At 41.9% G+C, this 57,671-nt stretch carries 49 protein-coding genes (2 of these 49 cut by a window edge); 9 read left to right on the plus strand and 40 right to left on the minus strand.

What is annotated here, in order from left to right; all coding sequences use genetic code 11:
• From AYR53_RS11030 to AYR53_RS11060, 6 genes are all read right to left on the minus strand, one after another.
• Positions 1 to 5,443 carry the 5' end (the start) of an MBG domain-containing protein gene (locus AYR53_RS11030; protein WP_082920468.1) on the minus strand. It extends 7,118 nt beyond the left edge of the window, so only the first 5,443 of its 12,561 coding nucleotides appear in the window; it begins with the start codon at positions 5,441 to 5,443; the stop codon falls past the left edge of the window.
• A 402-nt stretch (positions 5,444 to 5,845) separates the two neighbouring features.
• Entirely contained in the window at positions 5,846 to 10,879 is a 5,034-nt protein-coding gene (locus AYR53_RS11040) for a KxYKxGKxW signal peptide domain-containing protein (protein WP_068280292.1), read from the minus strand.
• A 2-nt stretch (positions 10,880 to 10,881) separates the two neighbouring features.
• Entirely contained in the window at positions 10,882 to 11,079 is a 198-nt protein-coding gene (locus AYR53_RS11045; protein ID WP_068225197.1) for a hypothetical protein, read from the minus strand.
• The gene (locus tag AYR53_RS11050; RefSeq protein WP_068280288.1) at positions 11,072 to 11,938 is read right to left on the minus strand and encodes an SseB family protein; all 867 of its coding nucleotides are present in this window, start codon (positions 11,936 to 11,938) and stop codon (positions 11,072 to 11,074) included. Before AYR53_RS11050 ends, AYR53_RS11045 begins: the two co-directional genes overlap by 8 nt.
• Positions 11,939 to 11,954: 16 nt before the next feature.
• A complete protein-coding gene (locus tag AYR53_RS11055; protein ID WP_068225200.1) occupies positions 11,955 to 12,143 on the minus strand; it encodes a hypothetical protein in 189 nt (62 codons plus the stop codon).
• A gap of 53 nt (positions 12,144 to 12,196) precedes the next feature.
• Positions 12,197 to 13,036 carry a MucBP domain-containing protein gene (locus AYR53_RS11060; protein ID WP_158234215.1) on the minus strand — a complete coding sequence of 280 codons (840 nt, stop codon included), beginning with the start codon at positions 13,034 to 13,036 and terminating at the stop codon, positions 12,197 to 12,199.
• A 914-nt stretch (positions 13,037 to 13,950) separates the two neighbouring features.
• Here AYR53_RS11060 and AYR53_RS11065 point away from each other — a divergent pair.
• Positions 13,951 to 15,435 (plus strand): helix-turn-helix domain-containing protein, encoded by a 1,485-nt coding sequence (locus AYR53_RS11065; protein WP_068280285.1) that lies wholly within the window; start codon positions 13,951 to 13,953, stop codon positions 15,433 to 15,435.
• 16 nt (positions 15,436 to 15,451) lie between these two features.
• Positions 15,452 to 17,434 carry a mucin-binding protein gene (locus tag AYR53_RS11070; RefSeq protein ID WP_068225203.1) on the plus strand — a complete coding sequence of 661 codons (1,983 nt, stop codon included), beginning with the start codon at positions 15,452 to 15,454 and terminating at the stop codon, positions 17,432 to 17,434.
• Between the two features lie 153 nt (positions 17,435 to 17,587).
• Here the strand turns inward: AYR53_RS11070 and AYR53_RS11075 are convergent, their stop codons facing one another.
• The 21 genes from AYR53_RS11075 to AYR53_RS11175 all read right to left on the minus strand — a co-directional run bounded on the left by AYR53_RS11075 (position 17,588) and on the right by AYR53_RS11175 (position 37,070).
• Positions 17,588 to 17,884, minus strand: a complete 297-nt coding sequence (locus AYR53_RS11075; RefSeq protein ID WP_068225206.1) for a hypothetical protein — start codon at positions 17,882 to 17,884, stop codon at positions 17,588 to 17,590.
• A 90-nt stretch (positions 17,885 to 17,974) separates the two neighbouring features.
• On the minus strand, positions 17,975 to 19,360 hold the full coding sequence (locus tag AYR53_RS11080) for an amino acid permease (protein ID WP_068225208.1): 1,386 nt from the start codon (positions 19,358 to 19,360) through the stop codon (positions 17,975 to 17,977).
• A gap of 131 nt (positions 19,361 to 19,491) precedes the next feature.
• Positions 19,492 to 19,956, minus strand: coding sequence for a hypothetical protein (locus tag AYR53_RS11085; protein ID WP_068225210.1), 465 nt, complete (start codon positions 19,954 to 19,956; stop codon positions 19,492 to 19,494).
• Between the two features lie 218 nt (positions 19,957 to 20,174).
• Positions 20,175 to 21,371 carry an acetate/propionate family kinase gene (locus tag AYR53_RS11090; protein WP_068225212.1) on the minus strand — a complete coding sequence of 399 codons (1,197 nt, stop codon included), beginning with the start codon at positions 21,369 to 21,371 and terminating at the stop codon, positions 20,175 to 20,177.
• Between the two features lie 13 nt (positions 21,372 to 21,384).
• A complete protein-coding gene (locus AYR53_RS11095; RefSeq protein WP_068225214.1) occupies positions 21,385 to 22,398 on the minus strand; it encodes a class I SAM-dependent methyltransferase in 1,014 nt (337 codons plus the stop codon).
• Between the two features lie 54 nt (positions 22,399 to 22,452).
• Positions 22,453 to 22,797, minus strand: a complete 345-nt coding sequence (locus AYR53_RS11100; protein ID WP_068225216.1) for a hypothetical protein — start codon at positions 22,795 to 22,797, stop codon at positions 22,453 to 22,455.
• Positions 22,790 to 23,239, minus strand: a complete 450-nt coding sequence (locus tag AYR53_RS11105; protein WP_068225218.1) for a ComGF family competence protein — start codon at positions 23,237 to 23,239, stop codon at positions 22,790 to 22,792. Before AYR53_RS11105 ends, AYR53_RS11100 begins: the two co-directional genes overlap by 8 nt.
• Entirely contained in the window at positions 23,236 to 23,445 is a 210-nt protein-coding gene (locus AYR53_RS11110) for a hypothetical protein (RefSeq protein WP_068225220.1), read from the minus strand. The genes AYR53_RS11105 and AYR53_RS11110 overlap by 4 nt, the downstream gene beginning before the upstream one ends.
• Positions 23,438 to 23,845: a prepilin-type N-terminal cleavage/methylation domain-containing protein gene (locus tag AYR53_RS11115; RefSeq protein WP_068225222.1), complete on the minus strand. Its 408-nt coding sequence runs from the start codon at positions 23,843 to 23,845 to the stop codon at positions 23,438 to 23,440. The genes AYR53_RS11110 and AYR53_RS11115 overlap by 8 nt, the downstream gene beginning before the upstream one ends.
• Positions 23,842 to 24,126 (minus strand): competence type IV pilus major pilin ComGC, encoded by a 285-nt coding sequence (gene comGC / locus AYR53_RS11120; protein WP_225359736.1) that lies wholly within the window; start codon positions 24,124 to 24,126, stop codon positions 23,842 to 23,844. The genes AYR53_RS11115 and comGC overlap by 4 nt, the downstream gene beginning before the upstream one ends.
• Positions 24,127 to 24,222: 96 nt before the next feature.
• Positions 24,223 to 25,257, minus strand: coding sequence for a competence type IV pilus assembly protein ComGB (gene comGB / locus AYR53_RS11125; RefSeq protein WP_068225224.1), 1,035 nt, complete (start codon positions 25,255 to 25,257; stop codon positions 24,223 to 24,225).
• Complete coding sequence (gene comGA / locus AYR53_RS11130) at positions 25,211 to 26,182, minus strand: competence type IV pilus ATPase ComGA (RefSeq protein WP_068225228.1); 972 nt, start codon at positions 26,180 to 26,182, stop codon at positions 25,211 to 25,213. The genes comGB and comGA overlap by 47 nt, the downstream gene beginning before the upstream one ends.
• A 462-nt stretch (positions 26,183 to 26,644) precedes the next feature.
• The gene (locus AYR53_RS11135; RefSeq protein WP_068225232.1) at positions 26,645 to 27,388 is read right to left on the minus strand and encodes a YebC/PmpR family DNA-binding transcriptional regulator; all 744 of its coding nucleotides are present in this window, start codon (positions 27,386 to 27,388) and stop codon (positions 26,645 to 26,647) included.
• A gap of 236 nt (positions 27,389 to 27,624) precedes the next feature.
• Positions 27,625 to 29,439, minus strand: coding sequence for a glutamine--fructose-6-phosphate transaminase (isomerizing) (gene glmS / locus AYR53_RS11140; protein ID WP_068225234.1), 1,815 nt, complete (start codon positions 29,437 to 29,439; stop codon positions 27,625 to 27,627).
• A gap of 425 nt (positions 29,440 to 29,864) precedes the next feature.
• Entirely contained in the window at positions 29,865 to 31,223 is a 1,359-nt protein-coding gene (gene glmM, locus AYR53_RS11145; RefSeq protein WP_068280282.1) for a phosphoglucosamine mutase, read from the minus strand.
• A 30-nt stretch (positions 31,224 to 31,253) separates the two neighbouring features.
• Entirely contained in the window at positions 31,254 to 32,381 is a 1,128-nt protein-coding gene (locus tag AYR53_RS11150) for a CdaR family protein (RefSeq protein WP_068225239.1), read from the minus strand.
• Positions 32,378 to 33,217 carry a diadenylate cyclase CdaA gene (cdaA, locus tag AYR53_RS11155; protein ID WP_068225242.1) on the minus strand — a complete coding sequence of 280 codons (840 nt, stop codon included), beginning with the start codon at positions 33,215 to 33,217 and terminating at the stop codon, positions 32,378 to 32,380. Before cdaA ends, AYR53_RS11150 begins: the two co-directional genes overlap by 4 nt.
• Before the next feature lie 58 nt (positions 33,218 to 33,275).
• Positions 33,276 to 34,349: an ABC transporter substrate-binding protein gene (locus AYR53_RS11160; protein ID WP_068225244.1), complete on the minus strand. Its 1,074-nt coding sequence runs from the start codon at positions 34,347 to 34,349 to the stop codon at positions 33,276 to 33,278.
• Positions 34,346 to 35,170 carry an ABC transporter permease gene (locus AYR53_RS11165; RefSeq protein ID WP_068225247.1) on the minus strand — a complete coding sequence of 275 codons (825 nt, stop codon included), beginning with the start codon at positions 35,168 to 35,170 and terminating at the stop codon, positions 34,346 to 34,348. Before AYR53_RS11165 ends, AYR53_RS11160 begins: the two co-directional genes overlap by 4 nt.
• Positions 35,167 to 35,979 carry an ABC transporter permease gene (locus AYR53_RS11170; RefSeq protein WP_068225251.1) on the minus strand — a complete coding sequence of 271 codons (813 nt, stop codon included), beginning with the start codon at positions 35,977 to 35,979 and terminating at the stop codon, positions 35,167 to 35,169. Before AYR53_RS11170 ends, AYR53_RS11165 begins: the two co-directional genes overlap by 4 nt.
• Positions 35,976 to 37,070: an ABC transporter ATP-binding protein gene (locus tag AYR53_RS11175; RefSeq protein ID WP_068225253.1), complete on the minus strand. Its 1,095-nt coding sequence runs from the start codon at positions 37,068 to 37,070 to the stop codon at positions 35,976 to 35,978. The genes AYR53_RS11170 and AYR53_RS11175 overlap by 4 nt, the downstream gene beginning before the upstream one ends.
• Positions 37,071 to 37,235: 165 nt before the next feature.
• Here AYR53_RS11175 and AYR53_RS11180 point away from each other — a divergent pair, with 165 nt between their 5' ends.
• On the plus strand, positions 37,236 to 38,234 hold the full coding sequence (locus tag AYR53_RS11180) for a YhdH/YhfP family quinone oxidoreductase (RefSeq protein ID WP_068225255.1): 999 nt from the start codon (positions 37,236 to 37,238) through the stop codon (positions 38,232 to 38,234).
• 157 nt (positions 38,235 to 38,391) lie between these two features.
• On the opposite strand, the gene AYR53_RS11185 is transcribed toward AYR53_RS11180, so the two are convergent.
• The gene (locus AYR53_RS11185; protein ID WP_068281267.1) at positions 38,392 to 40,539 is read right to left on the minus strand and encodes a cation:proton antiporter; all 2,148 of its coding nucleotides are present in this window, start codon (positions 40,537 to 40,539) and stop codon (positions 38,392 to 38,394) included.
• Positions 40,540 to 40,604: 65 nt separating this feature from the next.
• On the minus strand, positions 40,605 to 41,525 hold the full coding sequence (murB, locus tag AYR53_RS11190; RefSeq protein ID WP_068225256.1) for a UDP-N-acetylmuramate dehydrogenase: 921 nt from the start codon (positions 41,523 to 41,525) through the stop codon (positions 40,605 to 40,607).
• Positions 41,526 to 41,710: 185 nt separating this feature from the next.
• Here murB and AYR53_RS11195 point away from each other — a divergent pair, with 185 nt between their 5' ends.
• Complete coding sequence (locus tag AYR53_RS11195; protein ID WP_068225259.1) at positions 41,711 to 42,463, plus strand: exodeoxyribonuclease III; 753 nt, start codon at positions 41,711 to 41,713, stop codon at positions 42,461 to 42,463.
• Positions 42,464 to 42,504: 41 nt separating this feature from the next.
• The gene (locus AYR53_RS11200) at positions 42,505 to 43,041 is read left to right on the plus strand and encodes a 3'-5' exonuclease (RefSeq protein ID WP_068226242.1); all 537 of its coding nucleotides are present in this window, start codon (positions 42,505 to 42,507) and stop codon (positions 43,039 to 43,041) included.
• Between the two features lie 162 nt (positions 43,042 to 43,203).
• Here the strand turns inward: AYR53_RS11200 and AYR53_RS11205 are convergent, their stop codons facing one another.
• The 4 genes from AYR53_RS11205 to AYR53_RS11220 all read right to left on the minus strand — a co-directional run bounded on the left by AYR53_RS11205 (position 43,204) and on the right by AYR53_RS11220 (position 46,316).
• The gene (locus AYR53_RS11205) at positions 43,204 to 43,725 is read right to left on the minus strand and encodes a GNAT family N-acetyltransferase (protein WP_068225261.1); all 522 of its coding nucleotides are present in this window, start codon (positions 43,723 to 43,725) and stop codon (positions 43,204 to 43,206) included.
• On the minus strand, positions 43,718 to 44,194 hold the full coding sequence (gene tsaE / locus AYR53_RS11210; protein ID WP_068225265.1) for a tRNA (adenosine(37)-N6)-threonylcarbamoyltransferase complex ATPase subunit type 1 TsaE: 477 nt from the start codon (positions 44,192 to 44,194) through the stop codon (positions 43,718 to 43,720). Before tsaE ends, AYR53_RS11205 begins: the two co-directional genes overlap by 8 nt.
• 390 nt (positions 44,195 to 44,584) lie before the next feature.
• Positions 44,585 to 45,556, minus strand: coding sequence for a phosphate acetyltransferase (gene pta / locus AYR53_RS11215; protein ID WP_068280279.1), 972 nt, complete (start codon positions 45,554 to 45,556; stop codon positions 44,585 to 44,587).
• Between the two features lie 64 nt (positions 45,557 to 45,620).
• On the minus strand, positions 45,621 to 46,316 hold the full coding sequence (locus tag AYR53_RS11220) for a uracil-DNA glycosylase (protein WP_068281266.1): 696 nt from the start codon (positions 46,314 to 46,316) through the stop codon (positions 45,621 to 45,623).
• A gap of 133 nt (positions 46,317 to 46,449) precedes the next feature.
• Between AYR53_RS11220 and AYR53_RS11225 the strand changes: the two genes are divergently transcribed.
• Together AYR53_RS11225 and AYR53_RS11230 are read left to right on the plus strand one after the other, a co-directional pair.
• A complete protein-coding gene (locus tag AYR53_RS11225) occupies positions 46,450 to 47,319 on the plus strand; it encodes a Cof-type HAD-IIB family hydrolase (protein ID WP_068225269.1) in 870 nt (289 codons plus the stop codon).
• A gap of 270 nt (positions 47,320 to 47,589) precedes the next feature.
• Positions 47,590 to 48,108, plus strand: coding sequence for an LURP-one-related/scramblase family protein (locus tag AYR53_RS11230; protein ID WP_068225271.1), 519 nt, complete (start codon positions 47,590 to 47,592; stop codon positions 48,106 to 48,108).
• A 68-nt stretch (positions 48,109 to 48,176) separates the two neighbouring features.
• Here AYR53_RS11230 and AYR53_RS11235 read toward each other — a convergent pair whose 3' ends face one another.
• Positions 48,177 to 48,743 (minus strand): GNAT family N-acetyltransferase, encoded by a 567-nt coding sequence (locus AYR53_RS11235; protein ID WP_068225273.1) that lies wholly within the window; start codon positions 48,741 to 48,743, stop codon positions 48,177 to 48,179.
• 161 nt (positions 48,744 to 48,904) lie between these two features.
• Here AYR53_RS11235 and AYR53_RS11240 point away from each other — a divergent pair, with 161 nt between their 5' ends.
• On the plus strand, positions 48,905 to 50,350 hold the full coding sequence (locus tag AYR53_RS11240) for an amino acid ABC transporter substrate-binding protein/permease (protein WP_068225274.1): 1,446 nt from the start codon (positions 48,905 to 48,907) through the stop codon (positions 50,348 to 50,350).
• The gene (locus tag AYR53_RS11245; RefSeq protein WP_068225277.1) at positions 50,347 to 51,093 is read left to right on the plus strand and encodes an amino acid ABC transporter ATP-binding protein; all 747 of its coding nucleotides are present in this window, start codon (positions 50,347 to 50,349) and stop codon (positions 51,091 to 51,093) included. Before AYR53_RS11240 ends, AYR53_RS11245 begins: the two co-directional genes overlap by 4 nt.
• A gap of 511 nt (positions 51,094 to 51,604) precedes the next feature.
• On the opposite strand, the gene smpB is transcribed toward AYR53_RS11245, so the two are convergent.
• The 6 genes from smpB to gap all read right to left on the minus strand — a co-directional run.
• Complete coding sequence (smpB, locus tag AYR53_RS11250; protein ID WP_068225279.1) at positions 51,605 to 52,075, minus strand: SsrA-binding protein SmpB; 471 nt, start codon at positions 52,073 to 52,075, stop codon at positions 51,605 to 51,607.
• A gap of 24 nt (positions 52,076 to 52,099) precedes the next feature.
• A complete protein-coding gene (gene rnr, locus AYR53_RS11255) occupies positions 52,100 to 54,499 on the minus strand; it encodes a ribonuclease R (protein ID WP_075168880.1) in 2,400 nt (799 codons plus the stop codon).
• Positions 54,500 to 54,616: 117 nt separating this feature from the next.
• Positions 54,617 to 54,853 carry a preprotein translocase subunit SecG gene (secG, locus tag AYR53_RS11260; protein ID WP_068225283.1) on the minus strand — a complete coding sequence of 79 codons (237 nt, stop codon included), beginning with the start codon at positions 54,851 to 54,853 and terminating at the stop codon, positions 54,617 to 54,619.
• 395 nt (positions 54,854 to 55,248) lie between these two features.
• Positions 55,249 to 56,004 (minus strand): triose-phosphate isomerase, encoded by a 756-nt coding sequence (tpiA, locus tag AYR53_RS11265; protein WP_068225285.1) that lies wholly within the window; start codon positions 56,002 to 56,004, stop codon positions 55,249 to 55,251.
• An 80-nt stretch (positions 56,005 to 56,084) separates the two neighbouring features.
• Complete coding sequence (locus tag AYR53_RS11270; protein WP_068225287.1) at positions 56,085 to 57,296, minus strand: phosphoglycerate kinase; 1,212 nt, start codon at positions 57,294 to 57,296, stop codon at positions 56,085 to 56,087.
• Between the two features lie 217 nt (positions 57,297 to 57,513).
• On the minus strand, positions 57,514 to 57,671 hold the 3' portion of the coding sequence (gene gap, locus AYR53_RS11275) for a type I glyceraldehyde-3-phosphate dehydrogenase (RefSeq protein ID WP_068225289.1). The gene runs 865 nt beyond the window's last position; 158 of the gene's 1,023 nt are visible here — the last part of the coding sequence; its start codon lies beyond the right edge, outside the window; the stop codon is at positions 57,514 to 57,516.

A 57,671-nucleotide genomic window follows, 5' to 3' on the forward strand; every position in this document is an offset into this window, starting at 1 on the left:
GATTCTCACCAGGTTCTTCAGGATTAGTTGGATCCTCTGGTGTATTTGGTGGTGTTACCTCTAAGCTAGCTGGCGTGATCGATAACTTACCAGCAACTGGTGTAATTGTGTAGTTACTATTATCGGCCGTATTTGGTGTTGTAACGTTAATATCATAATTACCAACTGCTGAATCGCCACTAACATCGGTCAAACTATAGTCCGGTGCCAAACCTTTGTCTGGTAAACCAGTAATCGTGCCCGTTAAGGCAGTCGTGTAGCCTTGACCATCATAAGTCTTAGAGACTGTTGGCCCTGTGATCGTAATTGGTGCTGGCGTAATCACGAACAAACCATTTTGAACGTCCGTCGCATCAAAGCTATAGTTCGTGTTGGCGTCCTGTAACTTCTTCAAGCCACTAGCACTTAAAGTCAGGCTGTAGCTGCCAACATTTTGACTAGTCAAATTGCTTAAATCAAAATCATCAGCCGTTAATGTTGGAATAACGAAGTCAGCATAGTTACTTGGTGCTAAAACAGTAAACGTGGTTGGATCTGTGCTAGCGTCACCATCGTAAGTCTTGGTCGCCCCTTGAACCACAACAGAAGCCGTTAGCTGCGGATTCTGACTTGGATCGTCCGGATTAGTTGGATTCGTTGGTGTGTTTGGTGGTACGGTTTCTAAGCCCTGTGGCGTAATTGTCAGATGACCTGGTGCTGTCGTAATCTTATAATTACCGTTTTTAGTAGCATCTGCCGTTACAGCAATGGGGTAAGTCCCAACATCGATATCGTCACTTAAATCACCTAAATCATAATCAGGTGCACTGCCATTAGCTGGAACACCATTAATAACGGCAACGTTACCTTTACCCGTATAAGCCTTACCATCATAGGTCTTATTTAATTCTGGCCCAGCAATCGTGATCAAAGCAGGTGTGATTGTTAAAGCCCCAGCCGTAATCATAGCCGTTGTAAAACTAAAATTAGGATTGGCGGCTTTTAGATCATCCTGACCCTTAGTACTTAGGCTCACACTATAAGCAGTATCACTAGCATCTTGACTACTTGGCGCTGTAAAATCATCCGCTGTCCAAGTTGGCGCTACGATACCCGTTGGTAAAGTTACTGTATAAGTTGGATCAGTGGTTGGATCATTATCATAAACCTTAGTATTAGCCCCAATAACAATCGCGCCATCGGCAATCCCGTAAGTTACTTTCTTAGTTACATCGGTACTAGCCTCAGTTAAACCAGTTACGGCCGCAACAGTTGGTTGATCGGCAGTGTAACCCTTAATTGTTGGACTGGTGACTGCATCGAAAGTTGTATCTTTATCGGTAGCTACCCAATCAGTATAAGTAACATCGCCAGTTACGAGATCTTTAGTGGCTGTTCGGGTAAAGCTAACCTTGTCCGTATGGTCACCCGCCGCAGTAGTCCCATCTTCATAAACATAAGTAATTGTTTCATTAACATCTTTAGTTAGATCATAATTATCTGGATTATCCGTTGGCGTTTCAGTGACTGTATCATCCTTGACGTAAACGTAGTAATCTTGGTCGATCGTGAAGTCTGAATCATACGTACCGGTTACGGCCTCGGCATCATAAGAATCTTCACCGGCCAAATGATAATTGGCCGGAATAACCAGTGTATTAGTATAAGTTCCACCAGAATTCCCAGTTAATTGTTGTTCAGTACCAGGTATTTCAGCTCCAATAGCTGGAATCCAATCGCTGTTCTTGTTTATGTTCACTTTCATATAATGAACGTTCACTCGCTGAGCCTGAACAACATAAAGATAAGTCACGGTTAATGAGTCACGACCAGTAGTCCCAGTAGCATTAGCTGGTGTCTCACTCAACATATAGCCGGCGGGAATATCACCAATCGCTAAAGGTGTGGTTGTATAGTCATCACCAATTTCGTAAGCTGTGGTATTAGAGGGTTTAATGGCAGTTAGTGCTCCATTAGCATCCTCTTGAATCCATTGTGTCGTGACATTACTTGTGGCAACAACCTTAGCATTCATAGTTTGGTCGGATTCAAGAATCGAATTATCTACAGTATTTTCGGCCTTGAAAACTGAACTAAAGGTCGCCGAACTATCAACTGGAACGTCATTGATATTTTGAACTTGAACCGGTAACCAAGCAACGGCTAAGTCGCCATCCGTCAATGAACCTGTAGTCATCAAAACGGACTTAATTGTTGACCAGTCACTAACTTGATCGGCTGTGACAAAATTAGTTGTATCAATCTTTTCACCAGTAACTGGCGTTATATTCTCAGTGGAATAAAGTAAAGCAGCATCACCGGCGGCTGTCTGAGATTCAATGGTTCCTTCACCAGTCAAAATTAAATTAAATGTATCACCATTAGCAGTATTGGGTAAGTTAATTAGATTCTGCGTCCATGGTGAAGAAGCATCCGTTCCGTTAACCGTCACCATTTGAATCGTACTACTATTAATATCATCCTTTGTGTCCGTAGTCGCACCAGAGCTAAACCGAGCAGTTGTATTATCTGGATCAGTTGCATCATAATCCAAGAAAGTATTCTTCGCCGTCATTGGATCATCAACACCATCTTGTGAACCCATGAAAGAAGGAATAACAATTTGATAATTACTGGTAAAATCTTTACCATTTTGAGTTGGTGAAATGACCTCAACCGTTTGATTTCCATATTGCATTTCATAGGTCTTTTGACCAGAATATAAAGTATAAGAATCCTCGGCAGCAATTTGAATCGTATCATAGAAAGAAGCAGTAGTTGTTAATGGCAGCGCATCTTTGTTAACTGTCATATTTAGAACAAACCCATTATAACTATGAATTCCTGAAGAACTGTTATCAATAAATAAACTGCTGTTAATTGATGATAAATCAAGTTTTAAAATACGCTCACCATTTGGACCAATATAACCAAGATCTGTTAAATAATCATTAATATCCGGTAATGAAGTCATCTTACTTCCGGATGTCCAAGTAATCGAAGAAAAATCAAGCTCTTGGGGAACCGTCAAATAATAAGTACCAAGGTTACCAATCCTACTTGTTCCAATATAAAATGTGCCACTAACCGTATTTCCAGGACGATAAATCCCAGAAGGAAGAGAGCTGTTTCCGCCCGTAATGCCCGTAACAGAGACCGATAATGGTATTCCTGGTGCATTCACAATCGTCAAATTCTTGTAACTTTCAATTGGTGTGACAATTTGATCACTAGAATAATTAAATTTATAAATTGCTGTATCATTTATTTTCTTAGAAGTCAAAATGTTATTACCCATGTATTCAATACCCTGTTCAACTCCTGGTAAAACCTGATTCCACACCACAGTAATATTTTGAATATCGCTACCATCTTGTCCTACTGGTAAAAATAAAGCATTACTTTTTAAATCACTCGTAGCGTAAGTAGTCTGTTTACCATTCGAATCCGTTAAAACAATTGATTGAATAGTATTAAAAGTATCCGCATCAAATCCATAATAATATTGCTTACTGTTTTGATCGTATAGTGCTTCCGTACCATTTTCTAAATCAATCGACAATTTAGCGTTGGTCTGAGTGATATTTCCTGTATTTAAAAAAGATGCATAACGAGCATTGTTAGTAAATGAATAATTTCCAGATTGGGACTGCTTGTTACCTGAGGAATCAACACTATCTAAATAAGCGTTATTAAGGTCATTTTGACCATAATTATTTTGAAGACTACTGCCAAGTGTACCAAAAGTAATAGAACTAATCCCCAAATTTTCGTCACTTTTTGCCGTACTTACATTCAATGGTATCGTACTTGTGCCAGAAAGTAACTGAGTGTTATTAGCATTATATGTGGCGTCACCAGTTGAGCTTACAAACTGACCCGATATTGAAAAGGTATTTTCAGTGTCAGCCAATGAATTCGTGTACATACCCCAAAATTGGATATAAACAGAAGTACTGCTCGTGTAGGTTAAAAACGGTTTCTCAATGATAATTGGAGTGCCAGCACCTGCTTGTGTAATACCGCCATCGGACACTCTTGGTGTGGTAGCTTGATTAAAACTAGTAATATCACCCATACTGCTACCGGTACCATCTAAGAGAGTTCCACCTAATAACTTGAAACCGGTTGGAACCGTTAATGAAAAATTGCCATTCCATTTCACGTGATTTGGAGAAGTCAATTCCACGCCATAAGCATAATTCTGATTAACTACTAAAGTACCAGTTTGATTTTGATCCAAAATTACATTATTAAAAGAAAGTGTATTAGGATTACTAACTGTATAAGTTAGGGTCGACTGCGTAGCATCATTATCCGTCAATAAAACCTTATAAGTACTATCATCATTAAGACCATTTGGTGAAACAGTACCAGTTAAAACAATATTAATTGTCTGAATACCTGCTTGAGTGGCTGTATACGTGAAAACTGTGTTCATAGGAACTGCAGTAGTTGTCGTTTGTCCAGTCACATCAGCCGCAACTGTCGATTTCTTGACGCCCATAACATTGTCACTAGTTGCTGTAAAAATCCATGGCACGGTAATCGTGATCGCATCGCCCACTTGAGCATTGACTGTTGCGACCAAGTTATGTTGCTTACTGTAATTACTGTCTGTAATCGGTGTGCTGGCTGTTGCATCAGTCAGACTAAAATTAGAACTAGCTGCTGCTTTAGCGGAGATCACTTGTGCTTGGCCAGTTGCTACATATTTAGCTGCCGCGGCCGATTTAGTGGCCGTAAGTTCGGTTGCTGTTGGATCAGTTAAATTGGTGGTAGCCGTTGAAGCAAGATCAGTCTTGGCTGTGCTAGTCGCACCAACTTGACCAGCTGTCGTTTGGGTTGTTGTGGGTGTAGCAACACTACTAGCAGCCGTGGACTGGGCCGCAGTACTCGTGGCCGCTTTATTTGAAGTAGTACTTGTAATTGACTGAGCCGTTGTACTGGTGGCCGTTTTGGTAACTGCAGTACTTGGAGCTGTTGATTGAGCGGCAGAGCTAGTGGCCGTTGTGGTTGCTGGAGTGCTAGTAGCAGTGGATTGGGCCGCTGTACTAGTAGCTGTCGACTGTGTAGCGGTATTGGCAGCCGTTTTGACTGCAGCACTAGTTGTTGATTGAGCAGCAGTACTACTTGAGGCAGCAGTACTCGTTGATGTCGCAGCTGAGCTATTAGCCGCAGAACTTGCTGTGCTAGTAGTTGCAGCGCTAGAGGCCGTGGTACTAGTCTTTAAGGCAACTGCACTGGCACTGCTGGTTGCCGCCCCACTACTAGCCTGACTATTTGCCGCCTTGACTGGAACAGTGGCAGCATTCGCCTTCGTTGCTGGATTTGCTACAAAAGCACCCAAACTAAGCCCAAAGGCAGTCATTCCCATTGCAACCCACTGCTTTTTAGCTTTATACATTTTATAATGAGTTTTACTTTCACTAATAAGCATATCTCGATAATTGTATCTTCTCATTCTGTATTCCTCCCTGGTACCTAGTACTAATAAATTCGGTTCTATCTTAACTTCGTTGTTACACGCTTACTTTTTCCAATAATGACGCTTTACCATCCACCAGCCTGTTCTTTAAAAGGTCGGTTACCTCCCTTGCACAATTTATTAAGAACATTTAAAAAGATTAAGATTTCATAATGTTTACTTCGTAAGTATAATTCATAAATAGCCAAAATATATTGCAAATAGTGAATTAATGGTTCCGTTTTATTCACCTTTTTGCAAAAAAATCGGGACTTATTAAAATCTCGAATATTACGATCTATACGAAAAGGCCATGACAACTTTTGTTTTGTCATAGCCTTTTCGTGTAAATTCCTAGGTTAAAGCAAGTTTTTAAACCTCTTTTTCCTAGTTGTTTTATTAATCTTTATCATTTTTACGGTAGAACAGATTCGTTAAGACAAGTCCTAGGCTACTAATCGCCAAACCAAGATAGGCCAAGATACTACTTTGCGGTGTTTCACCGGTTGTTGGTAATTTGGTCTTGGTTGCAGCAATCGCTGTTGGTGCCGGTATCTGCTGCTTTATGGCCGATTTAGTCGCTACTATACTTCCTAATTGCTCTTTATTCGATGGAGCTGTTGCTAGAGTAACAGGATTACTAGTCGCAGTCGCTGCTGGTGTAATAGCAGCAATTGGCGCCGTACTTGTTGCTTCCTCTGCAGAAGTATTACTGGCCGCACTGACTGCTACCGCCGAGCTATCGCCAGCAGCTGAACTTGCAGCACTACTGCTTACCGCCGTCGAACTAGACGCAGTACTACTTGAGTCACTGTCGGCACTACTATTGGTGTTGGTTTCTGCATCGGCATTAACCTGAGCGGTTGCACTATTGGCCACAGTGGTCGCAGTAGTTGCTTGGGCTTGAGCCACGTTGGCTGCTGTCGTTGCCGTCGCTGCAGCTTCTTTAGCCGCTGTTGCTGCTGTTTGGGCCGCAACTGCCGTACTGGCTGCCTTTGCCGTAGCCAAATTAGTTTCTGCGGTACTAGCCGCCGATATAGTTATCGTTGCCGCACTCTTGGCCGCTGTCACCGCATTAGTGGCTTGACTGGCCAAAGATTGGACCGCCGAATTACTTGGATCGCTGTTGGCAGCACTTTGGGCAACTGTTGCCGCACTCTGCGCCATTACAACTGCCGTTGAAGCAGCGATTGCTGCACTTTGGACCACCTGAGCACTACTACTAGCCGCACTAATTGCCGCCACTTTAGCTGTACTCTCGGCCGCAGAACTGGCCGCACTGCTGCTGGCACTACTATTAGTGTTTGCATCGGCGTTAGCCAGATTCTTCGCACTCGTTGCTGCTTTGGTTGCAATAGTCACTTGAACTTGGGCCGTACTGGCTGCCGTTGTGGCACTAGTTGCAGCACTTTTGGCCACTTCTGCGGCTGCTTGAGCTGCGGCGGCCGTACTGGCAGCCTTAGCTATTGCCAAATTAATTTGCGCCGTACTAGCTGCCGTTGCGGCTGTAGTGGCTGCACTTTTAGCCGCAGTCACTGCACTAGCAGCTTGACTGGCCAAGGATTGGACCGTTGAATTAGTTGGATCACTCTTGGCCGCACTTTGGGCTACTGTTGCTGCACTTTGAGCCGTTACAACTGCAGTTGAAGCACTGGTTGCTGCACTTTGGGCTACTTGAGCACTACTGCTAGCTGCACTAACTGCCGCTACCTTAGCTGTACTCTCGGCCGCCGAACTGGCTGCACTACTATTAGCACTTACATCGGTATCCGCCTGAACCTTCGCATTAGTTGCTGCTGTAGTCGCAGTACTGGCCTGAACCAGCGCTGTGCTAGCCGCCGTAGTGGCTGTGGTTGTGGCACTTTTAGCCGCCGTTGCTGCCGTTTGGGCTTCAGCGGCTGTACTGGCAGCCTTGGCCGTCGCCAAGTTAGTTTGTGCCATACTAGCCGCTGTTGAGGCCGCGGTGGCCGCTCTCTTGGCGGCGGTTGCGGCACTGGTGGCCTGGCTAACTAATGAATGAACCGCCGGACTATTTGGATCACTCGTTGCCGCACTTTGAGCAACTGCCGCTGCACTTTCCGCGGTTACAACTGCTGTTGAAGCAGTTGCTGCCGCACTTTGGGCCATCTTGGCACTACTGTTAGCTGCACTAATTGCCGCCACTTTGGCCGTACTCTCGGCCGCGGAACTGGCCGCACTGCTACTGGCACTGCTATTAGCATCGGCGTCAGCTTGGGTCCTCGCACTAGTTGCTGCTGTTATTGCAGCATCTGCATGCGTCTTGGCCGTACTAGCCGCCGTAGTGGCTGTGGTCGCTGCACTTTGGGCTGCTGTCGCTGCGGTTTTAGCCGCGGCAGCCGTACTGGCGGCCTTAGCCGTTGCTAAATTAGTTTGCGCCGTACTAAAGGCTGTTGTGGCGGTAGTAGCCGCACTTTTGACCGCCGTTACTGCACTAACAGCTTGACTGGCCAAGGATTGGACCGCCGAATTATTTGGATCGCTATTGGCAGCACTTTGGGCAACCACTGCCGCACTTTCCGCCGTTACAACTGCCGTTGAAGCTGTTGCCGCCGCACTTTGAGCTACTAGAGCACTACTACTGGCCGCACTAACTGCCGCTACCTTAGCTGTACTCTCGGCCGCCGAACTAGCCGCACTACTATTGGCACTCGCATCCGAATCAGCCTGCGCCTTGGCATTAGTCGCTGCTGAAGTAGCAGTGGTTGCCTGAGCTTGGGCCGTGCTGGCCGCCGTTGTTGCACTAGTTGCCGCACTTTGAACTGTCGTTGCTGCCATTTGAGCCGCCGCAGCCGTACTGGCCGTCTTAGCTGTGGTTAAATTAGTTTCTGCCATACTAGCAGCCGTTGCGGCCGTCATGGCTGCACTTTTAGCCGCCATTACCGCACTCGTCGCTTGGCTGGCCAAGGATTGAACTGTTGAATTACTTGGATCACTGGTGGCTGCACTTTGGGCTACTACTGCAGCACTTTCCGCCGTTACAACTGCCGTTGAAGCTGTTGCAGCGGCACTTTGGGCCACTTGGGCACTACTACTAGCCGCACTAACAGCCACTACTTTAGCCGTACTCTCGGCCGCAGAACTGGCTGCGCTGCTGCTGGCACTACTATTCGTACTTGTATCGGCGTCAGCTTGCGCCTTGGCACTAGCCGCTGCCGAAATGGCTGTTGTGGCCTGAGTTTTGGCCGTGCTGGCTGCCATTGTTGCACTGGTGGCCGCACTTTGAGCAGCAGTTGCCGCCGTTTGAGCCGACGCAGCTGTACTGGCTGTCTGAGCCGTGGCCAAATTAATTTCTGCTGTACTAGCTGCCGTTGTGGCCGCGGTGGCCGCACTTTGGGCCGCCGTTGCTGCACTCGCTACTTGACCAGCTAAAGATTGAACCGCCGAATTACTTGGATCACTGGTGGCCGCACTTTTAGCAACTACTGCTGCATTTTCCGCCGTTACAACTGCGGTTGAAGCCGTTGCAGCTGCACTTTGGGCTACCTGAGCACTGCTACTGGCGGCACTAACGGCCGCCACCTTGGCTGTACTCTCGGCTGCGGAACTAGCTGCACTACTATTCGTACTGGCATCTGAATCAGCCTGCACTTTGGCACTAGTTGCTGCCGAAGTGGCAATAGTTGCCTGAGTTTGGGCCGTGCTGGCCGCTGTTGTGGCGGTTGTTGCCGCACTTTTAGCTGCCGATGCTGCTGTTTGAGCCGCGACGGCTGTGCCGGCAGTCTTAGCCGTAGCTAAATTAGTTTCTGCTGTACTAGCTGCTGTTGTAGCCGCACTGGCTGCACTTTTAGCCACCGTTGCCGCACTTACAGCCTGACTTGCTAACGATTGAACCATTGAATTACTTGGATCACTGGTAGCCGCACTTTGAGCCACAGTGGCGGCACTCTGGGCAGTAACTACTGCTGTCGAAGCCGTAGTCGCCGCACTTTGGGCTACCTGAGCACTGCTACTAGCCGCACTAACGGCTGCCACCTTAGCTGTACTCTCGGCTGCCGAACTGGCTGCACTACTGCTGGCACTACTATTGGCGCTAGCATCGGCGTCAGCCTGCGCCTTCGCACTGGTTGCCACCGTTGTTGCGGCAGTTGCCTGGGTTTGCGCTGTCGTAGCAGCAGTCTTGGCCGTAGTGGCAGCATCTTGGGTTAATTTAGAAGTACTCATTGCTGCAGCTACCGTCGTTGCGGCCTGAGTTGCTACAAAATTAGTTTGCGCGGTATTAGCCGCCGTTGTCGCGGCATTGGCAGCACTTTTAGCCGCCGTGGCCGCACTTACTGCTTGACTGGCCAAAGATTGAACCGCCGAATTACTTGGATCACTAGTCGCGGCCGTTTGAGCTACAGTGGCAGCACTTTGAGCAGTTACTGCCGAAGTTGAGGCAGCGGCTGCCGCACTTTGGGCCACTTGCGCACTGCTACTAGCAACACTAACGTACAGGCTGGTATCTTCACTACTGGCTGAAGAACTGCCACTAGATGAGTTATCCCCAAATTGATAACTTTGCCAGGCCTGTTCATAGGCCAAAGTAGTGACGTCAACCTTAATTGAGGCCGGCATTCCGGACGCTTCATACATTAATGTGAGTTTATCTGTACCAGATGCCTGCCCAATCAAACCACCAGTATAGGGACCCTGAGTTAGCTCACCCTGAGCATTTTCATAATTCTGACCAGTTAACTCAGTAAAACGCGCACTATCAGTGGCAATTGACTGTGTTAAATCAGCAATATGCTGGGTTAAATCAGTGGCAGTATAGCCCTGCACTAAATTGGCCGTTGCGGAACCTACACCAGTGCTATCCGGTGGTGTTGCGGCCGCCGTAACCGCAAGTGCGCGAGCCTGAGCACGTGCCACTGGCGCCGGTGAGTTACCAACACTACTTGCCGCTACCGGCGCACTCACGGGACTGTTAGTTGGTTCAGCTGCTAAGGCTGTAGCCGCCGTTGCCACAGATGCACTAGCAACTGAAACTGTATTAGCTGTTGGCACACTGCCCACACTTTGCGTGGCTGAAACAACGGACGCCGGTGTAACATTGTCGACTTGAGCACTTGCACCATTGCTGGAAACAGCAGTACTACTTTGTGGTGCAGAACTAACGTTAGCCGCTACAGAATCAGTTGTGACCTTAGAAGTTACCGTAGCTGAAGTCGCGGCACTAGAATTACTGGCACTTTCTGGCGTGGCACTGCTGGCTACGGAACTATTATTACCCACGTTACCGGCCGAACTAGCTTGTTGTTCGGTTGAACTTGATTGTGTAGTGGCAGCGTTGGCGTGCCCTGCAAAGGCCAAGCCAGCCCCGAACATCACTAGACTTGTTCCGGTAGTTAACCAGATTTTCTTTGCCTTGTATAACTTAAACCGCGTAATGGTTTGCTCCCGTTGTAATTTATCGTACTCAAACTTTCTCATTTTTATTTACTCCTTGTATTTCCAATTTTCTTATCTTTTGGAAAAACACCCAAATCAATCGCCGCGCCCAGTTTAATCGCTGGAGCAACCGCACTCATTCGCACGTGCTCTGCATTTAACCCCTGCATCGTCGTCACTTCATGCTGGGCCTTTTTTAACTCATGTTGTGACGGAATGACTTGTCCGTACTGATTAATCATATTTTGGTCGACCTCCAAAGAAAGTAGTTGCTTGATAAATTGGTGCAAATTGCTGGGAAATTAACTTGCCCATTTCATCATCTAGATTACCAACCAAAACGTCCTGATCGTATTCTAAAAATGGTTTGCAGGCTAAGGCCAGCTTCCGGGCAACCTTGCTCCCAAACTCACTCTGCTCACCACGATAGTCAGCAATCACTGCTAAATCGGCCTTATCATGGCCAGCGATGGTAACGTTAGCCAACCAAACTTCATTAATCTTATGCAGGTGCTTACACTGCTTTTTTAGCATCCCCATTAATTTCTTGGTCCCTAAACTTGGTAATTCAATCCGTAGTTTGTCATTCGTAGGCGCAATCAGTGGCACAACCTGATTGATGTACTGCCAATAATCCCTGGAAAGTGGAAAAGTCTGCTTACCTGGGTTAACCAACAATCCGGTGACGCCAAGACGTTGGGCCTCAGTCATTAATTCAGCACTGGAAAATCGAAACGTCCGAAAGTCCATGTTGGGGATCATCTCTTTAGCGAATTGTTTTAAAGCTAATTGGTCCGTAAAAACGGGAATATACTTTTTTCCGTCCGCTAAATAAGTTGTAATTGCGAGGCCCATTTCCAAGAGACTAGAATGTTCTTCCCCGGCCATTTTTTGCGTTGGCTGAACTTTAACCAAGGCGCGGAAATAAGTCTCCAACAACATCGCCGCAAAACGCCGTTCTAAATCATGATCCTGTGGGTTCTCCATAAAATAGTTCAAACGAACAACAAAGGGCGTCGTCGCCTTCTTCTTTTCTGGATCTAACGCCGACTTTTCAGCAACTGCCTGAAGTACCGGATCTTTATTATCCTTAGCTAACATGGTTGGTGCCACCCTTCTATGACTGTCGGCTTAATTTTGAAATTGCGTCTAATAATTGGTTGCCACTCTTCACAAGATCAGCGATTTGGTCCGTCTGATTGTTTTCAACTGAAGACTCAATTGCCTCAGCAACTTGTTTCATGTTCTGGGTCATAACCTTCATTGGTGTTAGTTTGATTAATGCTTCGATTTCTTCATTGTTCATAACTAAGACTTCCTTTTCATTTTTTGAGATTCAGTCATTAAGTAACCCGATCTTCATTGATTTAAAATTCTAATTGCTAACATAAAATGCCGCATGTTGGTGGTTAAACGTTGCAGTTGCTGTTCGTCTAAGACCGTTTGATCGGCGTTACTATCCAGTAAAGCCGCTTGCTGTAACAAAATTGTTGCCAGTTGCAAACTAGCCTTAGCCGTAACTGGCGCCACACTGGTTTTAGTTGGTGGCAATGTTCCATCAGACTTGGTTGTTTTCGCCGCAGGAATTTCGGCGGAGATTGATTGTGGTTTGCTGGTTGGCATGTCGGCTGCGACTGCTGATTCAACACTAGTCGATTGGGTAGCCGTTCCCTTTTCACTATCCGTCTCAGTTGCCTGCGTTTCTTTTAGCTTCCTAGCTTCCGTAATACTTAAAATCAATAGGACCGTTTCCTGCGTCGGATTATCTGGCACAAAATCTTGCGGCTTAAAAATTTTACGAATGCTGGACTCTTTATCTACGCTTAAGTAATAATCCTTGCCGGCCACCTCTGGTAATTGCAGCGGTTGAACCTTATCTGGTTGCTCACTAATGGTTGTCAGTGCGTACACCTTACCCTGCAAATCAGATATCGTATTAAAAATTCGAACTGACCCCAGGCGTGCATAGGTCAAAATAATCATTGGCTTAGCTTCCGCCGGCATTTTGCCAACGGTTGGTCGTGACTTATCAACTAGTAGGTAACCACTAAAAGCTGGCGCGTTGACTTCATATCGACTCCCCACTTCACCAAAAAGGCTAAGATCTTCGTTCAGTGCGTTGCCATCACGATCAACGTAACGGATAACAATTCGGTTCTGCACCTTACCCAGACCCATGGAATTTGCGTCCTCCATCATGTCCCTCCTCATTTCATCATTTTCATTTGATCAATATGTAACTGTGTGCTTGAAGCACGAATGCGGCTCTCCTCCAGGTTAGGCTTGGGAGTGTTTTAACTAATATTTTCCTGGCCAATTTGGTGTTAACGTGCTGGGAAAGGCAGGTTCCTGCGGTTGCCATGTTTCAACTTGGCGCTTTTCGCCGTAGTTGAATGGACAACGTATGGAGCATTAAGATTATTAGCGATTTAGGCTAATAATCCTCAATTGCGGAATAGTAGTTACGATCGCCAAATAATCCACTACGTGAATTATTCGTCAATCTAGACTAATCCTCAGAGCCATGTTTCTTGCGGCATGTACTTTGCCACAAGAATGGCCATCGTTCGTAGCATCAAGATTATTAGCGATTTGGGCTAATAATCCTCAATTGCGAAGTAGAACCTGAACGCCTTTCCCCGCACTTCATAAATAACCAAAACTACTAATTCCGATTATGAACCTAATTTAGCAAATAATAAAAAATGATAGCACTAACAAACGGAATCATTACGGCCTTTAAAAATAGACTTAGTGTTATTCATCGATAAATAAAGTGTGTATTTTTTTTGAATTTAATTCAAGAGAAGCAGAGTCCCAACTTTTGTGGGAAAAATGGAAAAAGTCGGGAAAACCGGAAGTGGCCTGATAACTCGGCCTTAATAATCAGTCCAATCGGTTTTGAATAGCGCTTACAATACCTTTATAATAGGAATGGATAGTTGTTAATAAACCTAACACTAAAAAACAAACCAGCTCGGATTATTTCCACTAGCAGGGGTGGTCCTCATCTTTTCAGTAATAAGGGCTTTTTTTATACAAAAATGTAATAGAATAAAACTACAAGCTCAAATTACTGATATATCGATAATAAAAATTGATTGGTGGTTGCAATGAACTATAAACTCTTTTTTGAAAAAGAAGACCTAATTAGCTACTCACTCTTGCAGGTAATCTCACAACAACCAAATGGGAAGATTACTGAGAATGAGGTTCTATTGGACTTTTCGATTTCTTCTTATCGATTACAGCACGTTTTAGAAACTTTAAATCACGATTTAAAAAACGTTAAATCGAATGTTTCCAGCTATATTGATACTTCGGAAAAAAAGCTGCTCCACGGGATAAATATCACAACGACGGTCGTTCAGTCCATTCGCCTGATGTACTTAAAGCACTCTTTACTGTATGCGATGTTTGAATACCACTTCATTTATTCAAACCAATTATCCAACGCGGCTTTCATGAAGAAAAACTTCATTAGTAAGACAACTTTTTATAACTCCCAGAACAAATTAAAAGATATTCTGCAACAAGAAGATTTTTATCAAGTGTCCAGCGAATTCGGTGATAATGAACACGCCATTCGGCTGCATTTGTTCCAATTTTTCTACACGGCCTTCAATGGGATTGATAATCCATTCGCTGAGCTTGACGCACCGGCCGATCAAATTATTGAAAGTATCCAAACTAAATTTCAAGTGGCCATCACGCCAACGCAACGAACAAAATTATTAATCTTCTTGAAAACTTGGATTTTACGCATGAAGAATCAATGCTTCGTTACGAAACCAATGTTGGCCGAAACTAAATTAGATGCGTTAGATCACCAACTATTGGATCAAATCCAAGCAATTTTGAGCAAGACACTAACACTTCCGGTTGGCCAGATCGAACTGGATTACCTGGAAACTTTCCTCGTTATTCAGGGTTATAAGCCGGGCTACAGCGAGTTAACTTCTAAAATGACAATGCCGTTAGCTTACAGCTGGGCAACTGACCTTATGGCCCAGGTCAAGCAAAGCCAGATGCTCTTGGATAATGACGCCCTTAAAACAACTACTTTAGAAAGTGCCATTTTGCGCATTAATATCCAGTTCACGACTTTTTACGTTGAACCAACGACGTTTATTTCGCTTGATCAGGTTAGCTTTTTCAAGGAAACCTACCCGTTGTTTGATCAGGTCATTAGTCACTTTATTCAGACTCTCCATTCAAACACGACCATTAAGATGGGCCAAAATGATTCAGTTAACCTCTACTTCAGCTATATGTTTGCTTTTATCAATAATATTCCGATTAATTTATTACGAAATATGGTCTACATCTGTGTCGATTTCTCGCAGGGCAAGCTTTACACCGATTACGTCATTCGAACGTTAACCGCGTTTAGCAACGCCCACATTATGATTGAGCGCATTCCTTCACCAGAAACCGACATCTACCTTTCAGATTTTTACAATAATAGTGTCCAACAGATTCAAATTACGTGGCGTAATCCACCAACACCACTGGATTGGTCACTACTAGGTGACACGATTATTGATTGTAAAAAACAAAAAATGACTAACGTTACTGACGACGATAATGAGCGTTAATTGGAGGTGATTTCTCATGCAACGCTTTTCTTATAAAGATCAAGGAACCCTCATTCGTTTCCACGTTTACCAGGAAAATAAAAGACAGTGGCTTGTCTCGGGCAAACTTTTGTTCGTTGGCGGTTTATCAACCCTACTGCTGGGAGCAACCACAGAACTGATCACTAGCCAAAACGTTCAGGCGGCCGTAACTAGTCAGGCCACCCAACAACCAACTAGCGCAACCGCGGCCAACTCTGGACTCCAGCCGCAACAGGTGGCACTTAAACCAACAACCAAAGCGGTCACCACAGATTCGGCCACGCCAGCGGCTGCTAGTTCTGAAGCAAATCAGGCCACCGTCCAAGTAAGTTCGGCAGCTTTCTTGCCGGCCAGCTCGGCACAAACGAACCCAGTTGCAGCCACTAGTTCGGTGGCCACCAGCACGGCACCGCAAACCAGTGCCACTACTACGCCGGCTGCAGTCGCTTCTAGCAGCACGGCAAGCGTAACTAGTGCACCGGCGGCTCAGGCAGCTGCTAGTCAGGCAGCCAGTCAAGCAAGCTCTTCTACGGCCGCCGCACCTGAAACGTCCAACATTGACTACCAAACGGATCCAAACGATCCATCGGCAGTCATCTCCGGAGGTACGCTGGCCTATATTGCCGGCTATACGCCGTATACAGACGCCGGCCAAGCACTAGCTTTAATTAACGCCAAGGACGTGACCCAAGGCTACTGGCTTCCGCAACCAACGGATCCTGGTCAAGACACGATCATCAATTACCGTGCTGATCAGCAAAAGGCCGTCGTCCGTTACGTTGATGACACAACACAACAAACCTTGGCTAGCTTTATTTTAAGTGGTGGCAGTGATTCAACCACTGCTTATTCAACCGCCAATGCCTTAGTCCGGTATAAAATTGCCGGTTATACGGTTAGCGATGATCAAGTTCCCGCAACTGGAATTTTATTTGACCACGATGACGCAACCGACCAACTTTACACGGTTCACTTAGCTGAAAAAATTGTCACGATCACACCGGAAAATCCTGGTCACCCGGGACAAGTTGTTGATTCAGAGAATCCGGCTGGTCCCACCTGGCCTACTGGTACGGCCGAAACCGATTTAAGTCGGGCTATTACGGAAACTATCTATTTTGTAAACAATGAAGGCAAAAACCTAGCAACGGCACAAAGCCAGCGGGTCACTTTTACCCGCCAAGCAACTTTTAATGAAGTCACTGGAAAAATCGTCTATCTAGATTGGCGTGCGACTAATGGCGTCAGCTCATTTGATACAAAAATGGCACCAACCATTTCCGGCTACACACCAAGTCATTCTATGGTAGCGGCGATCACCGATTTGACCCCTGCCAGCTCCGATGTTGTTAAAACGATTGTTTACACTAAAAACACCAATGACAGTCCTCAAGCAACACCAGTCACCCCCGCTAATTCAATTACGCCGGCGACTAGCACCACCATCAATCCTGATGTAACTAATAACGATAAGGCAGTGGCAATATCTGTGAAATCTAATAACAATAAAAATTTAACGGATAGTGCACCAAAACAAGCTGCTTTGGCCGCAGTGAATCTGCCACAAGCAACCAAGACCAAAACACAACGTTCAACCAAGCCGGTGGCACTAGTCAATAAGACTGGCCAAATGAGTTGGCTACTGAACGATACCCAGCAGGTTTATAACTTTATATTTGGAAACACCGATGAAAAACAAAAAACTGGCGTTGATTCCCAAACACCTACCACCAAGCAAACACGCCCGACTAAACCGGGCAAAACACAAGTGGCTCCAGGAAAACAGCAGGTTGCTAAAAAAGCGCAGCCAAAGAAACGACCACAGAGTTTACGGGCCGATTTTGTAAAACCGGAACCAACGTTAATCATTCAACATCACCCAATGCCAAATGATAACGCCGATCATTCACAGTTAGGCCTCTTCTTCACAAGTATTGCCGGAACAATTAATTTCGGCCAACGAGCGAAAACGTCTTAGTTTGTATTGAAAATTTAAGGCAAATTATAAAAAAACTGGCAACTAGCCAACTACTCACGCTTTATGAGTAATTTGGCTGGTTGCCAGTTTTTTTAATTTAGGTAAATTTGGGATTATTGGGGTAGGTAGATTCAGGATCAATGGTTTAGCGGCTCAAAGCTTTCCAGCAATTACATCAATTAACTCATCACGCCGATCAAGATCATCATCGCATTCGTAATAAGCACCGTGATAAACGTGCACCGCAGGATCATCTATATTCATATAACGTTCAGAAAACTTTTTTGCCTGGTACTGGCCATCTTTTTCGACAACAAATATAAGGCACCCAGTTGCCTCTTTTTTATTATGGGTAAAGGTTACTGGAAAGCTAACCTGTTGTCGGCCTGCGTGTTTCCGCCGGTCTCTGATAGTATGCGCAATATTGCTTGTAATAACGTCAAATTTCATGTGTAACTCCCTAACTTTAATATAAGGCCTTAACTTGCATCTGTTCTAAAACTATTTTAGTGGTTGTTTTAAAACGAATTAAACAAGCTCTTACTTAACTCGTTTGCCTGTTGCTCGGTGGCGATCATGCGAGAACTTAACCAAGTATAGGCCGGCAAACCAAATAACGGAAATAATTAAAGCAATTAATGTTGATTTTTCTAGACACAGTACTACCGCAACAAAAACCAAAAATGCTAAAACAAAGTAATCCGCAAATGGCTGCCATGGTGCTTTAAAAGTGCTCGCTGCGGCTAATTTTGTTTTCCGATAACGTAGGTGAGTTACAATAATTGCTCCCCAAATGAATAAAAAGCAAGTTGTCGCCACACTGGACACTAACGTAAAGACAATATTTGGAATAAACAGATTAAGCAGAACTGCAAAGGCAATAACAACCGTTGAAAATAGTAATGCCGAAGCAGGTACTCGACTCTTGGAAAGCTTACCGAAATGGTGTAAGAAGCGATTATCAGAATCATAGGCTAACGAAAACAGCATGCGTCCGGTGCTAAACAAAGAACTGTTACAGGCTGAGGCCGAAGCGGTGATTACGACAAAATTGACGATTCCAGCCGCCGAGCGAATCCCGATATTTTTGAAAACCTGCACAAACGGACTTTGTGAAGCCGATAAATGAGACCAAGGATAAATACACATAATAACAAATAATGCGCCAACGTAGAATAAAATAATCCGTAACGGAATATCATTAATCGCCTTGGGCAATAATTTTTCTGGATTTTGGGTCTCGGAAGCCGTCATCCCAACCATTTCAATACCAATAAAACTAAAAACGACCATTTGAAAGGATAAAATAAAGCCCTTAGCACCAGTTGGAAAAATACCGCCATAATTTGTTAAGTTAGATAAACTTGCTTGACCAGTTGGGGTTTTATAACCAACAATCACCATAAAAATACCTACAGCAATTAACGCAATAATAGCAACAATCTTAATTAGGGCAAACCAAAATTCAACTTCACCAAAGGCCCCAACTGTTATTAGATTAACGCCTAATAAAATAATAAGCATTAGTAGCCCGGGTAACCACTGCGGTAACGACGGAAACCAGAATTTCATGTAAAGCCCAGTTGCCGTGACTTCAGCCATCGCAATTGTGACCCAGCAAATCCAATAGGTCCAACCTGCGATAAAGCCAGCACTTTCGCCCAGATATTCTTTTATAAAATCAACAAATGAATGCAAATTTAAATCTGAGAGCAATAACTCTCCCAGCGCACGCATTAACATAAAACAAACAATTCCGGTTAATAAGTAAGCAAATAAAATTGAGGGACCTGCCAAATGAATGGATTTACCGGCACCTAAAAATAATCCCGTTCCAATCGTACCGCCAATAGCAATCAATTGAACGTGCCGACTTTTTAGGTTACGCGCCAACCCCTGCGTTTCACCCGTTTGTTTCTCACTCATTTTTTACAACTCCTTTTCTTTCTATTTTCTAATTATACCCCTGATTTTTCTCATAAAGATATAAAAAATAGATTTAGCGTTGTAAATGGCATTGAGAATTCCGCACAGTTAAATGAAATAATTTCACTTAACTACTTTTTGCTTGCTTGTTTTTGAATTAAATCGGCATCAAAATAGTGTTCTAGGTAGCTCTGTAACTCAGTTGGCGTTTTCTTGAAACGTAATTGATAATGTGCCATTGGTCCAGCTTGATAAGCTAGGTAAGTGACCTTTCTTTTCTGGTCAAATCGTAATTGAATACTAATAATCGTCGTGTACAAACGTGTACTATAAGCACCATTTAAAATACCTTTGACCATTAATCCTTTTGGCCAAACGGCAATTACAATTAATAAGCCGGCAGCAAAAATACTTTGAATTTTGGCTGTAACAAAGCTTTCGTTCGGTACCGTTAAACAAAGCAGCAATAAGGCTAGCAGAACTAGGCCCCCACGTACCCACCAATTAGGCCGCGCGGGAATTTTGATCAGCCACCAGAACCAACCTTCCACCAATAAAATAATTAAAAGTAACCCTAATTCTATTATACTTAACATAATGGTCTAAACCTTCCTAAGCTGTGTTTGCGGTTGAGACAAAAGTCCTGGCCGCTTACTATTCGCGAAAAGCAAAAAATGAATCAAAGGTTAGCCCTTAAGGCTAAACCCCTGATTCATTTCATTATACTAGAAAATATCGTAAGGCGTGCATCATTTCTACTTTAGAATTAAAGTCTGGTAAAGACACAATTAAACAACTAACTTCAAAGTTTAATTTATTTACTTAATCGGACAACATCCCGCGCAATCATTAATTCTTCATTAGTCGGAACTAACAACACCTTGGTTTTAGAATCATCCGTACTAATAATTCTTTCCTGGGCCATGACATTGTTCCGTTCATCATCAATTTTAGCGCCAAAATAGCCTAAGCCATCGATAATTCGCTTACGCATGGTCATATCGTTTTCACCAATACCGGCAGTGAACACTAACGCGTCCACACCACCCATTTCGGCCACATAACTACCGACGTATTTTTGAATCCGATTGACAAAGATATCAATGCCTAGCTGCGAACGTTTACGCGTATCCCGTGTCTTTTCAAGATCACGCATATCAGGCGAAAGTCCAGAAATACCTAAAATACCTGATTTGTGGTTTAAAATATCAATCATCTTTTCCGGATCAGAGATGTTTAATTTCTCCATGAGGTACGCCATTAATGAAGCATCAATATCACCAGAGCGCGTCGCCATCGTAATCCCAGCTAATGGTGTGAAGCCCATCGAAGTATCATATGATTTACCATCTTTGACTGCGGTAATCGAAGCACCAGCACCTAAATGTAAGGTGATCAATTTTAAGTCTTTCAGTGGTTTACCCAAGATTTCTGCCGCACGAGCAGAAACATAGCGGTGACTTGTCCCATGAGCGCCGTACTTACGTGCACCGTATTTTTCATAGTATTCGTAAGGAATACTGTAAAGATAATTTACAGCGGGCATTGTATGGTGGAACGACGTATCAAAGGCCGCAACACTGGTCGCTTCAGGTAATAACTTTCGAAAAGCCTGAATTCCCATTAATTCTGCCGGATTATGTAACGGTGCGTATTCAGCCAAATCATTAATCTGCTGTTCAACCTTATCGTCGACAATCGTTGATTCAGTGAAGATCTCGCCACCGGCAACGACACGGTGACCAACACCGGAAATCTCATGGATATCCTTGACAATCTTTAAATTAATTAACTCCTCAAGCAGCATTTTTACAGCAGCATTTTGATCATTGATGTCCAAGGTCTTTTGGAATTTCTCCTTGTTATCCGGACCATAATGTACTGTAAAAACAGAATCCTTCAAGCCAACTCGATCAACCATTCCTGAAGCAATGACCTTTTCAGCTGGCATATCAAATAATTTCCACTTTAAGCTTGAGCTGCCTGCATTAATTGCAATAACTTTTGCCATGTTACAAGTCTCCCTACTGTGCAATATTTTTTTCTTTCCACTCACTAATCTCGGCCACAAAGCGCTGAAAACCGGCCTGATCCTTAAAAGAAGGAAATTCCCCAAGCATCACTTTTTTAGCCTGCTTGGCCTGACCACCCTTATTTTGTAAGATCAAAATAGCCTTTTGCGCCTTTTCGTCCTGGAACAACTCCCGTGGCAGATTTAATAGCCCCTGTAAATATGTTGCTGATGTCATCCATTTAGTTAACTCAGTGGCTTCTTGCGATTGAAAGAGTAAACTCGGCACAAGAAAGAAACCAAAACCGGCAGCCTTAGTGTAACGCATACTTTGTTCAATTAATAAATGGTGTGCATACGAGTGACCGGTCTCGGCATGTGTCGCAAACTTTGCTGCCCGCTCGTCAATTGGGTAATAACCAATTGGTAAATCAGCTAGGCTAACATCAACCTTGGGCACCACTAGATCTTCAATTGCATCTTGATGAAAAAGTTCAACATCAGGGTGTTGTAATCGTGCGCCAACGTTGGCCAGGGCCAGCATCGTATCATCATTATCAATCCCATAACCTTTTAAATTGACGCCACTAGCCGTAAACAAGCGGTTAAGTACTGTATAAAGTAAATTGCCAGTTCCAACGGTTAAATCCAGCACCTGTTCTTGGTCGTTTAAACCGGCCAGATTTTCAATCAAATAGGCAACTAAAAAGCCAATTGCGTCCGGTGTCATTTGATGATTGGCCTGAATTGCATCCGTTCGTTCACCCCGTAGAATGGCCAGCTGAAACGCTTGCCGAATCTCATCGGTTGTTAAACGTTTTAAATTTATCTGTTGATAACTTGTTGTTAACTGCTGGCGAATTGCCTCGTGGGGCAACCCATCCTCTACTTTGATTTGACCGCCATCAACAATATTTTCTCCTGTTTCTATGAGTGCATCCATGTAAGACACATCTAAATCACGCTTTAACAACATTGCTGTTGTATCCAAATGTTTATATAATGCTTCAACATCTTTTTGTCCCAATCAATTCACCTCAAGCTAAATAAATAGACATAATACTATTTCATCTTAACGAATCTAATCTACTTTTTCAAGCGCTTTCGTTTTACTAGTATCAGACTTTTTCGTTATTGCGAAATCTCGGTGAATTTCCTTATTTGATTCCTTCAATTTAATAATAAATTGGTTATCTACAACCGTAACTTGTCCAAGCGAATAATTAAATTGATTTTTGGCGACACCTTGATCGAGTTGCGCTAGCGTCAAATTATAAAGCGTGTCCTGTTGGTAGCGACACTTGATCGTCCGTAACGTCATCACTTGCTGCCGATAAACCAATGCATACCCTTCAATCAATAAGATGGTAAGTGCTAAAAAGATAACCGCCGTGATTAAAACACTCCCTGAACGTCGTTTATTCAACTGTCGGACTCCCTTTAGGTAAATATTGTTTGCTGATAAAAGTTTGCCGGTTCCTCAACGTTATTTTGACCGTTAGAATTGGCTGCTGGTAACTCATTTTCACATTAGCCACTGACTGTAACAACGGCATATGACCTTTAGTCGCACCCCGAACACGCAGCATATCCTGATACTGCTCTAATTGATAGATCTTTTTTTCTTTCATTCGGTAAAAGGTAACTTGCTGGTCACTTCGACTAACAAAATAACTATCCGCCAAAAAATCACCCAATTGACAGTTAGCAACGTGAAAGTTCAGTGTTGTGTCATCATTGAAATAGGTGGTAATCCGTTTAAATTGGGTCAATTGGAACTGTAATAACCAGACGCTTAAAACCAACACAAATAACCCCAGGACAGTTTCAGCCAGCGTAAATCCGGCATGATTTGCTTTAAGTGTCATCGTCGATCATCCACCAAAATAGTCTTGGCTAACTTAACTTGGCTGGACTCGTAAATCAATTTTGCCTGACCTACTTTAGCTTGTTCAAGGTTCACTTGCCTTTGAAATTGTTGAAAACTTTCTCCAAAACTAATAATCCCTAAAGTGATTAAAAAGAGCGCAAACATGGTCTCCATTAAAACAAAACCTGATCGTAATTTATTCATAAGAACCCCACCCCATTTGCGGTTTTAGAACCGTATTATTTTTAAAATAATCGGAATGAAAAGTTATTTTAACTGGACTAACGTGTCCTTGATTACTTAGGGAAAATTGTTGTGGAAGCGCCCGCATTGTTTCTGGCAGTATAATTTGGTGGCTCCAGCCGCTGTCTTTACCCCGAAATAAAACTTGCTTTTGCGTAATACTCACCTGGACGCGATCCCGCTCCACGGCCGATTTAATCAAACTATAGTGCCACGCCTGATCAAATTGATTTAAAAAAATTGTTTCTGCCCGGTGATAATAAAAAGGGCGTAATTGGCTGGCAGGAAAGGTAATACATAAACTGGTCATCGCTAAAACAATAACCGTTTCAATTAACGTAAAGCCACGGTGACTAATCATTTTTCTTTGGCTTCAAGTGCCTTGGCCTTAGTTAATTGCTTCTCGGACAAATAACCCGCCTCTTTTAATTCATCCAGACTGGCACGCTTATTATCGTGATCATTGGCGTAAAGATCCCTTTGGGTTTGGACAACTGTTTTAAACGCGACATCGCTGGTTGACTCGGCATTCTTACGTTGAGCACCCACATTGGGTAACACGATCATAATTAATAAAGTAATAATGAATAAGACAGCTACCATTTCGATCAAGGTGAAAGCCCTTTTCGATTTTTTTAAAATTAGATAACTAAATTTTGAAACTGACCTTTTAATTTGTGCAAAAGAATCGCGCAACGACACCCTTCGACTCATTTTATTCTTCAAAATAATTTTCATTTAGTACATCCCCTCCATCATTTGGTACAGCGGTAGTAAAATGCTTAAATAGACACCGACAATCGTCAAAGCTATAATGCCAAAAAAGAAAGGTTGAACGTAAGTGACGATTCGTTCGATCTCTTGCAGCATTCTGCGGTAAGTCAATCTTGCCTGAACGATCAGTTCTTCTCCCAAAAATTCCTTAGTTTCCCCTTTTTGGACGAATAATGCTAATTCATCCGGAAATAACGCCTGTTCCGTTACGATATTTGCTAAGTTTTTACCTTCTGCCAATTGCGGCCGAATCTGCTTGCCGAGTTGATAAAGTAAACTGTTTTCCGAAAAATTGGCCAATAACTGACAAATTTCTTGTAAGTTCAATCCGTTTTTTAATAACGTTCCCAAGTTAAAAAGTAAATAATAATGGTAGTATTCACGGTACGAACGGCCAATAAGTGGTAAGCGGTTACGGAATACAGCTCTTTTTAGCGGATTCTTTTCAAAACGTAACTTCAAGTAAAAAAGCAAACTAATTAAACCGATCCCCGCCAAGCTGAGGCCAAAGTAACGCCAATAAAACAGGACATTTTGGTTCATATTGGCCTGCCAGGATAGTAGTTCGGGTTCAATCATCTGTTTGACAAAAAAGATGAGCCCGCCTAAAAGCAATAACAACACGAAGGGATAGCGCAATAGGCGTTTAAGTTGCCGCTTTTGCTTTTCTTGCTCAAGTAATAAGCGCCCGATTTGTTTTAGACTCTGCTGCAAATCACCGTGCCTTTCGGTAATTCGAATTTGGCTCACAACATCCGCGTTAATTCCCACCTCAAAAAAGGCATCTGCCAACTCTTTTCCGGAACTTAACTGTTGCTTAAGTAGAACTAACCGGTCCGATTGATTGGGTAATAGGACCAGCATAAATTCAATGCTTTGGGGTAAGGAAAAACCTGCTTCCAATAAATCGGCCAGTAACGAAAAAAATTCAATTTCGAAATGACGTCGTTGCTTACCCATTTTGATATGCTTTAACCGTTTCTGAAGAAATAATTCCATCCTGCCATGCCTGCTCCAATAATTTGGGCCAACCTGCCGGCGTTTTTCCGTTAAAGGCCGCTGCCAAGATCTGATTACTCAGTAAATCAAACAAAATAGCCGCCTGCTTTTTTTCAGTGGGTAAAATTCGTTGATAACAGACACTGGTTAGACAATCTTTTAAAGTTTCTTGGTCAATTTTAAAATCAGTTAGGCGCTTAATGACCCCGGTAGCACTCCGCGCGTGAACCGTACTCAACACCAAATGGCCACTTAAAGCCGCCCTAATCGCTGCGGCGGCAGTTTGTTCATCACGAATTTCCCCAATAATAAAAATATCTGGCCGGTGACGTAAACTGACTTTCAGTAATTCGGCGTAAGTCATATTCGCTTGTTCATTAACTTGAAGTTGCAGAAAATTATTTTCATAAATTTCAATCGGATCTTCGATTGCCATAACGATTTTTTCCTGAGCATTTTGCCGGGCAATTCGATATAAAGTTGTTGTTTTACCGGAACCAGTTGGTCCAGCAAACAACATTAGCCCACGTTGTTGACTTAATTGCTGCAACTGGGTTAATTGCTGGGGAAAAATAAATTGATTCGTATCGGCGTACGCGTAAATAAAGCGAATAACCATTGATTCAAGGTTTTCAAAATTTCCGACGGTGGATAAACGTAAAAATACAGTACTATCGGCCATTTTAAGTGTTCGTGCCCCTAATTGTGGCCGTCTCGTCTCACTAAGTGACATCTTGGCGCTATACTTCAAATGATTTAATAATGGCTTAACTTCCGTTCTCGTCATCATTTGCCACAATTCAATGCCCGTACTCGTTCGTTTTTTAATCTGATATTGCTGGCCAACCGGTAAAAAATATAAATCGGTCAGTCTTTGTTCAACGGCCATTCTTAATATTTTGGTTGCTTGTTCTTCAACAGACATGTTCTCACCTCCTTATCAATAAATTACGTAAAACGTAGCACCGTTTTATTTAACTGATGAAATGAAGTTAAGCGGCTAGGACAAAAGCCCTAGCCGCTTACTATTTCTGATCATTACTCTAGTGGCGTGTAGCGTTCATATTTAAATTGAATTATATCGCTACCAAAAATAATGCTTATACCACTTGCCATTGAATTACACGTGGGCAGATTTAGGTTAGATTCCATTCCAGTGCGCGAGGACGGAACGCGTGGCGGAATGGTACCTAAACTATTCGTTCCTGTTCCAGTTAGGTTTTAGCGTTTTTAAAACTAGTTAATAGTTTTAAATATGGTCGTTACGATCCACTAGAACGTGCGCCCAAAATCAGAGTTCTCGTACCTTTGTCACACCACTGTTTTCATTTTTGGCGGATATAAAAAAGCACTTGGCTATTTTGCCAAGTGCTTAAAATTACAATTATTATTTAGCGTCTTCATTATCTGGTAATTCACCAGTATGGTAAACTTCCGATACGTCGTCATCATCTTCGAGAAGATCAATCATTCGTTCGAATTGTTCAACCTTATCCGTTGGAACTGGTGTTGTGTTCTCAGGAATCATGGTTAATTCAGCGTTGGCTAACTTATAACCTTTTGCTTCCAAAGCATCACGAACAGCTGCCAATTGCTTCGGATCAGTGTAAATTTCGAAAGCTTCATCTGAAGTTTCCATATCATCAGCACCAGTTTCCAAAGCATCCTCTAACATCTGATCTTCATCAACGTCCAAATCTTCACGTTCGATTACGATATAGCCACGCCGATCAAACATGTAAGCAACTGAACCTGAAGCACCTAAGGCACCACCATTACGCGTAAAAGCAACACGTACATTAGATGATGTCCGATTTTTATTATCCGTTAAAGCATGAACTAAAACGGCAACACCACCTGGTGCGTAACCTTCATAAGTAACTTCTTCATAATTTGCTGTATCAGTATTGGAACCCTTATCAACCGCGTGTTTAACATTATCCTTCGGCATATTAGCAGCTCGTGCCTTATCCATAATCAAGCGTAGTTGGGGGTTTGAAGAAGGATCAGGACCCCCAGCTTTTACAGCCATATATAACTCGCGAGATATTTTTTGGAAGATTTTTCCACGCTTTGCATCTTGGGCGTTTTTACGGCCCTGGATGTTATGCCATTTTGAATGTCCTGACATGTTATTTCCCTCTTTCCTTTATCAAAAAATTGTGTCAATTCAATAAGACACCTAGACTATATTATCAAAACTAGCCGTCGCTGACAAGACCCACCACCAATAAATTGATAACGATTACTTATTTTTAGACTGAATTATCTCCACTTAAAAAAACTAACCAATTGAATTTGGCAAAAAAATAGGTTAGACCATTTAGCAATCATTGCCAAACGGACTAACTTACTTTTAGATTAAGTTTATTCTACCGTAACTGCCTTTGCCAAATTACGTGGTTTATCAACATCATAGCCCCGATTCAAACTAGTGTAATAAGCTAATAATTGAGCTGGCACAACGGTTAATAATGGTGTCAACATTGGGTCAACATCCGAGAAAGTAATGTTATCTTCAGGTTGAGCAACGCTATCCATCGCAATGGTTAATACGTGTGCACCACGGGCCTTAACTTCCTGGATATTTCCGCGAGTATGACTTGCTACACGCTTATCGGTGATGATCGCCATAACTGGTGTACCATCCTCAATCAACGAAATGGTACCATGTTTCAGTTCAGCACCAGCAAAGCCTTCCGCTTGAACGTAAGAAATTTCTTTTAACTTCAGTGCTGCCTCTAAAGACACGGCAAAATCATAACCGCGCCCAATATAAAAGGCATTACGGGTTGTAGCCAAATAATTCTTGGCTAACGAGTTAATCAATTCTTTTTCATCAACTAAACTTTGCATTTCATTGGCCACGATACTCAACTGACCTTTAACGTCAAAGTCAGTGGCCGTCGTTTGCTGGCGAACGTCACCTAATGCTTTAGCCAAAATCGTTTGTAAGGCAATTTGTGCCGTGTAGGCCTTGGTCGAAGCAACTGCGATCTCGGGGCCGGCGTCAAGTAACATCGTGTACGTAGCCTCACGTGACAAGGTTGATCCTTCTGAATTCGTGATCGTTAAACTTGGGTAGCCCCATTGATTAACCTTAACTAACACTTGGCGACTATCAGCTGTTTCACCACTTTGTGATAAGAAAAGGAAGAACGGTTTTTTGGACAATAATGGTGTGTTATAGCCAAACTCACTTGCCAACTGAACTTCCGTTGGAATATTGGCCAATTTTTCGAAAATTGATTTTGCAACTAGGCCTGCATTATAGCTGGTCCCGGCTGCTAAAATATAAAGCCGATCCGCCTGGTTCAGCGCCTTTAAAAGATCGGTTTCAATTTTAGGCTTCCCTGCATCATCTAAATACTTCTGGAGCAAGGTTCGCATGACGGCTGGTTGTTCGTCAATTTCCTTTAACATATAAAATGGGTAAGTGCCTTTTTCAGTATCACTTTCGTTAATCGAAACGTGATATGATTTTCGGGTAACAGCTTTGCCGGCCAATGTTTCAATCGCAATTCCATCTTTTTTAACCGTCACAAGTTCGCCATCATGGAGTTCAACAAAATCCTTGGTTTGACCAACCATTGCCATGGCATCCGAGCAAACAACGTTAAAGCCATTACCCACACCAATTAACAACGGGCTCTTATTCTTAGCAACGTATAATGTGTCTGGATCTTCACGGTCAACTAACAAGAACGCGTAAGAACCATCCAGCAGCTGAACTGTTTTCCGAAAGGCTTCCTTACCGGAGAGTTGCTCGTTGGTTGCAAAATAGTCAACCAATTGAACAACAACTTCCGTATCGGTCTGACTGACAAGATGAACACCCTGCAAATATTGATCACGTAATTCAGCATAGTTATTGATGACACCGTTGTGGACCAAATAAAAACGACCATCAGCCGATACATGTGGGTGCGCATTAACGTCACTAGGAATACCATGAGTTGCCCAACGTGTGTGCCCAATTCCCATGGTTCCTTTCACTTCAGGTCCAATTGCCTTTTTAAGGTCCGCAATTCGGCCCTTCGTTTTAACTAAATAATCATGACCATTTTGATCGTTAACGTAAACACCTGCTGAATCATAACCACGGTACTCTAACTTTTGTAACCCGTTGATTAAAATATCAACGGTATTTTCTTTTCCGATAACACCAACAATTCCACACATAAAAAACATCCTCTTCTCAGATTAATATTGAAGTTCATGTTTCCAACTGCGTGATTGCCGCTTTATTGCAAGCTTACACTTGTTTTTAACGATCAATCTGTAGAGTGCAGACCCTGAAGCCACCCGCCGATATTCGATAGACTTCTTCCTCGTCAACCAAAAATTTTTGGCCCAGGCGCTTTCCATTATATTGGTATAGACACATCCTTTTCTCATTTAGTAATTGGAAACACTTAAAACTATAGCTTTAAGTTGAACAGTTGTCAATTATAGTTCACATAAAAATAAATATTTTAATATTGGTATACTATCATTAATCATAAGCCAAGGCACAAAAATAAGGAACAATCACAAATCTTTTTGTAATTGTTCCTTATTTTTTTAATATTCACAATTATCTAGTTGGTAAAAAAATCATTGCTAAGCTATTCGACACCAACTTGTTCCCGAACAACGGCCGCGATTCGGTCAACGTACTGACCAACTTCTTCTTTGGTTGGTGCCTCGGCCATTACTCGCAGTAATGGTTCAGTTCCACTTGGGCGTACTAAAACACGACCATCACCGTTCATTTCTTTTTCAACGGTGTCAATAACATCCTTAATCGTTGGGTTATCTAAGGCCTTTTTCTTATCGGCAACTTTAATATTAACCAATTTTTGCGGATAAGTTTTGACTGGCTCTGCTAATTCGGAGAGTTTTTTACCCGTTTGCTTCATAACGTTTAATAATTGAATAGCCGTTAAAAGCCCGTCACCTGTTGTATTATAATCAAATAAAACAACGTGTCCTGATTGCTCGCCACCTAGGTTATAGCCGCTCTTACGCATCTCTTCAACAACGTAGCGATCACCGACCTTAGTTTGTAGGGACTTCAAACCATCAGCCTCTAACGCCTTATAAAGGCCCATATTACTCATGACCGTTGTGACGACAGTATCCTTCTTTAGTCGGCCACGCTGAGCAAAATAATTGCCCAAAATGTACATGATCTTATCACCGTTAACAATCTTACCTTCTTCATCAACTGCAATACAGCGATCACCGTCACCATCAAAGGCAACACCAGCCTGTGCTTCCTTATCAACAACGGTTTCTGCAAGCTTTTCGGGATGAGTTGAACCAACACCATCGTTGATATTCACACCATTTGGTTTAGTTGCGATTGTCGTAAATTCAGTCTCTAAATCGGCAAATAAGCGGGTGACAATTCCACTGGTAGCTCCATTGGCCGCGTCAACAACAACATTTAAGCCAGACAAATCTTCTTGTAAGGTTTGTTCTAAGAATTGCGTGTACTTTAATACACCTTCTGGATAGTCCGCAACAGTTCCAAGACCTTCTTTTGATGGTCGTGGTAACGTGTCCTTGGGTTCATCCAACAAGTCTTCAATCTCGGCTTCTTGTTCGTCCAGCAACTTAAAGCCATCAGGGCCAAAAAACTTAATGCCGTTATATTCAGCTGGATTGTGCGAAGCTGTTATCTGGACACCAGCGGCAGCTCCTTGAATACGAGTTAAATAGGCTACAGCTGGTGTTGAAATAACACCTAAAGACATAACCTCGATGCCGACTGACAACAAACCAGAAATTAATGCTTCTTCTAATAACTGACCAGAAATTCGTGTGTCCCGCGCAACCAAAACAAGTGGTTTTTTATCTTGATTTTCCTGGTATTTAGCTAGAACATAGCCACCAGTTCGACCAACGCGAAAAGCCAACTCGGGCGTTAATTCTTGATTTGCAACACCTCGTACGCCATCGGTTCCAAAATATCTTCCCATAACTTAAATTCCTCGTTTCTTTTTCATTTATTAATTAGACTGTGAGCTGCTACTACTCGAACTCTCTTGGTTCGCACTCTGACTTGACTCCGAACTCGATTCAGAAGAAGTCGTGCTACTTGAACTATCATTCTTACTGGAAGTAGCAGTGACACTGCTACTGGCAGCACCACTTTCAGCCGTTGTGTCATTATTATTAGTCCCATCATCACTAACGGAGACAAGTACCTGAACACTCTTAGGACTGCACTGCAGATTACTACTACCCGGATCAAGGCTGATTGTCTTAGTGGTCGAAGATGAAGCATCGTCCACTGGCACATCAACCGTTAGATCTTTCAATTTATCAAGTTCACTCTGCGGTCCCGTTACGGTAACTGATTTGGTATCTGAAGACAGCTTAACTGATTTACCATCTGCTGGTGTCCCAGTGGCCTTCAAATTAATACTTACTTTTTTAGACGGATGTTCCACCGGTATGGTCACTTTAACTGCTTGTGGATCCATTAAAACATTAACCGTATTTCCTTTGCTATCCAACGCTTGCAGTAAAGTTTCCTGGGAAATATCACTTTCAATATTGTTCTTTGTATTTACGGTTGCAACGACTTGCTCAATTGAATTTACAGCCGAACGTGATCCTGTAACAGTGGTCGTCGTTTGATTCAAACTAATATCGCCCGTTGTGTAGCCGGTTGCCAAATTAGCCTTATTAAACTTGACCTGAATTGGAAAACGCTTAGTTTCCTTCCGTTGAACATCAATCGTTACTCGCTGGGGACTAATACGGTAACTAAGTTCCTTGTTTAGCCCTTCCTGGCGCAAAGTAACGACGTGTTTGCCAACACCCAGTCGTTCAAGGTTGGCCATTACTTTAAAATTTTGTGTATTAGTTGTTGCCGTTACTAAAGCACTGGGCCCTTCAATCTTAACCTTAACTTTTTCAGGATAACCGGTAATAAAATATTTATCCGTATCGGCGTTGATCTGTAGCGGCACCGTAATTGTTTTTGATTTATTTGCTAACATTGTACTACTGCTACTAGCAGCCTGCCGTGTTGAATTGATCCGATCAATATTAACGTAGGTAAACAACATGATCGCAAAAATCAGTGCTAGACCACGATAAACCCAAGGGCTATTAAAAAATTTGTTCATTTTTTAATTCCCCCTTTAATGACTGCGTCGATAAATTCTTGCACAACATTTCGTTGCGGTTGCTCAGGCTTCAATAATTCACGACGCAAAATTTTAAGGTAATCTTCTTGGGATAGATCACGCATCATTTCACTATTTTGGGTGATCATGACCCCACCAGTTTCTTCTGAAACAACAATCGTTAAGGCGTCGGTTACTTCACTAATCCCGACGGCTGCCCGATGTCTTGTCCCTAATTCTTTAGGAATAAGATTACTGTCTGATAATGGTAGGTAGGCTGCAGCCACCGCAATTCGCCCATTTTGAATGATTACCGCACCATCATGTAAGGGCGTGTTAGGAATAAAGATATTAATCAATAATTCCCCGGTGACATCGGCGTCCAAGGTAATTCCAGTTTCGATATAATCTTCTAAACCGGTATTTAATTGTAACGTCATTAAGGCACCAATCCGCCGCTTTGACATGTACTGAATCGCCTTATCAAGCCCGGCAATCATGCGCTTTTCCTGTTCATTTTGCGAACGATTGCGCACAAAAATTGAACCGCGACCTAAATGCTCCAAGCCTCGTCGAATTTCAGGTTGAAATATAATTACTGTGGCGATAACGCCCCAATTAATGACCTGATCCATAATAAACGAAACAGTCCGTAGCCCGATTCCCCAACTGATCAATTTAATTACCACGATCACAACTATTCCCTTTAATAGTTGCACCGCCTTGGTTCCCCGAACTAACATGATCAACTTATAAATGAAATACCAGACAACAAAGATGTCTAATAAGTTGACGATGTTACCCCAGTTTAATAGATCATTCCAATTAATTGACATAGGCTACCTCCACTTCTTATAAACTTGCGTTATTATTATAGCACGAACGGGACTACTTTTAGTGACCATGCATCTTAAATTCAAGAAATTTATCATTATAAATACCAACCATCCGCGGTCCTAAATCCTGGTAAACCTGCAGATGACTAATCGTTTTTTCATCTGGATAAAACTGTGGATCATGAGCAATTGCTTTGGGCAACTTTTTTTCGGCCGCCTTATTTGGTGTGGCGTAACCAACATAAGTGGCATTTTGAGCGGCATTTTCCGGTCTTAGCATGAAATTAATGAACGCGTAAATGGCTTTATAGTGCTTAGCCGTCTTTGGAATCACTAAATTATCAAACCACAGATTGCTTCCTTCACGCGGTACAACATAATGTAAATGAGAATTATTCGCCATCATCTCAGATGCCTCGCCGGACCAAGTAACGGCCAATGCTGCCTCGTCTTGCGCCATATACATTTTAATCTCATCTGCGACAACGGCCTTAACGTTAGGACTTAATTGATCGAGCCGCTTTTTTGCCGCATTCAACTGGACTAGATTAGTTGTATTAACTGAATGACCTTGTTCGATTAAGGCCATTCCCATAATATCCCGAGCAGAATCCACCAACATAATTTGATTACGGAAACGTGGCGACCATAAATCACGCCAATGTTGTACCTGATTAGCCTTAACCATCTGATCATTGTAGACAATCCCTAATGTTCCCCAAAAATAGGGTACTGAGTAACGATTATCCGGATCAAAACCAAGGTTAAGAAAACGCGAATTTATGTTAGCCAGACCGTGAATTCGAGATTTATTTAACGGTTTTAATAAATGTGCTTTCCGCATTTTTTGAACCATATATTCTGATGGGACGGCCAGATCATAACTAGTACCACCCTGCTGAATTTTAGTAAACATTGCTTCGTTACTATCAAAAGTTTCAACACGAACTTTGTAGCCTGTTTCATGTTGAAACTTTTTAATGAGTTGTGGATCAATATAATCGCCCCAATTGTACAAGGTTAACGTATCGGAACTGGTTAGTCCTTGTGCCTTTTGTAAATGGCTACTCGTCATAAACAATAAGAAACAAACCGCCAAAATTCCTAAAATAAAACTAATTAATCGTTTCATTTAATTTGAGTTGCCTCCAATCGTTGCCGCTTTCGCGTTCGTTTGGAAGAATTATACTGATTGAGAAAATAATACCCTACGACTAACAACAAAGAAAAAACGAACATCAACGCAGATAGTGCATTAATTTCTAAACTGATCCCTTGCCGCGCCCGGGCATAAATTTCAACCGACAGCGTTTCAAAGCCATTCCCAGTAACAAAAAAGGTCACCGCAAAGTCGTCTAACGAATAGGTAAAGGCCATGAAATAACCGGCAAAAACACCTGGGGCAATGTAGGGTAAAATGACCCGACTAAAAACTTGAAAATTGGTAGCGCCTAAATCAGTTGCGGCGTCAATCAAAGATAAATTCATCTCGTTTAGCTTAGGAAGCACCATTAACACCACAATTGGAATGGAAAAAGCAATATGGCTTAATAAGACGGAGCCAAAACCCAGTTTGAACCCTAAAAAGGTAAAAAAGATTAAAAAACTGGCCCCAATAATGACATCTGGCGAAACCATTAGGATATTATTCAATGATAAAATGGCGTTTTTAACAACCGGCCGCTTGACACTGTAAATCTGTAATGCCCCCAACGTTCCAATAATAGTCGCCAAAAGTGATGACAAAAGTGCAATTAATAATGTATCAACAACAATCTCGATCATCCGGGAATCACTAAATAATTCCGTATAATGCTGCCAAGTAAAACCAGTAAAATGCGTCATAGTTCCGCCACGATTAAAGGAATAAAAGATTAAATAAAAAATCGGTACGTAAAGTAACGCAAAAACGAAAATTAAATATAAATTTTGCCAACTAAATCGTTTTTTCATTCACCTTTTCGCCCCTTTTTTCGTCGTTCACCAGTGACAAACATAATAATGACCATTGCAACAATTAAAACAACCCCAATTGTGGAACCCATCCCCCAGTTCTGTGTTACTAAAAAATGCTCCTCAATTGCTGTCCCTAGCGTGATCACCTTATTACCGCCGATTAAACGCGTTAGCATGAATAGCGATAACGAAGGAATGAAAACGGCCTGGACGCCGGCCTTAACACCGTTTATCGTTAAAGGAAAAATCACCTTACTAAAGGTTTGCCAATTAGTCGCACCTAAATCACGACTGGCATTAACGAAGGATGGGTTCAGCTCATCAATAGCGTTAAAAATTGGTAAGATCATAAACGGAATTTCAATGTAGGCCGCAACAAAAATAAAACTAGCGTTGGTAAATAACAGTTGCTGGGGGCCAATCCCAACAAAGGTAAGAAAATGATTCACCGACCCATTTTGACTGAGAATCCCAATAAACGCGTAGGCTTTCAATAACAAATTAATCCAGGTTGGTAAAATAATCAGCAACAACCACAATTGCTTATTTTTAGTTTGATTTAGCCAATAGGCCGTTGGGTAACTGATCAATAGCGTTAACAACGTGATCAATAGTGCGTACCAAATCGAATTAAGCGTCATTTTAAGGTAGGTCCCCGAACCAAAGTAGGCTTGATAGTTAGCAAGCGTTAAATGGCCACTAATATCAAAAAATGATTGGTAAACAATCAGGACTAACGGCGCAATTACAAAAAGAACGATCCAAAGAATGTATAAGAAGCTATAAGCCGGATTAAAACGTTTCATTCTTCTTCACCTTCATAAGTCTCAAGCCGCGCGTCAAATTCTTCTTCTGATTCACCAAAACGCATAACGTGCACATCCTCTGGCCCAAAACTAATCCCCACCTTTTGTCCAATGGTGGCCTTATGCACGGCGTGAATGAGCCACTGATTATTTGCGCTGTCATGACTCATAATTTCGTAAATATTTCCCCGGAAAACTTGCGTATCTACCGTCACAGTGAGCTTCCCCTTGGTTACATCCGTTAAAACTAAGTCCTCAGGGCGTAGCACAATTTCAACGGGCTCGTCTGGTCGCATTCCCGCATCCGCACACTCAAACTCCTTACCAACAAAAGAAACTAAGTAATCCTTGACCATTTTTCCTTTGACGATGTTACTTTCCCCAATAAAATCCGCAACAAAATGATTAATTGGTTCATCGTAGATATCCACTGGATTACCTTGCTGCAAAATCTTGCCATTATTCATTACAAAAATTTCATCACTCATCGCCAGTGCCTCACCCTGATCATGGGTCACAAATAAAAAAGTAATGCCTAATCTACGCTGTAATTGGCGTAATTCAACTTGCATTGCTGTTCGCAGCTTGGCGTCTAAGGCGGATAATGGTTCGTCCAACAACAAAACTTCTGGCTCGTTAACAATGGCCCGGGCAATCGCAACCCGTTGTTGCTGACCACCAGATAACTCGGCAATCTCGCGATCATCATAGCCCGTTAGTTGAACTAGACGTAATGCTTCAAGCACACGTTGGCGAATTTCTGCTTTAGGAACTTTTCGTAAACTAAGACCAAAAGCAACATTATCAAAAACATTTAGATGGGGAAAAAGTGCGTAGTCTTGAAATACTGTATTAACTTTACGTTTATTTGCGGGTAAGTTATTAATCTTTTGCCCTTTGAATTTGATTTCACCACTCGTTGCGCTTGTAAAGCCGGCTAGGATTCTAAGAATAGTTGTTTTACCGCAACCAGAAGGCCCTAGCAAAGTATAAAATTTGCCTTGTTCTAATTCAAAATTAATATCATTTAAGGCAATTGTGTCACCATAACGCTTATCAACGGCTTCAAAACTAATAATTGTATTTGCCAACGCACATTGCTCCTTTTTAGTTAAATTATTCGCTTTTAAGTTTAATTCACAGCACCCCCAATTATATCGGACAAAATGCTTTTTTTAAACCTTTTCCGTACTTGTTTTACTGTTGTGAAATGGCTTACAATAATAAGAAAGTAAATTCACTTTGGAGGGAAGCACATGACTGACTACCAGGCTTTAGAACTCACACAAGAAGCGGACACGATTATCCCGCAATTTACTACCCGGACGCTACAACCACTTGAAAGTGGTCAGGTCCAAATTAAGGTCGACTATTCCAGTATCAATTTTAAAGACGCCCTAACGCTTAACGCAAAAAGTGGCGTTCTTCACCATTACCCCCAAATTCCCGGCATTGATGCTGCAGGCGTGATTGTTAACAGTGCTTCCACTAAATTATTGCCTGGAACCGCCGTGGTTGTGACTGGTTTTGGTCTGGGTATTAATCATCCTGGTGGCTTTGCCGAATACATTACCGTTCCCGAAAGTTGGGTGGTTCCTTTGTCCAACGGCTTAACAACCAAACAGGCCATGTTTTTTGGGACCGCGGGCTTTACGGCGGCGCTATCCATTTTGACCTTGCGCCAGCACAGTTCAATGCTAAATCCACAAGCACCACTGCTTGTCACTGGTACTACCGGCGGCGTTGGCGGTCTAGCACTCATGATGCTTCACCAATTGGGCTACCAAGATCTCACTGCGGTCACCCGCCAACCACAACAGCAATCATATTTAGAACAACTTGGCGCAACTCAAGTAATTAATCCTGCTGAGCTAATTAATGATCAAAAACGACCGTTACTTAAACAACAATACACTGGTGTTGTTGACGCAGTTGGTGGCAGCCTTTTAAATAATTTACTTCCGCAAATCAGCTACACCGGTGCCGTCGCCTTATCTGGCAACGCCGCTGGCATTCAATTGGCCGCCACCACTTTGCCCTTTATTCTTCGCGGAATCACTCTGTACGGTATTGACTCAGTCAATGTTCCCATAAAACAACGACCAGTAATTTGGCAACATTTGGCCACTGATTTTTGGCCAACCAATTTAACCGATTTCAAAGTAAGAACTGTTCTATTCAAAGATTTAGGATTATTCCTACCAACTTACTTACAATCACCTCGCCAGGGCCGCGTGATTGTAAAGATCTCCTAGTGGCGTGTTGGAAAAAGCGTTTAGATTCCTGCAGTTACAATGCATCAACTGAGTATCATTTGAAACAAACAAGGGACCAAACAATAATCACTTTTGGCCAACTACAGTCATGAAATAACGGCAGTAGTCCTAATTAATGATTATTGCTTGGCCCTTTTTAATTATCCTCAACATTATCAGCTAGCAGTAGTGCGTTTTCTGAATAATTAACGTACTGCCGCAACTTGGCAGCTAACTGCCACGAAATATACCGCTCCTCCAGCATATTTTGGATTCCGGTTCGCTCTGCAGCTAAGGCCTTCAAACGTAGTTCACGCATCTGCCGATCATACGTTACGCGTGGCGAATGGCCTTGAGCGTGATTCATCTGTTTAATTTGCTCAATTTGGTTACGATAGTTAACAATAATCTGGTAAATAAGTTGCCGATTATACCGGTGTTTTTTAGCCGCCGTTGTTTTCAAAAAGGTAGAGAGTGCCTTGATGCCACCCTTTGCACACTCTTTTTCAACGTATAAACGTTCATTATAGAAGGGGCCTTTTTGCCGGTGTGCAATAACCTGATACCGCAACCGATTTAAGTTATGCCGAAGATGGCCTATTTGAACTAAGATATGGGAACCATTTAATTGTTTGGGTAAATTAATTAACATTTGTCGCCGCCGAGCCAGATTCTTTTGAAAATATGAGTAGGTTCTCCCCTGAATTTTACCCTCTTGCCATAATTGATCTAACACTTGGGCTTCACCATTCAAACCAACTTGGCGAAGTTTTAGTTCATCTTCTAGAAAAGGAACTAATTGTTCTTCTGTTCGATTAGCAACTTGAAGTTGGCGGATCATCTCTTGGTATTCCGAAATAAGGTCATAGACTGCCCGTTGATTTGACGTATGCCGCTCACTTTCTATTCGTCTCACGGCCAATTGCATCGTATAAATTCTTGCATTAACCTCTGGTAATTCTTTCTCAGAGGGCTTCTCCACCATTCCTTGGGCCATATTTTCCTGTGATTGTAACTCGTCATCCCCACCTAAATCACTACCACGAGTCATGATTGAAACTTTGCTTTTGGTAATTAGTGGGATAAAAATAACCGCCATCAACAGGCTTAAAATAATAACCCCCGCCGCAATAAAAAGCATAATGGAGCGTTCAGGAAATGGTGCCCCAGAAGCAACATAATAAGGTACTGATAATACACCGGCCATTGTGATCGCACCACGAACACCGGACAATCCAGAGAGTAGTGCAACGCCAATACTTGGTCGAACATCGTCTTTGGATGGATTAAGGTAGTGGAAGAGCATATTACCTAGTGTCCAAATAACCCGTAATGCGAAAATCGCCAGCCAAACTAAAATAACGTCTAAGATTGCTACTGGCGTACTATCATTAGGATTGCGAATAGTTTGCGTCATTGCAACCGGCAATTCAATGCCAAGTATGATGAAGACAACCCCGTTTAATAAATAAATAGCAATATCCCAAGTTCTTTCTGTGACAATTTTTAATTCCGGCAAATAACCTGCATAATTTTGATTAGAAAAATTATAGACAATCCCCGCTGCCACAACGGCAATAACCCCAGATGCATGGGCACCTTCTTCGGCCACTAAATAAATAATAAACGGTGTAACCAACTGTAAAACAGTATGTAAAACAACATCACTTATTCCCTGCTGCAGTAAAAAGGCCTGCAGTCCCCGAATTAAATACATCAGGGCAACCCCAACCACTGCACCAACTAGCGCAATGTAGAAAAAATCAGTTGTTGCGTGCTGCCATGAAAACAAACCGGTAACAGTTGCGGCAATTCCGTACTTAAACCCAATCAGGCCACTGGCATCATTTATAAGACTCTCACCGCTAACTAAATGCAGCACACCATCCGGTAATTTGGCCTGACTTGAAATCGATTGTACGGCCACTGGGTCAGTTGGTGAGATAATAGCCGCCAACGCAAAACTAGCTGCCAGTGGTAGATCAGGTACCAGCCAGTGGATAACATAACCACCTACTATGGTTGTCGCCAAAACAAGAAAAATGGCGTTTGCAATAATCGGCCCGCGTAAGGCCCATAACTCGGCCTTGGGAAAATGGCGGCCATCATTAAATAGCAGTGGTGCTATGAATAGCAGCATAAACCAATCCGTTCGCAAAGGAATTTGAACTTTAAAGGCCAAGGCCAACAATAGACCTAGCGCAATTTGCAATAAACTTACAGGAAGAAAGGTTAAGTAATGGCTAATAATATTTGATACAAGGACAAGGCAGATTAAAATAATTATTGCTTCTAACATTGTCATTGTCATTACGCAATTTCCTCCTTTTTAATAATAAATGGTCGACCCAAAAAGAGTCGACCACGTCGTTAGTTTTTTGATTCAGGATCTTCACCAATAATCCGTACTTCAGGTTCCAGTTGAACCCCAGATTTTTCTAAAACTGTTTTCTGAACAAAGTGAATTAAATCAATATAATTAGTCGCGGTCCCATGGGCAACATTTACCATAAAGCCAGCGTGCTTAGTTGAAACCTGAATGCCACCAATTTGTTTACCTTGTAGCCCAGCTTCATGAATCAATTTACCAGTAAAATAACCGGTTGGTCGCTTGAAGACACTTCCACAAGAGGGGTACTCTAAAGGTTGCTTAGACGCTCGTAACGCATTTAATTCGTCCATTCGTGCCTTAATCTTAACCGGGTCACCCTTTTTTAGTTGAAACTGTGCTTCTAGCACAATTCCTTGATTCTCCTGAACAAGACTGTGACGATAGCTAAAATGAAGCTCGCGGCCGCTGAACTTCTGTACTTGGCCATTTGGTAACAACAACGTCATCGCACTAACAACTTCACTCATCTCACCATCGTAAGCGCCAGCATTCATGAACATTGCGCCACCAATACTACCGGGAATGCCCGCCGCAAATTCTAAGCCAGTTAGGCCACCCTGCCAAGCAGCGATTGTTGTATCAATAATCTTGGCACCGGCTTGCACAATGATTTCTTTACCAACTACCTGAATTCGATGCATTTTAGTCAGAATAAGGACTAGCCCACGAATACCGCCATCCTTCACGATTAAATTACTGGCATTACCTAAAATTGTAAGTGGTAATTGTTGCTCACGGGCGTAATTAACTAAATCAGTTGTTTCAGCGATTGTCTTTGGAAAGGCCAGGTAATCTGCCGGCCCACCAGTTTTTGTATACGTATAATGACTTAAAGGTTCATTTAATTTAATATCAGTTTTCGAAAATTTTTGTTGGATCGTCAAAACATCATTTAACATACTTTGTGCCATTCCTTTCGGAAATTTATTCTTGTTATTATTTTAGCATGAACATTACTAGATTAACAGCTAGCAACTTCTAGGTAACCTGCTTTGTCTTTTGGCCAATTGTTTTGTAAAATGGAGAAGAAATCACTGTCCTAACTTCAATAAATAAAACTGTACGGTCAACTGGAGGAACTAAAATGAAATTTATTTCGTGGAACGTTAATGGCTTGCGGGCCATTCTTAAAAAGAATTTTATGGACGTCTTTGAAGAACAAGATGCCGATTTCTTTTGTGTTCAAGAAACAAAACTACAAGCGGGTCAAGTTGATCTTGAGCTGCCTGGCTACCACCAATATTGGAATTACGCAGATCGCAAGGGCTATTCAGGTACTGCCATTTTCACTAAACATGAACCTTTGACGGTTCGTTACGGAATGGACATCGATGAACACGACCATGAAGGCCGTTTAATCACGCTAGAATACCCTGATTTTTACGTGGTTACTTGCTACACACCCAATTCCCAAACTAAATTAAAACGATTAGATTACCGGATGCGTTGGGATACGGCCTTTCGCAATTACGTCACTGAACTTTATAAAGTTAAATCAGTGATTTTCTGTGGTGATTTAAATGTTGCTCACGAGGCAATTGATTTAAAAAATGATCAGTCTAATCATCATAATGCAGGCTTTTCAGACGAAGAACGAGAACAGTTTACACAGCTATTAAAGGCTGGTTTCACCGACAGTTTTCGTTACTTTTACCCTGATCAAACTGGCAGCTATTCTTGGTGGAGCTACCGCTTTAACGCCCGGGCAAACAATGCTGGTTGGCGAATTGACTACTTTGTAACCTCCAATGACCTACAACCTAAATTAACGCGGGCGAGCATCTTAAACGATATTATGGGCTCTGATCATTGCCCAGTAGTATTAGAAACCAACTAACGACATCTAAATTTTTAACAATTAAGAAAGCGGGTAAATCAATGAACTTTGTTGCAATGGATTTTGAAACTGCGAACAGCAAACGCTATAGTGCCTGTTCAATCGCGCTTACAATTGTTCGTGATAGTCAGGTAGTTGATGAATTTTACTCACTAATTAAACCTGATACGCCGTTTAGCTGGCGTAATGAAAAAATTCACGGCATTCATACGGCTGACGTTAGTACCGCACCGGATTTTCCAGCTGTTTGGCCGCATATGGCACCTTTTTTCCAGCGAAACCGATTAGTTGTCGCGCATAACGCTAATTTTGATATTGGGGTTCTCCGCAGCTGTCTAGAGCACTACCAATTACAGCAACCTGAGTACTTAGCGCTAGATACGGTAAAAACAAGTCGCCAATTCTTCCCTGAATTTCCTAATCACAAGCTGGATACCGTTTGCCGTGAGTTAGAAATTGATTTATACCATCACCACAACGCATTAGATGACAGCCTAGCTTGTGCTAATATTTTGCTTTGTGAAGCCAATCAATTTGGTACCGCCCCATTACAAAAATTAGTTAAGGTCATCGCTTAGTGAAGCAAATGCTTTGCTTAATAACCTTTCAACCAAAAATAGTAGCCCTGCCAAAAATTTTGACAGGAGCTACTATTTTTCTTTTCCAAACGTTTCAGTCCCAAAAAATTCCAACTAAAAATCTAGCCCAAGCAATAACCTTGAACAGAAGTACTGCTTAAACTAGTTGATCATCTTCGCCATCAATAATACTTGTAGAAAACCAGCCTGCTCATCATGAAAACCCCGCTCAAGCTTTCCTTCTACCTGAAAATCGAATTTTTGGTAAAGGTGAATTGCCCGCTCATTACGTGCCTGAACGGTCAGTTCTAAGCGGCGTAAGATTGATTCTTTTTCCGCCCAACTAATTAACTCCGCCATCATTGCACTTCCCAGGCCTAGGCCCCAATACGCTTGTAAAATGGAAATACCTAATTCACCAATGTGTTGAATTTGCGCCTCTTGTCCAGCAATCACTCGTGCAATTCCGATAATCTGCTTCCCAGCAAGTGCCACGAGCAGTGTGTTATTGGTTGACGCGTAAATATCGGCCAGTTGTTCTTGCTCAAACGCTTCTGTCATACCATCATTATTACCATCCACTAACAAATAAGAAGTCTCTTGCCCCAATTTGGCCATTACCTTCATTATTTCGGCCGCATCCGTCGGAATTGCCTGCCGAATGGTTACTTCCTCATCACTCATGACGATACTCCTGAGCCAATGAATCAACTACCCGTTGGCTTTGTTCACCATGCGCTTCAAATAATAAACGACGCCAATCATCATGGTGTGGATCTTTAGTAAATTTAATCAACAAGTAATCCGTTGGCCATAGATCCTGAATAAACTGCGGCCATTCAACAACACTCACACCATCACCAGTAAAATATTCCTCTAGTCCAAGTTCATCACCGCCGCCATCTTCTAGTCGGTAAACATCCATATGGTAAAGCGGCAAGCGGCCTTCCTTATATTCACGAATCAAGGTAAACGTAGGACTCTTAACGTAACGTTTAATACCCAGTGCCTGCGCAATTCCTTTTGTGAAAGTTGTTTTGCCAGCACCTAAGTCCCCTTCCAAAAGAAGCACACTTCCAGCCTGCAGCAATTGACCTAGCTTGTTTGCTAATTGCTTGGTTTCCTGATCGTTTCTTACCTTTACCGTTAGCATGATTTCACCCTCACTTAACTAATTAGGTTTATTATACCAAAATAGGCGGGAGTGGGACAGAAGTCAGTTTTGGGTTTACTACGTCACGTAGGCCAACCCAATCACCGTGCTATGGTTATTGGGTTAGCTACAGTTAGGTATGTAAACCCATACTTTCAGCAAACGTTCTAGAGTAATGATCGGAAATAATAAGAGGCCAGGAAAAAATTCCTGACCTCTTACATTGGATTTATTTTAATTATAATGAAAGATTTAAAAAATATTTGACTTCTGATCAACAAAACTTTGGTCAGGATTGGTAAATACGCTTATTATATTTCTCTGACCAATTTGGTGAAAACGTGTTTGCAAAAGCAGATTATGGCGTATAACTACTTTTTCAAACATTCCTTACATTAACGTCTGTGCTGCGGTAATGATCGCCAATTTATAAACATCTTCCTCGTTAGCACCTCGCGACAGATCAGAAACTGGGTTGTTCAAGCCTTGTAGAATTGGTCCCACGGCTTCAAAGCCTCCAAAACGTTGGGCAATTTTATAGCCAATATTCCCTGCTTGTAATTCGGGGAAGACAAAGACGGTGGCCTGGCCAGCAACCTTAGAATCTGGTGCTTTTTGTTGTCCTACTGAAGACACATACGCAGCGTCAAATTGTAATTCGCCATCAATTTGGTATTCTGGTGCAGCCGTTTGAGCTAGCTTAGTTGCTTCCTGAACCTTGGTAACAACATCAGCCTTTGCTGACCCCTTAGTTGAAAAACTCAATAAGGCAACGCGCGGATCAATGTCAAATAACGCGGCCGTTTTAGCCGATTCTACTGCAATTTCTGCCAATTCTTGTGCGTTAGGATCAACGTTAATAGCACAATCAGAGAATAAGTAACGTTCTTTACCTTTGGTCATAATAAAGGCACCACTTGTTCGGCTAACACCAGGTTTTGTTTTAATGATTTGCAAGGCAGGTCGAACAGTATCGCCAGTTGGATGAACTGCACCGGAAACCATCCCGTCAACTGCAACAGTATAAACTAGCATTGTTCCAAAATAATTTTCGTCTAATAACATTGTTTCGGCCTGTTCTTTAGTATTTTTACCTTTACGCCGTTCAACAAACGCCGCTACTAAGCTCGCAAAATCCGCACTATTAGCCGGATCAATAATTTCAATACCGGTTAGGTCAAAATCATGTTCTGCAGCCACTTGTTTAACCTTAGTGACATCCCCTAGAACAACTGGTGTTAGAACACCATCGGCCTTCAGACGACTAGCCGCACCAAGGATTCGTGGTTCTGTGCCTTCTGGAAAAACAATCTTAATGTTCTTACCTTTGATCTTGCTGGTTAAGCTTGCGAATAATTCCATTTAAAAACCCTCCAGTAACTTTTAATACTTTCATAATACAGCGCTTACACCAAAAATCCTAGTCCTATTTTAAATCGGCCTCGTCCACTTGCTCAGGTAACTGCCAATCAATTGGCGTTTCTCCAAACTTTTCAAGTGCGGCATTCGTTTTCGAAAATGGTTTAGAGCCAAAGAAACCATAACTTGCAGAAAATGGACTGGGATGAGAAGACGTCAACACAGCATTCTTCGATTCATCGATTAAGTCGCGTTTTGCCTTAGCGGCGTTTCCCCACAAAATAAAGACAACCCCGCCGCGCTGAGATAACTTTTCAATTGCCTTATCCGTTAGCTGCTCCCAGCCTTTACCTTTATGCGAAAAGGCCTGGCCACGACGAACGGTTAAAACTGAATTCAACAGCAAGACGCCTTGATCGGCCCACTTCTTTAGATAACCGTGTTTAACTGGGGCAATCCCTAAATCACTTTGCAATTCCTTATAAATGTTCTGTAAAGATGGTGGCAACTTTACTCCAGGCTGAACGGAAAAGCTAACGCCCATCCCTTGATTAGGATTATGGTACGGATCTTGGCCCAAGATAACAACTTTAACCTGATCGAATGGCGTCCATTCAAAGGCCGTAAAGATGTGGTACATATCTGGATAAACCGTCTGCGTCTCGTATTCACCTTTTAAAAATTCATGTAATTGTGCGTAATAAGTTTTCGCAAATTCTGGCTCTAAAATAGTTTGCCAGTCATTATGAATCAATGTTTTCATCATTATAGCACCTCACTGCTATCTATCTTACCGCCCTGCCATTTAAAAAGCTATCCACATCAAAAGATAACGGTTTCGTGGTTCTTTAAAAGTATGCTAAACTATTAGTGAAAACGAAACGGAGGGATCCGCATTGATTCAACTGATTGCATCCGATATGGATGGCACTTTATTAAACGAAAAGATGACTGTTTCCAGTGAAAATGCAGCCGCAATTCAACGCGCGGCGCAACTGGGAATTAAGTTTATCGTTGCCACAGGTCGCGGTTACACAGAAGCCAAACCGCTCATCGAACAAGTTGGCATTGAGGCCCCTATTATCACAATGAATGGCGCCCAAGTCTTTAACCATACTGGTGAAGTCATTGATACTGTCAGTATCCGTAAGGAAGTTGTTCGCAAAATTTTTCATGTTCTCAAAGAAAAAGGCCTTTACTTTGAAGCAATGACAACTAAAGGAACTTTTTCTGATAGCAAAATGAAGCGAATTCAAAATGTCGCGTCACTACTTGTTGATCTCAAAACAACTGATAGCTTTAAGATTGCCGTTTCACTTGCATCCGCCCGGCTTGAATTAATGGACATTAATTACGTTGCAAGCTACGATACGGTTTTAGACGATAAGGATAATTTTGTGCTTAAAGTCATTGCGTTTAGTCCCGAAAAACGTGAAATTTTGGCACCAATAGCAGATCAACTAGAACAGCTAGGTAACTTAGCGATTACCGCCAGCTCGGCTAGTAATATTGAAATTAATCATATCAACGCCCAAAAAGGCATCGCCCTTGAGACTTACGCCAATTCATTAGGAATTAACATGAATAATGTCATGTCGATTGGCGACAACCTGAATGACCGTTCAATGCTTGAGGCCGCCGGTGTCAGTTTTGCAATGGGAAATGCAACTGAGAAAATTAAACAAGTTGCCCGTTATTTAACGGACACTAACGTTAAAGATGGCGTCGGTAAAGCGATTAACCGGGCAATTGACGAAAAGCTGTAGAAACTGGCCTGTTTTCCTAGTTTAACCTATGTTACGCTTGGAAATACTCGCACCAGTATTTTTCCTGGTTAGTTTAATTAATGTAAACGTGTTTGAAAAAGCAGCTTCTGCAGTTGTCATGTTTCAACTTGGCTGCACTTCGGACTTCGGGCCATCTTAGCCCGATCGCCAGCGTCAGTGAAGCTAGTAATAATCCCCAATTGTGGAGTAGAATCTGGCTGCTTTTTCAAACACTCTCTATAGTTACGCTCTTATAAAGAGGTGAATTGTGTGCTGCAACTGTACATTAAGCAACAATTACTGGCATCTAAGGGAGTGCCCATCATTGTTCGCGACCAGAAAAAAAAGCCCCGCTTTCTGGTTACTGGGCGTTTTGGTTTACGCCAAGATTCATTTACCCTTTACGCCATGGATGGTCATTATATTGCTGAAATTAAACAGATGTCATTAGGTTTATTTCCTAAATTTGACCTTTATCTAGGCCATAAAAAAGTTGGTGCCATCAAAAAAATGTACGGTGTTTGGCACCAATTTCAGTTTGTTAACGATCTAAATTGGATTATTATGGGAGATTTATTACGCCATCACTATAAAATTTACCACCGGACAGAAACGTTGTTAGTAATGGATAAAGCCTTCTTATCGGATGGTGACTACTACCAACTTTCAATCACCCACGAATCTGACGCGCCCCTCTGCATTTTATTAAGTCTCGTATTGGATCATTGGTCGGTTCGCCGGGATAAAAAGCCACAGAAACGCCGCAACTTGAACGCAATCTATGATTAACTAAAAGTACCACTTCTCAATCACCTGTTGTTACACCAAGGTGATTGAAAAGTGGTACTTTTTTAATTTTAACCGTTAGTAAGCTGCATGTGTTCGTAACTATGACCACTTAAGGTCGTCATCCCTACTTTTTTATAACCCATTTTAAGGTAAAGCTTCTTAGCGTTAGGATTAGCAACATCAACGTTTAAACCAACCTTGTTAAAGCCCTGCTTCTTCGCTAAATCAGGAATTGCCTTTAATAATTCGGTACCTACACCCTGGTGTTGCTGATTTTCTGCAACGGATAAGGTGTCCAAATACCATTCCCCAGGAAAGGCCTCCTTATCCGTGAAAACTTTATCGTTTGGGTCGGCACCTAATTCAGGTAAATAGACCTTTAACGCGTCATCAATGTGTACCTCAGCTTCAGCGGGATAGCCAAAGGCAACCCCAACGACTTTATCATTACGTAGCGCCACTAATCCGTGCCGATAGCTATAACGATAATCCTCAGTTTGGTAAGCTTTAGCAAGAACATCAAAAAAGGCCTTCTGGTCAACGTTTTTCAAAAATGGCAGTTCCATCTCTTCTAACACAATATTGATAATCGGGACAACTGCTTTTACGTCTTTCTTTTCTGCTGGTCTAATCATAATTTATCCTCCTTGTGACTCTACTGACCAGTGTACGAAAGGATTTCAACTCTGTCAAAGTTAGAATCCGCAAAAAGGATAGTCAGCGTTTAAAATCTATGTTATATTAGATGACATAGAGTTGTGTCACTTTATATAACATATTATTTGGAGGCCTTTTTATGCGCAAGCGTTTGCTTTGGTTAGGCACAGTCCTACTAGCTTGTTTGAGCTTATTTACGTTTTTTAGTACTAAAACTCAGGCGGCAGAAAAAACTTATACAATTGGAACAGATATTACATACGCACCATTTGATTTTCAGGATTCAAATGGGCACTATACCGGCATTGATATTGATTTAATTAAGGCCATCGCTAAAGAAGAAGGTTTTAAAGTTAAATTAAAACCAGTTGGCTTTAACGCCGCTGTCCAAGCAGTTGAAGCTAACCAAATGGATGGTGTCATCGCTGGTATGACGATCACCAATGCACGTAAACAACAGTTCGATTTTTCCGATCCCTACTACTACGCCGGTGAAGTTATGGCGGTTAAGCAAGGTAGTTCCATTAAATCACTAGAAGATTTGCGTGGTAAAAAAGTAGCCCTAAAAGTGGGTACTTTAGGTGCAAGTTACGCCAATTCAATTAAAAAGAAATACGGTTTTACAACAACTGAATTCGATCAATCAAATGATATGTATAATGATGTTACAAGTGGTAATTCGGCTGCGGCCTTTGAAGATTACCCGGTTATGGCGTACGGTATTCGCAATGGCATGAAAATGAAAATTGTGACTAAACCAAAGGCCGGTGGTAGTTATGGTTTTGCGGTTAAAAAAGGTGAAAATCAAGAATTACTAACTAAATTTAACACTGGACTAAGTCATTTAAAGAAAAATGGTCAATACGATAAAATCGTTGCTAAATACTTAGGTAAATCCGCTCAGGCTAAAGAAAAGAAAGCAGCTACAGGTAATGATGGTTTACTCAGTTTAGTTAAACAAAATAAGAGCTCCCTACTCAGTGGTCTTGGTCAAACGCTTTACTTGACGTTTATTTCAATCATCCTGGCAACCATTCTTGGTGTTATCGTTGGTTTGATGCAAGTAATGCCCGTTAAATGGGTTAATTGGCTATCAAGTATCATTATTTACATTTTCCGGGGAATGCCTTTACTAGTTCTGGCCCTCTTTATCTATATTGGTGTTCCAAACTTGACTGGTAGTAAAATTTCCGCATTCGTTGCCGGAATTATTACACTAACCCTCAATGAAGGTGCCTACACTGCCGCTTTCGTTAGCGGCGGTATCAAGGCAGTTGATCCTGGGCAAATGGAAGCAGCACGCAGTCTTGGCCTTCCTTACGGTAAAGCAATGCGCCGTGTTATTTTACCACAAGGGGTCAAAATTATGGTTCCTTCCTTCATTAACCAGTTCATTATTACCTTAAAGGATACTTCAATTCTATCCGTGATTGGCATTCTTGAATTAACGCAAACAGGTAAAATTATCATAGCTCGAAATCTACAGGGCTTCAAAGTTTGGACAATCATAGCAATTATGTACATTGTTATCATTACGCTATTAACCTGGCTATCCAAATTTGTTGAAAGGAGAATCAACGATTGAGCGAACAAAATTTAAAAGTTGATGTCACCGACTTAATTAAAGATTATGGTAATAATCACGTTTTAAAAGGACTTAATTTACAAGTTAAAAATAATGAGGTTGTCTGTATGATTGGCCCATCAGGCTCAGGTAAAAGTACTTTTCTTCGGTGTTTAAATAAATTAGAAGATCCCACTGCAGGCCGGATTGTGATTGACGGACACGATATCTCTAATAAAAATACCAACATGAACCACGTTCGGGAAAAAATTGGAATGGTTTTCCAGCACTTTAATCTATTTCCCAATTTAACCGTTTTAGACAACATTACTTTGGCCCCAATCGAATTAAAAAAGATGACCAAACAACAAGCCGAAGCAACTGCCCACGACCTTTTAAAAAACGTCGGTTTAGATGAAAAGGCGACTGCCTACCCCGCCTCCCTATCAGGTGGCCAAGAACAGCGAGTTGCGATTGCCCGGGCCTTAGAAATGCAACCGGACATTATGCTATTTGATGAACCAACTTCCGCCCTTGATCCAGAAATGGTTGGTGATGTTTTAGACGTTATGAAGAACTTGGCCAAACAAGGAATGACCATGATTGTCGTAACTCACGAAATGGGATTTGCCAAGGAGGTTGCCGATCGTGTTGTCTTTATGGCCGATGGTCACATTATGGAAGAAGGCCGACCCGCTGACCTATTTGATCATCCCCAAAACCCACGTACCCAGGACTTCTTACGTAAAGTGCTCAACGCGTAGATTCTCGCTTATAGATATAGAAACCCTATCTTTTTAGGCACGTGAACTCAGACTTTTGACGCGCGTTCTAGAATAACGTTCGAAAACAAATAAGAGGCTAGGACAAAAGTCCTAGCCTCTTATTTGTTTTTGGACCAAAGGATGCTTTCGTTCGGTCCTTTCTTATTAAATTTTTTGTTTAATGATCTAATGATTAGCCCAAACGAATAACCTTCATAGAATCTTTTGGCGCCAATATCCCGTACAGATGTGTTGCACATGGCTTATTAAGCACATCCTAACACCTCCACAAAATTACTATAGCATATTCATTTTGGATAGTAAGTGTAGATGATAAGGCTTTAATTAATTTTTTTCAAATAGTGTCATTAATGTGCAATTCTGCAGTAAATTCTCATTATTTTCAAGAAATATCAATTATTAATCGAAATAATCGCGCCGGGAACCGATAATTAATGAGAAAATTAGTGCGTATTTTTAATCAAAATCAACAAAAAAAGTCACCGCTAAATTAACGGTGACTCTTTAAAACACGTTGTAATTCACGATCTTGCTCACGACGTTTAATCGTTTCACGCTTATCGTACTCATGTTTCCCTTTGGCAACACCAATTAGAACTTTCGCAAAGCCATGTTTTAAATAAACTCGCAGCGGCACTAAAGTAATGCCCGCACTACTAGTTGCAATACCCAGTTTACGAATCTCTTTTTTGTGTAACAATAACTTTCGATTACGCAACGGATCAACGTTAAATTGATTACCCTGCGCATAAGCACTAATGTGAACATTTTCAAGCCAAAGTTCATCACTGTGAATCCGAGCAAAACCATCTTTTAAATTCATGCGGCCAGCCCGGACTGATTTGATCTCGGTCCCGGTTAACGCAACGCCGGCCTCGTAAGTTTCTAAAATACTGTAATCATGGCGCGCTTTTTTATTCTGCGCTAACACGTTATCTTGCTTCTTTTGTTGTTTCGCCACTAGTCTTCACCTCACTACTTAAGGCTATTTTTTTCTGGTTTGCTGACTTTGATTAGTGTGACTGATCCGTGGATGATTGCCACTACCACCGGCTTGTGGCCGCCGCCGATTATTACTATTGTGCGTATTATTATTGCTACGCCCTTTAGCATTTCGATTATTACTGTGGTTGCGATCATTTTGACCACGGTGATTAAAGGTGCGCCGTGGTTTTGGTCGTTCAACCAAATCACCAAGGTCACTAGTTGGCGTATTCTCGTCTGGCAATAATTTAAAATCAATCTGACTTTGTTCCAGATCAACGTTAGTCAACTTAACCCGAACTGCTTGGCCAATTCGATAAGTACGCTTAGTGTGCTCCCCAACCATCGCTAAATAACTTTCAACAAAGTTATAGTAATCATCATCCATCGTTGAAATATGCACTAAACCTTCAACGGTATTCGGTAACTCAATAAATAAACCAAATTTCGTTACTGAACTGACCACTGCGTCAAACTCTTCACCGACTTGCGGTAACATATATTCACATTTCTTCAAACTATCAGTATCCCGTTCGGCATCAATCGACCGTCGTTCCATTTCGGAACTGTGCGTTGCAATGCCATCTAAATCATCGCGGAATCTAGCCTGTGCCTCTTCATTAGTACCATTTTCTTGGTACCAATGAATTAAACGGTGGACCATTAAATCAGGGTAACGGCGAATTGGTGACGTAAAGTGAGTATAATACTTGGCCGCAATTCCAAAGTGACCTAACAGTTGATCCGCATATTTAGCCTGTTTAAAACTACGTAACAACATAATTTGAACAACTGGTTGAAGTGCTGAACCATCAATTTTTTCAAGGACTTTTTGCAACATCTTCGGGGTAATGTTTTCAATATCACCCTTAGCAACTACCCCAATATTATTGATAAATTCATAAAATCTGCGCATTTTTTCACTATCCGGCGTTTCGTGTACCCGGTATAAAAATGGTACGTGCATTTTACTGTAGTGTTCAGCAACCGTTTCGTTGGCCGCTAACATAAAGGATTCAATCATCCGCTCACTAGTTCCACGTTCGCGCATTTTAATATCGGTTGGCTTACCATTCTCATCTACAATAATTTCTGCTTCAGGTTCATCGAAATCAATGGCACCACGCCGATGACGCATATCGCGTAAAATCTTGTGTAATTCACCCATTACTTCAAACATTGGTACTAAATCAGCATATTCAGACCGAACAGCATCATCTTTGTCATCAAGTATTTGGTTGACCTCATTATAGGTCATTCGGGCAGAACTCTTAATGTAACTTGGAAAAATTGCGCGATCAATAATTTCGCCTTGTGGGTTAACTTCCATTTCACAAGTCATCGTTAAACGTTCAACTTGTGGATTTAAGGAACAAATACCATTTGACAATCGTTCTGGTAACATCGGTAAAACCCGGTCCGTCAAATAAGTACTAGTACCGCGATCAAAGGCCTCCTGATCAAGTGCTGTTCCCGGTGTAACGTAATGCGAAACATCAGCGATACTAACCCCTAAATGATAGTTACCATTATCCAATTTCCAAACAACAACGGCATCATCAAAGTCCTTAGAAGAATCACCATCAATTGTGACAAAATCTTGAGCGGTCAAATCTTTTCGGCCAGTCTTCTCTTCTTCCAATACCTCGGCAGGAATATTGTTTGCCTCTGCCATGACTTCATCTGGAAACTCAGTTGGAATCCCATGACGATAAACAATTGAAAGAATATCAACACCAGGCGCATTTTTGTTACCCAAATCTTGTAAAGCAACGCCACGCATACTCTTTGGGTACGCTGTGCTAGGGTAATTAGTAACGTCAACAACAACCATATCGCCATCTGTTGGGTGGACACCAGCATCTGAAATGTAAACCGGTACGTCCTGTAAACTTTTTTGCGTTAAATGAACGTAACCAAATTGATGTACTTTTTGAACCTCACTTGGTGGAAAACCAGTGAACTCACCAACAACGCGCGTAAAATTACGCTTAGTAACGGCGGTAATCTTTCCTTCTGGTCCTTTGCCACTGCCAGGCTGAGCAGCCTTAATAACCTCGGCCTCAACTTCATCACCATTTAAAGCATAATTAGTGTTATCGGCTGAAACGTAGACATCTGGTAACTCAGGATCATAGGAAATAAAACCAAAACCACGATCATTAGCGTGAAATACACCTGCTACGGTTTTTAACTGCTCTGGCATCGCAAAACGACCACTACTATCCGTTCGAATCACTTTTTCCTGCTCAAAACTGGTCAAAGTCTGAACCAATACTTTAAAAGCACTGGCCCCTTGTAAATTTAATCTTTCATTAATCTCTTCAACGGTATAAAAATGCTTCTGGTGTTGCTTGAAGAAATTTAAGACTTCCGTTTCAAATAATTCGTCCTTCTTCAAATTAAACCTCTTTCCAAAATACATCATGTATTTTAACTAATTCAAATTTATTTTCACTATCTTATTCGGTTAAAAACCTAAAAAAACCTCCTGCCATAAAAACAGGAGGTCAGTTCACTAGTGTGATGACACGTAAGCTAATATCAAAGATAAGGCAAAGAAGAGAGTACCGAGTACGACGGTTACTTTCTGCATAAAAGCCTCAAAACCGCGTGCTTTTTGTTTGCCGGATATCTCTTGAGTCCCACCTGACAGTGCGCTTAATGCATCTTGCTGTTTACTAGGTTGCATCAAAACTGCAATAATGATCGACACAGAAACAACAAGCAATAGGGTTAAAATTGTATTGTACACCCTAGTACCTCCTTTGATTAAATCCGTTGTTCGTTGTTTATTCTACAAACGAACTTTCATTGCCTTTTATTATACCATTGATTGAAATAGAACAAAACCCAAATGATAAAAAGTGTACAAAAAAAGGGGCTGGGACAAAAGCCCCTAGCCTCTCATTGTTTCTGAACGTTACCCTAGAACGTGCGCCAAAAGTCTGGGTTCACGTGCCTAACTACGACTAATCGAATAACCATAGTACGGTTATTTGATTAGTCTACGTTACGCAGTAAACCCAAAAACGACTTTTGTCCCACTTCCCTTGTTTAAGCCACTCGATCAGGAATAGTTTAAACGTGTCTAAAAGGGCAGATTTCTGTTGTAGTTAATTCTCGGAATCAGCACCCTTTGAGACCCTTCTAGTCCTGATAATGAACTAATTCTAAGAATGAATCTGGCTGTAAGCTAGCTCCACCAACAAGCCCACCATCGATATCAGGTTGACTCATTAATTCTTTAACGTTAGCTGGTTTCATTGAACCGCCGTATTGAATACGAACGTTTTCAGCAGTAGTTTGGTCATATAACTTAGCAACTGTTTCGCGAATTAAATGACAAACTTCTTGTGCTTGTGCAGGAGAAGCAGTTTCGCCAGTACCGATTGCCCAGATTGGTTCGTAAGCAATAACAAGTGAAGCAACTTGCTTTGCTGATAAGCCCTTTAAAGCAGCAGTAACTTGTCCAGAAACCCATTCGTTAACCTTACCGGCCTTACGAGTTTCTAAAGTTTCACCACAACAGATAATAGGTGTTAAGCCATTATCAAATAGTGCGTGAGCCTTTTTGTTGATGTCTTCATCAGTTTCGTGGAAATAACCGCGGCGTTCGCTATGGCCAATAATGCCATAGTTAACACCCATTTCAGCAAGAACTTTTGGTGAAGTTTCACCAGTAAAAGCACCATTGTCTTCAAAATAGTTGTTTTCAGAAGCAATGTGTAAGTTAGTACCTTTAGCGGCATCTAACAAAGTTTGAAGATCAACTGCTGGAGCACCGATAACGGCTTCTACTTTAGTTGTTTCAGGTAATTTGCCCTTAATTCCAGCAACAAATTCTGCTGTTTCTTTAGGGTTTTTGTTCATTTTCCAGTTACCAGCGATAATTGGTGTACGCATAATATGAAACATCCTTTCTTATGTAACAAGAATGGGATCAAAAATTTAATTTTCATCCCAAACTTATCAGTAATTAATGCTTATTTATCAGAAATGGCCGCAATACCAGGTAAAGTCTTACCTTCAAGGTATTCAAGTGAAGCACCGCCACCAGTTGAAATATGAGTCAACTTGTCGCCAACGCCTAATTGTTTAACTGCAGCGGTTGAATCACCACCACCTACAATTGTTGTTGCGTCAGTTAAAGTACCTAAGAACTTACCAATTTCTAGCGTGCCCTTAGCGTAGTTACTCATTTCAAAGACACCCATTGGTCCGTTCCAAACAACTGTCTTAGCGTCTTTAAGAACATCTTCAAAATTAGCAATTGACTTTTCACCGATATCGAGGGCCATATAGCCATCAGGAATATCGCCTTCAACGTCTTTGCTAGGTACATCATTATCAAACTTTTCAGCAACAATGTTATCAACTGGCAAGACTAATTTGTCGCCGGCCTTTTCAATAATTGACTTAGCTAAATCAATCTTATCTTTTTCAACTAATGAATTACCAATCTTGATACCCTTAGCAGCGTAGAACGTATACGTCATACCGCCACCAACGATAACCTTATCAGCCTTACTCAATAAATGATCGATAACGCCGATCTTATCAGAAACCTTAGCACCGCCTAAAATAGCAACAAATGGGTGTTTAGGATTATCAACTGCATTACCTAAGAATTTGATTTCCTTTTCCATTAAGAAGCCGGCTGCAACCTTTTGGCCCTTAGCCTTCATTGCAGTAGCAATCCCAACGTTTGAAGCGTGTGCCCGGTGAGCCGTACCAAATGCGTCATTGATGAAGAGATCACCTAATGATGCCCAGTATTCACCTAATTTAGGATCGTTCTTGCTTTCACGTTTACCAAAATCATTGTCAATATCTTGGAAACGCGTATTTTGCATCAAAAGAACGGAACCGTCTTCCATGCCGTTAATTGCATCTTCAAGCTGTTTGCCTTCGTTAACGGGAACAAAAGTAACGGGTTTGTTCAATGCTTCGCTTAAACGAGTTGCAACTGGTTCAAGGGTTAATTCTTTCTTATCTTCATCAGTCTTAATCCGACCTAAATGAGAAAGTAAGATTGCTTTACCACCATGATCGATAACGTATTGGATTGTTGGTAATGCCGCAACAATACGGTTGTCATCACCAATAACACCGCCTTTAATTGGAACATTAAAGTCAACGCGAATTAAAACTTTTTTATCTTTTACATCTAAATCAGAAACGATTAATTTAGCCATGAAGGATAGCCTCCTATTTTAATTTCAAAATGAATTTTTTATTTGGGTAAATAACGCCACTTACTAAGTGCTCTCATCCTTAGTTAAGTCACATTATTTAGCGATTTTTAATTTTTATCCGTAAGAGCAACAGAATAAAAAGAAAAAAGGTAGAGGAAGTTTACCTCCCTCCACCTTTTTAAAGATCTTTTAATTACTAAATTAGTTAAACTTTAAATTAAAGCGTAGCGAATTTGAGTAAAGTACGAACCATTTGGCAAGTGAAGCCATATTCGTTGTCGTACCAAGCAACAGTCTTAACTAATTGCTTGTCGCCAGCAGTTGTAACTTCTGTTTGAGTTGGATCGAAGATTGAACCGAATGTAGTGCCGATAA

The sequence above is a fragment of the Loigolactobacillus backii genome (genome assembly GCF_001663675.1).
Lineage (GTDB): Bacteria > Bacillota > Bacilli > Lactobacillales > Lactobacillaceae > Loigolactobacillus > Loigolactobacillus backii.

Coding starts and splice junctions, on each gene's coding strand:
- AYR53_RS11220 (WP_068281266.1), bottom strand. CDS start 46,316: ATGAAAACATTGATTCATAATGACTGGCAAACTATTTTAGAGCCAGAA.
- murB (WP_068225256.1), bottom strand. CDS start 41,525: ATGTTAAATGATGTTTTGACGATCCAACAAAAATTTTCGAAAACTGAT.
- AYR53_RS11185 (WP_068281267.1), bottom strand. CDS start 40,539: ATGACAATGTTAGAAGCAATAATTATTTTAATCTGCCTTGTCCTTGTA.
- AYR53_RS11170 (WP_068225251.1), bottom strand. CDS start 35,979: ATGAAACGTTTTAATCCGGCTTATAGCTTCTTATACATTCTTTGGATC.
- AYR53_RS11160 (WP_068225244.1), bottom strand. CDS start 34,349: ATGAAACGATTAATTAGTTTTATTTTAGGAATTTTGGCGGTTTGTTTC.
- AYR53_RS11200 (WP_068226242.1), top strand. CDS start 42,505: ATGAACTTTGTTGCAATGGATTTTGAAACTGCGAACAGCAAACGCTAT.
- AYR53_RS11105 (WP_068225218.1), bottom strand. CDS start 23,239: ATGACACTTAAAGCAAATCATGCCGGATTTACGCTGGCTGAAACTGTC.
- AYR53_RS11235 (WP_068225273.1), bottom strand. CDS start 48,743: ATGATTAGACCAGCAGAAAAGAAAGACGTAAAAGCAGTTGTCCCGATT.
- AYR53_RS11070 (WP_068225203.1), top strand. CDS start 15,452: ATGCAACGCTTTTCTTATAAAGATCAAGGAACCCTCATTCGTTTCCAC.
- AYR53_RS11060 (WP_158234215.1), bottom strand. CDS start 13,036: ATGATGGAGGACGCAAATTCCATGGGTCTGGGTAAGGTGCAGAACCGA.
- comGA (WP_068225228.1), bottom strand. CDS start 26,182: ATGTCTGTTGAAGAACAAGCAACCAAAATATTAAGAATGGCCGTTGAA.
- AYR53_RS11205 (WP_068225261.1), bottom strand. CDS start 43,725: ATGAGTGATGAGGAAGTAACCATTCGGCAGGCAATTCCGACGGATGCG.
- AYR53_RS11135 (WP_068225232.1), bottom strand. CDS start 27,388: ATGTCAGGACATTCAAAATGGCATAACATCCAGGGCCGTAAAAACGCC.
- AYR53_RS11195 (WP_068225259.1), top strand. CDS start 41,711: ATGAAATTTATTTCGTGGAACGTTAATGGCTTGCGGGCCATTCTTAAA.
- AYR53_RS11080 (WP_068225208.1), bottom strand. CDS start 19,360: ATGAGTGAGAAACAAACGGGTGAAACGCAGGGGTTGGCGCGTAACCTA.
- AYR53_RS11065 (WP_068280285.1), top strand. CDS start 13,951: ATGAACTATAAACTCTTTTTTGAAAAAGAAGACCTAATTAGCTACTCA.
- AYR53_RS11110 (WP_068225220.1), bottom strand. CDS start 23,445: ATGAATAAATTACGATCAGGTTTTGTTTTAATGGAGACCATGTTTGCG.
- AYR53_RS11040 (WP_068280292.1), bottom strand. CDS start 10,879: ATGAGAAAGTTTGAGTACGATAAATTACAACGGGAGCAAACCATTACG.
- cdaA (WP_068225242.1), bottom strand. CDS start 33,217: ATGTCAATTAATTGGAATGATCTATTAAACTGGGGTAACATCGTCAAC.
- AYR53_RS11240 (WP_068225274.1), top strand. CDS start 48,905: ATGCGCAAGCGTTTGCTTTGGTTAGGCACAGTCCTACTAGCTTGTTTG.
- AYR53_RS11085 (WP_068225210.1), bottom strand. CDS start 19,956: ATGTTAAGTATAATAGAATTAGGGTTACTTTTAATTATTTTATTGGTG.
- AYR53_RS11150 (WP_068225239.1), bottom strand. CDS start 32,381: ATGAACAAATTTTTTAATAGCCCTTGGGTTTATCGTGGTCTAGCACTG.
- comGB (WP_068225224.1), bottom strand. CDS start 25,257: ATGGAATTATTTCTTCAGAAACGGTTAAAGCATATCAAAATGGGTAAG.
- AYR53_RS11075 (WP_068225206.1), bottom strand. CDS start 17,884: ATGAAATTTGACGTTATTACAAGCAATATTGCGCATACTATCAGAGAC.
- tsaE (WP_068225265.1), bottom strand. CDS start 44,194: ATGCTAACGGTAAAGGTAAGAAACGATCAGGAAACCAAGCAATTAGCA.
- AYR53_RS11050 (WP_068280288.1), bottom strand. CDS start 11,938: ATGTTAGCTAAGGATAATAAAGATCCGGTACTTCAGGCAGTTGCTGAA.
- tpiA (WP_068225285.1), bottom strand. CDS start 56,004: ATGCGTACACCAATTATCGCTGGTAACTGGAAAATGAACAAAAACCCT.
- glmS (WP_068225234.1), bottom strand. CDS start 29,439: ATGTGTGGAATTGTTGGTGTTATCGGAAAAGAAAATACCGTTGATATT.
- AYR53_RS11180 (WP_068225255.1), top strand. CDS start 37,236: ATGACTGACTACCAGGCTTTAGAACTCACACAAGAAGCGGACACGATT.
- AYR53_RS11045 (WP_068225197.1), bottom strand. CDS start 11,079: ATGATTAATCAGTACGGACAAGTCATTCCGTCACAACATGAGTTAAAA.
- AYR53_RS11270 (WP_068225287.1), bottom strand. CDS start 57,296: ATGGCTAAATTAATCGTTTCTGATTTAGATGTAAAAGATAAAAAAGTT.
- pta (WP_068280279.1), bottom strand. CDS start 45,556: ATGGAATTATTCGCAAGCTTAACCAGCAAGATCAAAGGTAAGAACATT.
- AYR53_RS11165 (WP_068225247.1), bottom strand. CDS start 35,170: ATGAAAAAACGATTTAGTTGGCAAAATTTATATTTAATTTTCGTTTTT.
- AYR53_RS11115 (WP_068225222.1), bottom strand. CDS start 23,845: ATGATTAGTCACCGTGGCTTTACGTTAATTGAAACGGTTATTGTTTTA.
- AYR53_RS11055 (WP_068225200.1), bottom strand. CDS start 12,143: ATGAACAATGAAGAAATCGAAGCATTAATCAAACTAACACCAATGAAG.
- glmM (WP_068280282.1), bottom strand. CDS start 31,223: ATGGGAAGATATTTTGGAACCGATGGCGTACGAGGTGTTGCAAATCAA.
- AYR53_RS11090 (WP_068225212.1), bottom strand. CDS start 21,371: ATGGCAAAAGTTATTGCAATTAATGCAGGCAGCTCAAGCTTAAAGTGG.